The organism is Pseudomonas sp. B34(2017), from assembly GCF_002112915.1.
Classification (GTDB): domain Bacteria; phylum Pseudomonadota; class Gammaproteobacteria; order Pseudomonadales; family Pseudomonadaceae; genus Aquipseudomonas; species Aquipseudomonas pharyngis.
Map to the genome: position 1 here is coordinate 623,575 of NZ_NEJA01000004.1, position 57,333 is coordinate 680,907.

The window sequence follows — 57,333 nt, forward strand, 5'->3', positions numbered from 1 at the left end:
CGAAGCGGATGGCAGCCTCAAGGTTCTCGACAGTTCACGCCAGCTCAGCGCTTCCGACATGGATCGGCTGAACGAGCTGTTGAATGCTTCCAGTGAATTGAAATCGGCAGCGAGCAGCTACCGCGACGCCTCCATCGCCCTGGTGGCCGCCGACGCTACGTGGGGTGGTAACTTTACGGGCGGGTATATTCTGAACAAGGACAACTTCGCCAACACAATCGATCTGGGTGCCCTATTCCTTAAAAAAGGGACAACCCCAAACGCTGATACCCTGAACGGTTTCTTCTCCTCCCAGTTGTGGAGCAAGGGCGCACGAATGACGCATGAAACAGTCACCCAGATGCCCGTAGGCGCCAATAAGATCGACGTGACGGTTTGACTGGCAAGTTCTTGAAACTCACGCTACTTCACAGCGCGGGAAACAATGGGGACATATTTATTTATCTCAAAAAATGAGCAAACAAATCTGTCCCCTTCCTATTGCCAGCGAGGCGCGTTACACGCCAAGACAATGCCCGTACTGCTCTGGATCGAACCGGCGAAAATGCCGGCTTTATTAGAGAAACAATGGGGACGAAACAATGGGGACAGATTTGAATGGCACTTACTTAACATGTTTAGCATGCCCGTTCTTCCTGACCTCAGGCCCTTGCTGACCGACGTGACTTGGTCAGCAAGGGGTAGGCCTGAGGTCTTCGTTTTATAAACAATGGGGACAGATTTATTTATCTATGGCCGCACTGCAAGGAATTACACTGACAATAAAGGCGGACGAACTCTAAAGAGAGTTCGTCCCGCGAAGCAATTTTCCCTTTACTCCCGCACGCTTTACAATTGATCTTCATTATTTCTCAAATGCTGGATTATTGGCTTATTTTATCAGCTCACAAATCCAGCATCCACAGTTTAATGGACAATTAAATACAAACACTGCTAGCTATCAGTTCTAATTTTTCTAGCTCTTCTATCGTAAACCCCCTCTATTTCAAAAAAAACAGCTTGCCCCTTAACCAACGGACCACCATAAACTACGTCCGCTTCTGTGTACTTACATGGATCAGCTCCCGCCCCATCTGGCACTACCAAGCCATAACCGGTGTTATATTTGGTCGTAACAAGTGTAACCGTTCCAGAACATCTAGTAGCCATCACATTTCTCCTTAAATTATTACTTTGTGAAATACTTCATTCACGGAATAGAGTGAAAGTTTTTATATCGCGCAATTTGATGCTAAACCTTACGCTCAGGCTCATCACCTGTCAGAAATGACAGTCACTTATACCGCTTCGCTATTAAAACAATCACACTAGCAACATCTCACAAAAAACATCATTTTCTAGGTACTCCATTGCACCTTACGATCCGTTCTTAGCTGGCAATTCACCTGCAAAAATAACTGCATAATTGGCCTAATTTCGTTATTCATAGAGAAATGGGGACTGATTTATTAGCGCCCCGTTTTCAAGTTGTAGCTACCGTCTGCACGCCACTTAGACACTCCCCAAGCCCCACCCCAGCATTCCTGATAAACTCCCCCACCTCCCAGCCACACCGATTCCGTACCCCCAATGCCCCCAATCACCGCCACACCCGCTCCACTCTCCCGCCGTTTCTCCGTCGCGCCCATGATGGATTGGACTGATCGCCATTGCCGGTACTTCCTACGCATCCTGTCGAAAAACGCCCTGCTCTACACCGAAATGGTCACCACCGGCGCTCTGCTCAACGGCGATCACGAACGCTTCCTCCGTCACAACGACGCCGAGCACCCGCTGGCGTTGCAGTTGGGCGGTAGTGTTCCGCTGGACCTGGCCGCTTGCGCGCGTATGGCGCAGGAGCACGGTTACGACGAGGTGAATCTGAACGTTGGCTGCCCGAGTGATCGGGTGCAGAACAATATGATCGGGGCGTGCCTGATGGGGCATCCGCAGTTGGTGGCGGATTGTGTGAAGGCGATGCGTGATGCGGTGTCGATTCCGGTGACGGTGAAGCATCGGATCGGGATCAACGGGCGGGACAGTTATGAGCAGCTGTGCGATTTCGTCGGCACGGTGCGGGATGCCGGGTGCACGAGTTTTACGGTGCATGCGCGGATTGCGATTCTGGAGGGGTTGTCGCCGAAGGAGAACCGTGACATTCCGCCCTTGCGTTATGACGTGGCGGCGCGGTTGAAGGCGGATTTTCCGGAGCTGGAGTTCATTCTGAACGGCGGGATCAAGACGATGGAGGCCTGCCATGAGCATTTGCAGACCTTTGACGGCGTGATGCTGGGGCGCGAGGCGTATCACAATCCTTATCTGCTGGCCGAGGTGGATCAGCAGTTGTTCGGCAGCAGCGCGCCGGTGATCAGCCGGGCCGAGGCGCTGGCGCAGTTGCGGCCTTATATAGCCGAGCATTTGCTGGCCGGCGGCGCGATGCATCACATCACCCGCCATGTGCTGGGCCTGGGCACCGGGTTCCCGGGGGCGCGCAAGTTTCGTCAGTTGTTGTCGGTGGATATCCACAAGGCCAAGGATCCGCTGGCGTTGCTGGATCAGGCGGCGGAGTTGCTGGCGGGTCGTTGATCGATGCGTTGAATGTGCGGGCAACGAATGAGCGTTGCCCGGAGTTTTGTTGTACTGACAGGATGTCTTTTGGTTATGCCCGCGTTCAGCTGTGTTTTATTCAAGCGTTTCGCCCTCCTCGCTTTACTCTCGACTCTCTCTGCAAGCGCCTATGCATCCTGTGATTTTGCGAAGGGGTGCGGCAACGGGGAAAATGGCCCTTTTCAATCTACCCAGATGTCTGGTTTTCTGGTTTTCACGACGACGATGGTCACAGTCGACGGGATGTCGGACATTTCCGGACTGAAAAAACGTGTGTATTCGGTAGAGGAAATTGAAGCGGCACGTTATTTCCTCGCCAGTGACGGCATGCTGCAAGCCGCGTATTTCACCTCGGCGTTGCAGCGGTTTCGTCAGGATTCGCCCGACTCTGAATTGAATGATCTCGCCGTCGCTGCACTGATCAGCAGTCAGTGATCAGCAGTCAGTGATCAGGCGGCTGCGGCCGCCGTCCAGTTCACCCAACCAAATTGCCAGGTGGCAAGGATCAGCAAGCCGAAGGCGATTCGGTACCAGGCGAAGGTGGCGTAGCTGTGGTTCGCAATGAACTTCAGCAGGCCGCGCACGGCGATCATCGCGAAGATGAACGCTACGACGAAGCCCAGGGCGAAGACCGGCAGGTCGCCGCTCTGGAACAGTTCGCGGTACTTGTAGCCGGAATACACCGCCGCACCGACCATGGTCGGCATCGCCAGGAAGAACGAGAACTCCGTGGCGGCCTTGCGTGACAGGCCGAACAGCAGACCGCCGATGATGGTGGAACCGGAGCGCGACGTGCCCGGAATCATCGCCAGGCACTGTACGCAACCGATCTTCAGCGCGTCGGCCCACTTCATGTCGTCCACATGGTCGACGCTCACTACATGATCGCGCTGCTCGGCCCACAACATCACGATGCCGCCCACGACCAATGCGACCGCTACGGTGATCGGGTTGAACAGGTATTCATGAATCGTGTCGGCGAATAACACGCCGAGTATGACCGCCGGGAAAAAGGCGATCAGCAAATTGCGGGTAAAACGCTGGGCATTGCTTTGGGTCGGCAGGCCTTTGACGATCTCGAAGATCTTCGGGCGAAACTCCCAGACCACGGCCAGAATGGCGCCCAGTTGAATAATGATGTTGAACGCCATGGCGCGTTCACCGCCGAATTCCAGCAAGTCGGCAACAATAATCTGGTGGCCCGTACTGGAAATGGGCAGGAACTCGGTCAGGCCTTCTACCGCCCCAAGAATCAGCACCTTGAACAAGGTCAGTAAATCCATTAATCCTCCGTCAGAACGCCCTTTTCGGGCGCCCTGTTAAATGCATTCAGGCATTGAGTATCTGAAGTAAAACAATTGGCAGATGAACACCCATTGCCCGACTCGGGGACGGAGAATATGTCTTATCAAAAGCCACACTCAAGGCATGTTAATAAACGTCCGTGTGTGAACTTGTCGACGTTATAGCCAAAACACAGGCCTCCCCATAAAATGTGACCCACCTCACACTGCTCTGATACGTATGCAGTTGAGTGATGGCCAAGGGACATAAAAACAGCTCGCGATAATTACAAAATAGTGGCACCATTCCATATTGCCACCATCTAATGGCCTAAATTCCGTTAGTTCACAGCCCCGAAAAAATCAACTAAAAGCTTGAATCGCTTAATTATTGTTAGAAAACTCGGGAGCCACGTCTAAAATTCGTCCAAATGTTACCAATTGTCAGTCACAGATGAGAACCGGTGCTTTAACATCCCGATGTCAGCACCTTTTCGAGTCAATGCATGATGCTCACAGGTAACTTAGCGACTAGAAGCCCGCGCCGCACAAGCGACGAACCAGGTGTTCTCACCCTGGGTCGTACCCGTGGCGTGGCTGAACACTTTAGCGCGCTAATCGCAAAGCATGTGCAGAGCGGTGTGGCTGTTGAAGCCGACGCCTACATTAGTTCATATCAGCACAACGAATATCACGGCCTGTATCGGGCGATCTTCATTATCATCGACAGCCCTCAGGCACTCGAAGATAACCTTGCGCTGGTGGAAAACCTGCGCAACGACAACTTGAAGCCGATTATTTGTGCAGTGATCACGGGTCGCGGCGCCCACAACAAGATCAAGTACTTTCTGGCCGGTGCCGACTTCTGTATCAAACTCAATACCTTGTCCGATGAAAGCGCGGAACTGCTGGGTGAGTTCTTCGACAGCGAAGAATGGCAGCGGGATATCAGCCTGGTGCTGGACCCCACCCGCATCTGCCTCTCGGACACCAGCAAGAAACTGGATATCTCCTTTGCCGAAATGAAGATCCTGCAAGCCTTTGCGCAGACCGGCAATCACATTCTCAGCCACGATGAAATCGCCAGCATCATGGGGCTGAACACCCAATTCTACGACCCTCGGGCGCTGGAAAAATCCATCAGCCGCTTGCGTGGGAAAATCAAGGACGTGTACGGTACGAACGCCATACAGAGCATTCGCGGGTATGGCTATCGTCTGATGAGGGGGTTGATCTCAACTCCTTGATTCAGGGAAAACACTCTTTTGCAGCATACGAGGGAACGTCTGATGCAACGCTTCAAACATCCGCTTTCTCATAGTTTTAACCGCGTCACATATCTAATAAAAAGCTGTCAATTGCATGAGCGCTGCAACACTTACACATAACAATAAACCATTACTCTAACGCAGACCGAGTGGAACTTATCGAGGCCATCTTTGGGCCCAGACCCTGCCTGATCGATTAATTCCGAGGAAAACATTGCTCGCCTGCCATTATTTTTTCGCCAAATTTGGTGTGTACTTTAGGAGAGAGACATGGAAACCAGCACGACCCTCCCAAGAAAATACTTTGTTGTCGTGACTAACAGCTCAGCGTCGCAACGCGAACTCGAGAGCATTCTCTCCAGTGAGCGTTTCAATTCGTTTGGCACGTCTCAGGCACAAATGTTTATTGAAGGTGTTGCTTCGCCCTCTTCCACTCCGATGCTGATGGAGTTCACTTACCCACGCGGCACAAGGAAGCATGTCGCACGTAGCATCGAACATGATACCCAGCGCATATTGGCCACCCTCGAATCGGAATGGCTGGCAGCACAATCGGCGCATTCATTCCACAATTCCACGGCCATGTCCGAAAACCCCGCTGATACTTCCCGAACGATCGAATCCGACGCGCCCTGCACCGAAGCCTGGCATCTGGACAATGATCAGGGTGCATTGACCAAAGAGGGTGTCGAAATCAGTCTCACCGGGCTTGAAACCGCACTGGTGCGCAAGATGCTGCACCATGAAGAGCGTGTTGTCAGTCGGGACGATCTGATCCTCAGCATCGGCCGCGAGCCGGAGCAGTACCGGGGACTGGAAATGTGCCTGAGCCGTCTTCAAGACAAATTCAAGAACGCCAGCAACGGTGAACGATTGTTTCGTGCCGTGCGCAATCGCGGTTATTGCCTGATCCAGGAAGTTGTTGCCTAAACAACATCCCTCACTACAAGACAAACAGATACAAGTGCGATTACAAAAATAAAAAAGCACTCTGTTTGGTTTCACCCCTCCCTGGTTATACCCGCCTCCTGACCCCACCTACGATAGCAAACACAATATTGATTATTCACCCCCTGCCTTTCGACCTTTTCTAACGTTTGAATATTGGAAATTTAAATAAGTTGGCACTGTGCCATCTTGTTAGAACTCGTCAGACAGCATCCCCGGCAATAACTTAGTCTATTGACTGACGACAGTTCCGCATTCCGGCGTTGTTACCTCAGGACACTGACTCAAACAACAATAACAAGTCTGCTTAACAACTCGGTTTTCTACTGTCGAAACCTGAACGGACGTCTTTTGGGGATATCGTATGGATCTTTCTCTTCGTATCAATCGAAACACCGGCCTCAAGGGACTGACCTTTTGGGGCCAATGGGCGCTGGCACAGAGTTTCATTGTTTCCCTGTTGTTCATACTGGCCGAACAGCACACGGGCACCGTCGAGTTCTACTATCGGATGTGCACGATCCTGGCCGTACTGGCCTCGGTGCCGGCTTATACCTTCAGCGGCGCGTATCGAAAGCGAGACAATTACCTGACCGGGCTGGGTCGACTGTTCATGGGCTGGTTCATGACCATGGCCGGGCTGGCGTTCATCGCCTTCATCTGCAAGGCCGATGCGCTGTTTTCCCGCCAGGTCATCCTTGAGTGGGCGGTGTACGGTTTCCTCGGTCAGGCGCTGTTGTACGCACCGCTGCATGCGTTCTCGAAGTTCTACCAGCGTTCGCGCAAAAGCGAACACAAGACCCTGATCGTCGGCACCGGCGAACTGGCGCTGGGTCTGGCGAAGAAGCTGAGCCAGCATGAAAACCTGCCGCTGGTTGGTCTGGTCAGCAACGGCGATACCCCGTCGCTGGAAGCGGACGCCCCGCGCGTTGTCGGCGCTCAGGACGAACTGCTCGAGCTGATCCAGACCCACGACATCCGCCGCTTGTACATCACCCTGCCGCTGTCGGAAGCCGCCAAAATCGAGGCGATGTATGTGGACTTGCTGGATGCCAACGTTGACGTGGTCTGGGTGCCGGACCTGAACAGCCTGACGCTGCTCAATCACTCGGTGAAAGTCGTGGACGGTCTGCCGGCGATCTACCTCAACGAAAGCCCGCTGACCAGCCGCCCGACCGCTGCGCTGAGCAAGAGTCTGGTGGAGAAAGCCGTCGCCCTGCTGGCGATCATTCTGTTGAGCCCGGTGCTGCTGGCCGTGGCCCTGGCGGTGAAACTCAACTCGCCAGGCCCGGTGTTCTTCAAGCAGGATCGCCACGGCTGGAACGGCAAGGTGATCAAGGTCTGGAAATTCCGCTCGATGCGCGTTCACGATGACCGTGACGTCAAGCAGGCCAGCCGCAACGATTCGCGCATTACCGCGGTCGGTCGCTTTATCCGTCGCACTTCGCTGGATGAGCTGCCGCAACTGTTCAACGTGCTGCAAGGGCACATGGCACTGGTCGGTCCACGTCCGCACGCCGTGGCGCACAACAACTACTACTCGGGCAAGATCCTCGCCTACATGGCCCGCCACCGAATCAAACCGGGTATCACTGGCCTGGCGCAGATCAGCGGTTGCCGGGGTGAGACAGACACCCTCGACAAGATGGAAAAGCGTGTTGAGATCGACCTGAAGTACATCAACAACTGGTCGCTGTGGCTGGATCTGAAAATTCTGGTGAAGACGCCGTTTACGCTGTTGTCGAAGGATATTTACTGAGACGCAGCGCTTGAGAAGGCAACACCGCAAGGGGACGAAAGTCCCCTTTTTTGTGGGCGGGGTTTGGGGGTTGGGTGGGTAGCTTGTGACCACAGTGGGTCAGTTGATTTGATGTCGGCTGTACTAGCGCCATCGCGAGCAGGCTCGCTCCCACTGGGATGATGAGCGGATCAGGATTTACTATTCACCTCAAACAAATGTGGGAGCGAGCCTGCTCGCGATGGCGGTGGAACACCGCCCGGAGCAACCCCACTCCCACAAGGATGATGAGCGGATCAGGATTTGCTATTCACCTCAGACAAATGTGGGAGCGAGCCTGCTCGCGATGGCGGTGGAACACCGCCCGGAGCAACCCCACTCCCACTGACTCCCCGCCCCCCCCGAACCTACTCGGTAATCTTCCCGAAGTTGCGGTAGAACATGTCCCCTTCACGGCTGTCGGTCATCGAATGCAGCTGGAAGCTGCGGTTGAGCCGCGCGCCACCGTCACGGGTCAGCGGTGCCCACACCAGGTTGGCGCGGCGCATGGTCGACATGCTCATCATTTCGTCGAACGGGATCGACAGGTACAGCCCCTTGTCGAAACTACCCTCGCCATACTCGGCGCTGCCGGCGGTGGTGATGGTCGCCCAGGCGCCAAAGCGCACGCCGTTGAAGAACTCGCGGGAGATGTCCACCGTGCCGCCAAAGTCGCCCGCCAGGTAACGCCCGACGCTGACTGCGGCCAGCGTGTCGAACGGCAGGTCGGTGTAGCCAGTGATGTGGCCGGTCCAGACCGAGTAATCACGCAGGCCGAAACCCTGGTCGAATTCACGCTGACGCACGTAGTTCAGGTCCGCACCAATCGACCAGCGCTTGCCGGTCGGACGAAACAGCACCTCGCCCCCGACCCCGGCGAACATCGATTCCAGATAACCGCCGTAGACCATGCCGTACAAATCCTTGTCCAGTTGCTCGGCATGACTGACCTGGAACAGCGGCATGGTGGTGTCCGACGTGGTCAGGTACTGACGCAAGTCGGTGCGCACACGCGGCAGGCCGCTGGGCGCGTCGTAGGTGAATTTGTCGAAGTTGTTGATCAGGTTCTGACTGAGCAGACCGTTCCACCAGGTGTTGCGGTTGAAGCGGTACTCGGCATCCAGATCCGCCGTGAACTGATAGAGCAAACCATCGGGGCCGCCGACGTTCTGTTTAAAGCCCAGGCCGACGCCGTAATTGAAGTGCTGCGGCGCTTCGGTGTAGAGGGTTTTCTCGTTGCGCGGCATCGCCGGGTTGATCTCGGTGGTGCGGTGCAGCGATTCCAGCGGTTCTTCGTTGTTGATCACTTCGCGGAAGGTCTGCCGGGGCACGCTGGTTTCTTCCAGCGGCAGGTCGTAGCGCTTGTTGACCACGGTGAACCAGTCGATGTCGTCGTTGACGCTGTTGTCGAGAATCCGGCTCGCGCGGCCGACGGCCTTGGCCGAATGGAAATAACGCTGCTGCTCGCCGTACACGATCAATTCGGAATCGCGCTGGGTGATGCGCTCGACCTTGTAGCCGGCGTTCTGTTGCAAACGGCGCGACACGTCGGCCCAGTTGACCTCTTCCATGGTCGCGGTTGGCGCCTTCGCCGGCAGCGGTTCGGCCGGTGGGTCGAAGGTCTTGGCCGGGGCCTTGCGACTGACGAAATTGGTGTGGAACGTGATGCCGAACATCGCCGTGTTGCCGCGCTCCCAGGCCGCACTCAGATCGACGGAATCGGTCACCTTGAACACCGCACCGAGGTTGATCGGCGAGTCCTGCTTGATGATGTTGTCCTTGGGCTCGTGCTTGTAGTCGTTGCCTTCGTATTCGAGTTTCAGGCTGAGGCGGTCCCAGGGCGTCTGGTAACTCACGCCGCCGAAAAACGACGGCTTGCCGCGAAAGTACGAGCCGGCGTTGACGTCACCGGTGCCTTCCAGATCCGGGCGGGTGTTGAAGCGGTCACTGATCGAACCCAACGGGTTGTCGACATCGCCGCGATTACCGATGTAACCCCAGGCGATGCCGGCGCTGAAATCGAAATTGTCCCAGCGCTTGTTGGCCACGAAGAATTCACTGGCAAACAAACCGGTACCGCCGATGTCTCGAAAGCCCAGCGCCACTTCCGGCGCCCAGTGGCTTTCCTGCCACAGCCGGACCTTGGCGTCGACCGCCTTGTCCTTATAGCTCTGGCTGCCGCTCAGCGCTTCGGAACCGTACGGACGGTTGGTGATGGCGGTGTAGCGAAACGAACCTTCCAGCCAGTCGAGCGGCTGCAACGAAACGCTGTATCGGCTGTACGGTTCGGTGCGGTTGGCGTTGACGCTCAACTCACCGGCGGGCGACATGCGCGCGGTCGGGGTCTGCAACAGACCGACGCCGCCGAAGTCATTCTGGGTAATCCGTGGCTCGGCATGCACGAGGCCACACGGCAATAACAACACAGCTGCAAAACGCAAATTCAACGAACCACCTCAGCCAACTGCGTGGCAATCAATTCGGCCAACTGCTGATTCAGTTCAGGGACAGGCGGATCCAGATCATCGTTTTTCACCGGCACCAGAATCTTGCTGCCGGCCACGGGCATCTGCCCGCTCTCGCGGTTCCAGTGGGCGATGCCGACCCGCCGCGATTCGCCGTTGGGCTGGATCAGCCACAGATAATCGGCATCGGCGTCCGCCGTCAGCAACGTGCAGCCCTGCAGATATTCGCGGGCTTCCTGCAACGGCTGATAAGGCAAACGGCACGGCTCGGCGACGGCGCCCAGCACTTCGACTTCGTCGACCCGTTTCGGGTAGATCAGTTGATCGCCATCGTCGAGGCGGATGTTGCGGGCGAAGCCGACTTCCACCGCCACCGGATCGAGATCGGCGATCTGCCGCCCGGTCACCGGCATCTGCCGGACCTGCTCGGCCAGGCGCTGGGCCAGCGCCGCTCGACTCGGCTTGTCGAAGAGCATCGCCATGCGCTGCAGCACATCCAGATCGAACAGCACGCCGACCTTGAGTCGCGTCTGTTCCTCCAGCAGCGACTGACGCAACAGAACGCCCGCCAGCCAATAACCTTCGGCATTCGGTACAGCCTCGCCGATCACATCGCGCAAACGTCCGCCCGCCGGCAATTCGATCGGGCCGGGGTTGGCGACATCACCGCTGACGATGACCGCGGCCTCGCTGGCACCGGCAAGCAACATCAGGCACGCCGAGAGCGCTCTTAGCCGCTTCACGGGACATGCCTGCGGTCAGGGGTCAGTTGCACGATCCTGACCCGCAACTGCGAGGTCAGTTGCTGTTCACTCTGCACAATGAAACCGTCCACCGGATCGACCCAGTAACGGTTGGTTGCGCGCAGGCCGATGGCCGGCGCGTCAATCTGCTCATCGACGCGCAGCACGGAGTATTCCTTGTCGAGAATGTCGAGGGTTTCCAGGGATTTTCGGGAGAAGCGGCTGTTGACGATGATCCCGACTTCCTGGCCCTTGTAGAGGTCGATCCAGCGGCGGCTGGTGTAGCCGTCGGTGATGCGATGCAGGCCCTGTTTGAACGGCGAGTCATCAGACAGGCGCGTGCCGTCCAGATCGCCCTCCACACCCAGGCCCACAGTGCGCATGGCCAGGCCGTCGCGCATCAGCAGCACCTGCTTGCCGGAGGCGACCCAGAACTGCAGGTCCTCGCGCTCGCGCACCAGCGCCAGCACCCCGGAGCCGGACGGCGTGGTCAGTTTGAGCTGGGGATACTTGACCCCCGCGACCTGCTCCGCCGACACGTCCAGTTCATCCGGCCCGATGACGGCGGATTTGAGGTTGTTCAACGAAGCGCTCATCAGCGGATTGCAGCCACTGAGCAACACGGCCGCCATCAGGCACACGCCCACTTTCAACGTTTTCACAGTCGGCGGCCTTATTTGCTGTTGTTACTGTATTCGCTCCAGTTCTTCGCAGCGGAAGCCCCGGTCCCGACAATCGATGCCGACGGCACCAACTGGCTGATCAGGCGATTCCAGCGAGTCACGTTGGCAGGCCCGACGTAGACCACGTCCTGAGGCCGCACTTCGAAGTGCGAGGCGAGCGCCATGGCGGTCGGCGATTCGGCTTCCAGCTGATAGATTTTCGCCGGCTCCACGTCGAGGTTTTCCACCCCGCGAATCACATACACGGCGTTGCCGTTGGAGGTGGTCTGGCTCAAGCCGCCGACCGAGCCGAGCACGTCGGACAGGTTCATGGTGGCGGTCTTGAAGCTCAGCGCACGGGGCTGGTTGACCTCGCCCATCACGTAGATGCGCTTGTTGTCGTTGTACGGCAGATACAGCTGATCGCCTCCCTTGAGGTAGACGTTCTGCAATTCGGAATCCTGCTGATTCAGCGCATCGAGATTGAGCGGATAGACCCGCCCGTTGCGCGTCAGCATCAGCCCGGACAAGTCGGCATTGTTGGTATCGACACCGGCCGAACCGAGGGCCTCGACCACGCTCAGCGGGTTGGTCGAAATCGCCTGGGGGCCGGCCTTGGTGACGGCGCCCGATACCACGACTTTCTGGCTGGCGAAACGCAGCACCGCGACATCCACTTGCGGCTCGGCAATGAACGCCGAGAGGCGTTGCTCGATGTCCGAACGCAGTTGCTGGATGGTTTTGCCGGCGGCCTGGACTTCTTTGATGTACGGGTAATACAACGTGCCGTCGGAACGCACCAGACGACCGTTGGCATCGATCTGCTGTTGCGCACCCGAAGGGGCGGTCAGCTCGGGGTGATCCCAGACCGTGATGTACAGCACATCGTTGCTGCCGATGCGGTATTCGGCCGGGGTCGCCAACAACTCCGCCGGCACCGACTCACGTTTGTACGTGGCGCGGTTCATGGCGATGAGCTTGGGGGTGATCGGAATGAGCTCGACCCGGCTGCTTTCGCTGGCGCCCTGGCGCGTGATGCTACTGGTGCTCAGGTACTGGCCGGGGGAGAACATGCAACCTTGCAAAGCGATACTTGCCAACAATAAAAGAGAAAAACGACGGGTCATAATGGCACTACGCTATTCAAGGGCGAATCCAAAAACAAAGTCACCCGACTTTCGTCGGGCGACCCTGTACTGCACCAACAGATACTTCAGTTAGTTGTGCGTGCCGGTTGTACCCGTGGTACCGGTGGTACCCGTTGTACCGCCGTTGGCACTTCCACCACTGTTGGACGCCGCTACAGCACTGGCGACCATGGCAGTACTGGCAGCAGGCGCTGTAGAAGCCGCAACACTGCCAGATACATTGGTCACTGCTGTAAGCGGCGCTTCAGCTGCGGAGGCCCAGTTGCTCAACATCGTCAACAGGGCGATCGCCATCACTTTCTTCATATCAACTCCTTTCTAACATCGCACCTGAACATCGGGTGTTGGTTAGAGGTGGTAGAGTTCAAGTCGCAAAAAGCGCGAACAAGATCCGTTGTTCTTTCACAGTCTTACGCAACTGATAAAAGTCGAACGGCAGGTTTATATCTACGGACTTGCAAAAGGCATTGCCAGTCTAATTTCCCGACGATATCTAACAACCTGACTGAAACTAACATTGCACTAAAACGCCATCATCCCTGATAACCCCGGGGATGATTCGATTGCCAGCGCCAGGTGTCGGTGACCATGTCCTGCAAGTTGCGTGTGGCTTTCCAGCCGAGTTCCTTGGCGGCCTTGGAGGCGTCGGCCCAGCTCTCGGCAATATCCCCGGAACGCCGTGGCATTACCCGGTAAGGCACCGGCTGCCCACAGGCCTGTTCGAAAGCCCGCAGCACCTGCAACACGCTGTAGCCGTCGCCGGTGCCGAGGTTCCAGGTATGAATGCCGGTACGGTCGGCGATGGTTTGCAGGGCTTTCAGGTGCCCGTCCGCCAGGTCGACGACGTGGATGTAATCACGCACGCCGGTGCCGTCGACTGTCGGGTAATCGTCGCCGAAGATCGACAACTCCTTGAGGCTGCCGACCGCCACCTGGCTGATGTAAGGCACCAGATTGTTGGGAATGCCGTTGGGATCTTCGCCCATCTGCCCGCTGTGATGCGCGCCGATCGGGTTGAAGTAGCGCAGCAGCGCGATGCTCCAGCGCGGTTCGGACTGGCACAGGTCGCGCAGCACATTCTCGACGATCAGCTTGGACTGGCCGTAGGGATTGGTCGGAGTGCCGGTCGGGAAATCCTCGCGGATCGGCATCTGCGCCGGCTCGCCGTAGACCGTGGCGGACGAGCTGAACACCAGTCGGAACACCCCCGCCGCTGCCATTGCCTGGCACAGCGTGATGCTGCCGCTGACGTTGGTTTCGTAGTATTCGAGCGGCTTGCGCACGCTCTCGCCGACAGCCTTGAGCCCGGCGAAATGCAGTACGGCATCGATGGCGTGCTGCTGGAAAATCCGGTCCAGCAGGGCCCGGTCACAGACATCCCCGCGAATCATCAGCGCACTTTTGCCGCAAATGGCTTCTACCGCGTGCAAGGCGGCGTCGCTGCTGTTGCAAAGATTATCCAGAACTACAACTTCATAACCTGCTTCAAGTAGTGCAAGTGTGGTGTGCGAGCCGATATAGCCGGCGCCACCCGTTACCAGAATCTTCATAGCGCGGTCCATAAGTGGGAAAAGTGCCAACTCGCGTGTCAAGCGCTGTTTGTTTAATGTGTGTCTTGATTCACACAAACCGCGCGACAACAACCAGAAACAAAAACAGTTCAATCACTGGCTATAAATATTTTTACAAGCCAAACTGTATTGCCTGGTACTTATTAGCACTCCCGCGCATTCATCACTATCAACGGATGCCGACTAAAAATAACCAATAACTGTCAAACCGACATCTCATAACATTGTCGTGTTTTACACTCATTGCTATTTGCCACTCATCTCCCGAGTCAGGTATTAAAGTACAGCTTCAATAACTTGCAACCTTCGTTATTGCAATAAACGATGGCAGTGCGCCATGAATGACCAGGAAACTTTTATGATCCGTAAATGTTTGTTCCCCGCTGCCGGTTATGGCACGCGTTTCTTGCCGGCCACCAAAGCCATGCCCAAGGAAATGCTGCCGATCGTCAACAAGCCGTTGATCGAATACGCCGTTGAAGAAGCACGGGACGCCGGCCTGCAACACATGGCCATCGTCACCGGCCGGGGCAAGCGCGCACTGGAAGACCACTTCGACATCAGCTACGAACTCGAACACCAGATTCGCGGCACCGAGAAAGAGAAGTTCCTGGCCGGTACTCGCGAGCTGATCGACACCTGCACCTTCTCCTACACCCGTCAGGTGGAAATGAAAGGCCTGGGCCACGCGATTCTCAGCGGCCGCCCGTTGATCGGTGACGAACCCTTCGCTGTGGTTCTCGCGGACGACCTGTGCCTGAACCTCGAAGGCGACGGCGTACTGACGCAGATGATCGAGCTGTACAAGAAATTCCGCTGCTCGATCGTCGCCATCCAGGAAGTGCCGCGCGACCAGACCCACAAGTACGGCGTGATCGCCGGCGAAGCGATTTCCGAGGGCATCTACCGGGTCAACCACATGGTGGAAAAACCGGCCCCGCAAGACGCACCGTCGAACCTGGCGATCATCGGCCGCTACATCCTCACGCCGGACATCTTCGACCTGATCGCCGACACCGAGCCGGGCAAGGGCGGCGAAATCCAGATCACCGACGCCCTGATGAAACAGGCGCAGAACGGTTGCGTGCTGGCCTACAAATTCAAGGGGCTGCGCTTCGACTGCGGCGACGCCGAGGGTTACCTGCAGGCGACCAACTTCTGCTACGACAACGTTTACCTGAAGGGCCGCTGAGCGGCCCCCACTGATTCATTGCGGCACGCACATCCAACGAGGCAACCATGAACATTGCACAACATTCCGCAGAGATTGAACGTGAGGTGGACAACCTCGGGGTGATGAGCTGGTTATCCCGCCATCAGCCATTGCCCAGCGCCAATGGCCCGTGGCTGGGCACCCTGCTGCTGGTCGACCGTCTCGGCGTGTTTCCCTCGTCCGGGGACATACGCCGACCGATGCGCGATCCCTATCCTCTGCTCGCCCACCTGAAACGGATCTACGGCGAGCAGGCGCTGGAGGTCGATGACCGCGACGGCCTGAAGATGATCTTCAGCGACTGGCGTTTTCGGGTGCGGATCTGCTGCAACGACCCGGCGATCATTGTCAATGTGGAAACCCGTTGCGTGACGCAGTTGATGCCGCAGAAAACCGCAGAGCTGCTGAGCCATCTGGATCTGTTCGACAACTGACGGCTACTTCGAAGTCTCGCCACAGCTATCCTGTGGCGAGACTTTTTGCTGTCCGCCCACGACCCAACGATAGAAGTAATCGGCAATCACCCGCCCGCCCGTGGCCGGCACCGGATGAATCTTGTCCGGCCCGATCATGGCCGCTGCGTAGCGTTTGACGTCGGTGCCGAACGCACATTGCAGATTTGCATAACCCAGACGCTGCTCACGGGCCCAGGGCTCGATGACCTGCGCATAAGCCGACATCGGATAGGCGCTGGAGCGGGTGGTGTCCTGACGCAGGATCAGGTTGATGCTAGCCGCCGGCTGAATCTCGCGGAGCATGCCGACCAGCCCCTGAACGTTATGCAGATACTGCTCGGGCTTCACGCCAAAACCCTGATCGTTGCCACCGAGCATGATCAGGTAAATGTCTGCGGGAATCTTCGATACCACAGCTTTCCACTGCGCCTGCCAGCGGGCATCGTCGTGGTAGAAATCAGCGGATGCCGCGCCGGACGCCGCCAGTTTCGACACCCGAACCCCGTTCTGATCGTTGCTCAGCCACAGGCCGAACAGGGTCGGCGCGCCTTTCACCACTTCCAGCCTTAAGGCCCAATCGGTCGCTGCCGATGTGCCGGACAGCGGGACTTCCTGTACGCCCTCGCCCGCGAGTTTCAACGGCTGCCAGTCGGCGGAGGGTGACCAGCGATAACGCAACTCACTGGACTCGCCGTTGCCGAGGTAGAGCAGTTTCGCCTGAGTGACTGCGGTGTTGATGGCAGGCGTCGGGCTGGCCTCGACTTGCAGCCAGGCGCCGGGGTGGCCGGTCACCGTGCGGCTGTCGGGGCTGGCCTGGCCGAGGCCGGAGACCTGCCAGTCGCCGCCGAAGTATTTTTCGCTGCTGCGGGTGTACTTGAAATGCGTGCCGCCGAGCGCTGCACCGTGGTTGAACCCGACATACCCCGGCCCGGCAAACCCGACCTCTCCGGCCACGCGCTGCACCAGTTTGTTCAGGTAGAAGTCCTGCCCCGCGCTGTAGCTGTCGCCGATCACCGAGATCGATAACACCTTGCCGGCCTTGCCTTCGCGCCACTGGCCAAACCGCTCGCGAGCGTCGCCGACCTGCACCACCGACGCCGCCATCGGCGGCACATCATCAACAGCCAGCATGAATCGCTTCCTTCATCGAATCTGCGCCACCGGGGCAATGGTCGCCGCCGGCTTCTTTTTGGTCGCGGCACGTTCGCCGAGGAACAGCACGGAGGTGAAGTTGAAGCGGCTGAAAATCATCGACAACACCACAGGCCCGAGCAAGCCACACGTCAAACCGCAGAACACCAGCACGCTTTCGTCCTTCACACCCAGGCGGCCGAGGATCGAACGCGACGTAGCGGCGAACAATACGTGAAAGAGGAAAATTGCGTAGGAGTAACCGCCAAGCCAGGTCAACGTCTTCGAGCGCATGTCACTCGACAGTAACGCGATGCAGGATACGCAGCCCACCGTCAGGCCGATCAGGCTGCGGCGGTCGACGATCAGTTCGCGATCCACCGCCGCCACGTACAGCAGCGTCAGCGAGATCAGCACAAATACCAGCGGGCCGATCACCTTGAACGTCTGCTTCAGCTCGCTGACTTTCTCCTGGCCGATCATGCCCGCCACGAAGAACGGCAGCAGATAAATCGCCCCGTTGATGCCGAACGCGTCCACGGGAAACGGCGGCAACAGGAACACCGCCGCCGCGAAGGCGAACAACAGGTACAGGCGCGTCGGTGTACGCAACAAACCGCGCCACTCCAGCAGGCCGACGAACATGAAAATGATGAACACCGCCTGCAGAAACCAGAAGTGGTTGATCGGCACGTAGAACGACAACAGCGCATCCATCACGCTGACGTCCTTGTTCACGCCCGGCCCCACCGCCTGCAACACCGAGAACGGCACACCGACGCAAAACAGCGGCACGATCAGGCGCCGCACCTTGCCGCTGAAGAACGCGGAAAAGTCATTACCGCGAATCTTGTAGAGGGAATAGATGTAGCCGGAGATGAAGGTGAACAGCGGCATCCGCACGTACACCATCGAATCGGCGATCACCCGGAACGGCGAGCCGATGTCGATTTTCAAACCACCGCCCAACGGCCCGATCACGTGATAGAGCACCAGCAACAGGCACGCCAGGCCACGCAGGGTTTCGATCTCCAGGGACTTTTTCTTGCTCGACATAAAGCACCCGCCTCAATTCAGAATTCTTGATTCAACCTTCGCCGGTTTGTTCGCCCGCAGCATCAACCCCAGGCCCACGAACAGCACCGGCACCACCATCGAAAAGTGCCGGGCGAACGAACCGAAGTCCGGCTCGAACAAGCCCTGAACCAATAGAAACGCCAGTGGAATCGCGATCAGTTCCTTGGGTTTGGTCTGGATCGGTGCGCCCTTGTAATCGGTCGAGGTGATGACTTTGAACAGCAGCAGCGCGGTCATGATCATCAACGCCACGAAGATCACCTGGCCCGGCCCGGACAGCAGGATCAGCTCAACGGGAAACGACAAGCGGAAGAAAATGATCATCGAGTCCAGGGCCTGCGAGACGAAATCGCTGCCGCTGAGCCACGAGACGATCAGCGATTTGGACCCCTCTTCGCCCGCCGTGCGCAGTTCGTTGTTGCTGGCGCGAATCGACGACACCGGAAAGCCCAGCGCCAGCTGGATCGCCATGGCGACCGCGAGATAGAACAGGAACAGCATCAGGAAGAAGGTGGTGCGCGAGACGTATTTCTTCATCACGCAGACGCCGACCCAGGACAGCGAAAACAGAATCCAGTAAGGCCGGATCAGCACGCCGTAGATCACCGCCGAAAGGAAAAATCCGCCGCGATATTTGCGCGTCAGCGAGCTGAACAGAATGCTCAACACCGCCACCGACACGATGATTTCCTTGGTCAGGTTTTCCAGAAAAAACGAACGTACGATGCCCCACAGGCACAGGGTTCCGAAGATGGTCAGCGGCATGCGCCGGAACACCACCACGGGAATCGCCGTGAGGAAAAAGTTGCAGAACATCCCGTAGGCCCAGGCGTTGGTCAGGTTGATCCCGGTGGGCCGCAGCAGGAATGCCGAACACTCGTAGGACGAGCGATCCGGCGAGAACGGGTTCCAGAAATTACAGTTGTCGGCCCGGGCATAGGACGACCACAGGGTCATCGCATCCGGGCCCGGATCGCGCGGCACCAGCAGCGGCATGGCCACGGACAGAAACAGCCCGGTGAACAGGATCAGGAACGACAGCGACGAATCGAGACGGCGACCACGAAACTCGATGCACGGCAGTTTCAGGCCCATGACACGACAGCCTTTTTCGCCCGCGTGGCACGGGTCAGCAGCGCAATCACGCCGAGCTGCACGGTGATCGCGAAGACGTTGCCCCAGGCCGCGCCGTAGATCGAATAATGCTTGATCAGCAGGTAACTGACCGGCACTGAAACCAACAGGCAAATGGCCGCACTGGCGAGGGACACCCGACTGTTTTTCGACGCGATCAATCCGCCCCAGACGATGTCACCAATGGCGCGCAGGGCGAAGGAGAAAATCAGCACGCCGAGGATGCCGTTGTCCGGACGCGGAACGCTGGTGGCGACGTAATCGAGCACCACGTTGAAGAACAGATAAATGCCCACCGCCACCGCCGCCGACACCACCAGCGAACGCGCGACCCACTTGTTCACGAACAACTGCCGGACCGTGAACGGTTGCTGATCGGCCTGATAACGCTTGGCGAGCAGCGGAATGCCGACCACCGCCACCACCGCGTAAGACAAAGCCTGCAAGGTGTTGGCCGCCGACCACGCGTACACGTATTTACCGAGGCTGGCGTAGGGTTCGAGGTCGATGATCAGAAAGCGTTCGGCGTACTGACTCAGCGCGATCAGGCCAGTGCCGAGGTAAAACGGCAACCCGGCTTTCCACACGGCGGCGGTGGCCAGCGTCCCCTCTTCCCGCCCGCGATGAACATTCACCACGATCAGGTAACCGGCGACAATCACCAGCACGTTGGCGATGACCCACAGCCACAACACACTGGCGATTGCGGACACCCAACCGAGCGCCATCCCGCCCACGGCCAGCAGCGCCCAGAGCCCGGTCTTGATGAAGAACAGCAGCGCACCCGCCGTGGCTTTCTGTGCAGAAAACACGAACGAGTTGATCTCGAACGACAGGTGTTCGGTGAGCAGCACCAGCGTCACGCAGGCGATCAGCGCAGCCGTCGCTTCCACCGACTGGAACAGCGAATAAATCACCACCGTCAGCACCGACAACGCCAGGCCCACGGCCAGGTACAGCAGCAGCACTTTGTCCACGACCCGGCGCGAACTGCCGCCCACGCTGATCAGCCGATTGATTTCGGAACTGAAACCGACGCTGTAGAACTTCGACGCGATCAACGACGCCGCGACCACCACGCCGTAAAAACCCAGCGCCTCGTAACCGAGGTAATGGGTGATGGCGAGCACCAGCAAGAACTTCGCGCCCAGTGCTCCGCCGCGCAGCAACAGCCGGAATATCATCGAATGACGCCCTTGATGATGTCGTCCATGGCCACGGTTTTCGCCTCGATCTCGCGGCAGGTGTCGGTCAGGCGTTTGCCGAAATTCGACAGCGCGTCCGGCGCGTAAACCGTGTCGATGATAGTGTCGACATTGATGTCGCCGCCGTTGATGACCCAGTCCTCGACGCCCATGTCCTGATAGGCGCCGAAGCCTTTGCGTTCGTAGCTGATGTGATACGCCGGCACACCCGAGAGCAGCGATTCGATTGCGCCGTGCAGGCGCACGGAAATCACCAGGTCCGGTTGGTATTTGGCCAGCGTTGCTTTCAGTGGCAACAGGTCTTCGGTGATGCCCAGTTCGCGATAGAACGCGCCGTCATCGTTACCGCGCACGGCGCTCTGTACGGCACAGACCACTTTGCTTTTGTTCTTCAAGCGCTGCAGCAGCACCTTCAGGTTGGCCACGTAGGCGAGCTTCTTTTCCTTGCTCCATGCCGGCGGTTTACGCAGCACCACGCACACCGTGGCCGGCGTCGAAGCGCAGCGGGTGAACTTGGGTTGCTGGAGGATCTTGCCGGCAAGGGCCTGCACCGCGAGGTCCGGCGCGCGGTAGACATTTTCACAGGCATCGAACAATGCCGAGGAGCGGTTATCGCGCACGAACACCGCGTCGGCGCTGGCGTAATGGCCGACGATCTTGTCGCTGTCGCCGTGAAATGGCCCGATGCTTTGCGGCAGGTACACCGACGGCACTTTGCTGAGGATCGCGGTTTCCAGCTGCTTGGCGTGGCCGAGTTTCAGCTTGATGTGCTCGAAGGCACTTTTCGAGCGCATGTAGCCGCCGCCAACACCGACGATCAGATCGGTTTTCTTCAACAGATCCGCAAGACCGGCGTAGGACTGATTGAGGAACACTGCCTGCTTGACCCGACCCAGGCCCTTGGCCGCCATCACCGGCGCATCGAAGCGCGGGTGCGGCAGGTACTTGAAAGAGTCCGGATCGGAAGCCACCACACTGATCGCGGTGTCTTCGCCAAAGTTGCGCTGCACCAGCGCGATAGCCAGATCGACCAGCAGACCATCGCCGGAATTGGAGGCACTGTAGCCATGCAAAATCGTTACGTTCATGAGCGGAGTTCTACTTAATAAGAGGGAGCGGAATACACGTCGTAGGTCTGGCGGATCATCAACGCGGCGCTGAAACGCTCGCGGACGATGCGCCGACCTTCGATGCCGAGGGCCGACAACGCAGGCTTCTGGATTTTCTTCAGGCGATCGGCCAGCGCCTGGTGGTCACCGGCGGGGAACACGTAACCGGACACACCATGGGTGACCAGTTCGGGCAACGACGTGCAGTCGCTGGCGATCACCGGCAGGCCCAGCGCCATGCCTTCCAGCGGCACCATGGCAAAGCCTTCCCAGCGGCTCGGCACGATCAGCGCATCGGCTTTCTGATACAGCGCGTGAACCTCGGTTGGCGTCACCCAGGGCAGGTATTCCACCCCGTCCAGCGGCGGACATTCGACCACGTCCTCGTTCACTGCACTGCCCACCACCGTCAGTTTCAGGTCGCTGCGCTTTGCTTCGCTGTAAGCCTTGAGCAATACGTCGAAGCCTTTCTGATAGTCGAGGCGACCGACGAACAGCAGATGAATCGGTGCCGGATCGTTGGCCTTGCGTTCTTCATGCTTGTGATCGATGCCGTTGTAGATCAGCGTCATGCGCTTGCGCTCGATGCCAAACTTCGCGGCCTTGTCCAGTTCGAACTGGCTGACGCAGATGATCGTGTCCGTGACCTTCTGCAGCACCCGTTCGATCCCCGCATAGAGTTTCTGCTTGATCGGCGAACTTTCCATCAGGAACGAGAACGCATGGGGGCAGTAGACGATTTTCGGCTTGCGCCACGGCCGCAGGAGCACGCACACGCAACGGCCGATCACCCCGGAAAAGGTGCTGTGCAAATGCACCACGTCGGGTTTTTCCTTGAGCAGGACCCGCGCCAGTTGCCAGGCAAAACGCAGCAGCGACGGCACATTCCGCCCGCTTCGGGCGAAGGTGCGGATCTGCTGTGGATCGATGCCGTGCAGCTCTTTCTTCTGGTCGAGCGGGACCAGATACACCAGCTCATAGCGCCCGTCTTCGGGAGCCGCCGAAATTGTGCGGATGACCGTCGCCACCCCACCTTTGATCGTTTCCGCCACGTGCAGTATTTTTTTCACAACTCCCCCACTTTCATGCCTGTAAGAACCGTCGCTGAATTTCAGGACTGGTCGGACGCGTATTCGTAGTTGTAATAGCTGCCGTTGCCGTAATAGCTGGCCGCGCGCTTCTCGACGCCGTTGAACACCGCGCCTTTCAACTCGATACCGTTCTGGGCGAAACGCCGGATCGTCATTTCGATTTCCTTGGCCGGGTTTACCCCGAACCGCGCGACGATCAGACTGATGCCGGCCTCGCGACCGACAATCGCCGCATCGGTCACGGCCAGCAGCGGTGGCGTGTCGATGATCACCACGTCATAGCGCTCGCTGAGTTGCGCCAGCAGGTCGCGGAAATTGGCGTGCATCAACAGTTCGGAAGGGTTAGGCGGGACCTGGCCACGGCTGATGAAGTGCAGGTTGTCGACCTCGACCTTGTTGATCGCCTGATCGAGGGTGCAGCGCTTGACCAGCAGATCCGACAAGCCGTTGGTGATCGGCGTGTTCAGCGTCTTGTGCAGATGCCCCTTGCGCATGTCGGCGTCGATCAGCACCACGCGCTGCCCGCTCTGGGCCATGACCGCTGCGAGGTTGGAAGAGACGAAGGTCTTGCCGACCTGCGGGCTCGGGCCGGAAATCATGATGCGGTTGTTGGTCGAATCCAGTGCGGCGAAGTGCAGGCAGGTGCGCAGGCTACGGATCGATTCGATGGACAGGTCCGTAGGGTTGCGCAGGGCCAGCAGGTACGCCGGCGTGTCCGCCGCGACTTTGGCCCGGACTTTTTTGCTGTCCTCTTCCTGTTGCAGGGCGCTGTAGGGAATCGACGCGTAGACCGGCAAGCCGAGCTGCTCGATGGCTTCCGGCCCTTCCAGGCCCTTGCTCAGGGATTTGCGCAACAGCACCAGCGCCACGCCGACGAAGGCGCCGAGGAAGGTGGCGATCAACACGATCAGGGCTTTTTTCGGTTTGACCGGGCTGGTCAGGTCGACATCCGCCGTATCCACCAGACGCACGTTACCCACAGCGCCCGCGCGAACGATGTCCAGCTCCTGGGATTTGTTCAGCAACTGGGTGTAGATCTGCGAGGCAACTTCGACATCGCGGGTCAGGTTGAGCAGTTCCTGTTGTGTGGCCGGCAGGTCCTGGACCTTGCCTTCCAGCGAGCGCTGTTGCTGGGTCAATTCGCCAATCTGGGTCATCAGCGCGCGGTAGGCCGGGTGCTGTTTGGTGAACTTGCGATCCATCTCCGCCTGTTGCAGTTTCAGCTCGGAAATCCGCGTTTCGAGCGCCACGGACTGGCCGAGCACCGATTGGGTTTCCATGGAGATGTTCACGGTCTTGCCGTGGGTCTGGTAGGCGTTGAGCGCATCGCTGGCCTTGGCCAGGTCACGCTTGACCTGCGGCAACTGGCTTTGCAGGAAGGCCAGGCTTTGCGCCGCTTCGGCGGAGGTGCGGCGCACGTTCTGATCGACGTACAGCGCGGCGATCTTGTTGAGGATCTTCACCGCTTCGGCGGCGTCGCTGCTGGCCAGGGCCAGACGGATGATGCCGGACTCCTTGCCTTGCTCGGAGATGTCCAGCGCGTCCTGATAACCCTGGATGGTCACGATTCGTGGGTTGCGCACCACTTCGAAACGGGTTCCGGGATTGGCCAACAGTTGCGCGACCTGCCCTTCTACACCGTCCTGCGCGAAGGCTTCGCCCGCCACGCCTTCGACCAGCAGGTTGTCGTTATCATCCAACAGCTGAAAGCGATGTTGTTCGCCGGCAATCAGGGTGAGTTTCTTGCCCAGCAGTTCCTTGGGCAGATTGAGCTTGGCAAACTCCAGGCGTTCACCGCCCCAGGCGTAGCTGCTCAGACCGAAACGCGGCGGCGCGACGCTGAGTTCGGTCTCACCGCGATAGCGCCGGGAAAGAAAGCCACCGATCAGCGGGAAGGTGTTGGGGGTGACGTCGATATCCAGGCGCAGGTCGTCGACCGTTTTGCCGATTACCGCGCGGGATTTGATGATGCCGATTTCGGTCACCGATGGCGATTGCCCGCCGAGCATGCTGTTGAGGTCGGAAAAACCGAGCATGTCGTTCTTTTTCGGTTCGACCTGCACCAGCGCGTTGGCCGGGTACACCGGCGTGGCCAAAATCGCATAGGCCACACCGGTCATCATGAACGCGCCGGTGAACGCACCGATCAACCATTTCTGATCGATCAGGCTGCCGAAGATGCCGAGAAGATCAATACTGTCTTGATCGTTGTCGCGGGTGCCGATTACTGACGGTAACTGCATAAGTCTTTCTTACCATTCACTGAACTGAAGAATATTCATCAACGCGCCAGGCGTTGCGCCCATGAGCTAACAGCATCTTCAATCAATGCATGGGCATGAATAAAAGCGGCCTGCCCCTGACGATACGGGTCCTGTATTTCTCGTTCGCTCTGCCACTTGCCCAGCAGAAACACTTTGCCCCTGGCGTGAGAGGCAATCTTCAGTACTTGATTAACATGTTGTTTTTCCATCACCAGAATCAGGTCTGATTCATTGACGATGTCTGCTGTCAGTTGCCGCGCCTTGAACCCTTCGGCACTGTGCCCGCGGTCTTCCAGCACCTGGCGCGCGGTCGACTCCATGCCTTCGCCGACCCGTGCAGACAGGCCTGCGGAGGTCACGCTGATCGCCGAGGGTGTCAGTGCATTGCGCAACAGAAGTTCCGCTGTCGGACTTCGGCAGATATTGCCTACGCAAACGACAAGAATCTTTTTGAACAAGGTTTACTTTCCCGTGTAATGTCAATCGGCCAACATGCCTTGCAAATTCGAATGAACCCGCAAGACCTTCCTTCACTCGGAAATAGATTCACCCTTAATACCGATGCATTAAGTACCACGGCCTCTAAAAGTCCCCCAACCAGAATTACCGGACTAAAAATAACTGTGATTTTCAGGCGAAAGTTTTCCGACAAAAAATAACATTCGTGCACTTAGCATCCATATTGCCCTCGAAACCTGTGTAACGAGATAACCCTTCGCTAGATGTCATTCTCATCAGGAGAGCCGACATGAAATCAGCACATCTCAAACATCTGGGTGCCGCCGCCCTGTTGACGCTCAGTGCCACCGCGCAGGTTCACGCCAGTACGCTGTTCCCGTCATTGCCCACCCGAACCATTGGCGTTCAGGTCAAGATCCAGAACTTCACCCCGGCGGACGCCGAGCAGATCAAAGCAGCCGGATTCAGCTTTGTGCGCTTTGGCGTCTGGAGCGACAGCCTCGGCGGCAAGACCTACCAGAAACAGATCAGCGATGCGTTTGCGACGGCGCGGTCCGCCGGGTTGCCGGTCTTGATGACCGTTCGCGCCACCAAACCGTTGACCGGTGACCTGACCACCGCCGGTGAAGCCTTTGCCAACGCGGTGAGCGGGCTTGAGCAAGCCTGGAGCGCGCAACTGGTGGGGATCGAAATCTGGAATGAGCCGGACCTCGACACCTACTGGCCCACTGGAGACTTCAAAAACACCTTCGTGCCGTTCATGACGGCCATGTGCAAGACGCTGCAGGGCAAACCGCAATCGACGCCTTTGGTGGGCTTCGGTTTTGCCCGTCCGCCGACGGCCGGCTCCGCCTCGACCGTGGCCCTCAACAGCATCCTCGGCACTTATCCTGAGTGCCTGGATGCCATTTCCTATCACCCTTACGGCATGACCGCGACCCAGATCAGTAACGCGCAGACCTTCATCCAGCAAAACTTCCGTCTGCCGGGCGTTATCAGTGAATGGGGCGTCTCGGCGCTCGCCTCCAACGGCGGGCCGGAAGGGCAAGCCAGTAAAATCGCTGCGTTTATCGCCGATGTTAAAAAACTCAACATTCCGCTGACGTCGATTTATGAATGGAAGAACAGCGAGTCGGGCAGTAACGACCGGGAGAAGAATTTCGGCCTGCTGACCTCCGACGGCCAGCCGAAACCGGCACAGACGGCGGTCTCGACGCATTTGAACGCCGATTAAGCCGTACAGCGGGTCAGTTGCTTTGAACCTGTGGTTCTTTTTGGCATCGTATTGATCGATAACGCGCCCCGCCTTTCAAACAGCCGTTTTCAGGTTGTTGCCACCGGGACGCTCGATACGCCGACATGCCCTTGAGTGGCTGTCGGCGCTCGGGTAATGTCACCAGACCCATAGGACAGAGCACGCTCATGACTTCCAAGCTGGAACAACTCAAACAGTTCACCACCGTCGTGGCCGACACCGGCGACTTCGAAGCGATTGCCCGGGTCAAACCGGTCGACGCCACCACCAACCCTTCCCTGCTGCTCAAGGCAGCGGCCATCCCGGCCTACGCCGAACTGCTGAACGCCAGCGTCGGCGACTGCAAGGGCGATGTCGGCCTGGCCAGCGACCGTTTCGGCGTCGCGGTCGGTCAGGAAATCCTCAAGGTCATTCCGGGCCGCATTTCCACTGAAGTGGATGCGCGCCTGTCGTTCGACAAGGACGCGGTGCTCAAACGCGCCCACCGCCTGATCGAGCTGTACGACAAGGCCGGCGTTGGCCGTGACCGCGTACTGATCAAGATCGCCTCGACCTGGGAAGGCATCCGCGCCGCCGAGATCCTCGAAAAGGAAGGCATCCAGACCAACCTGACCCTGCTGTTCTCCTTCGCTCAGGCCGCTGCCTGCGCCGATGCCGGTGTGTTCCTGATCTCGCCGTTCGTGGGCCGCATCTACGACTGGTACAAGAAGGCCAACGGCAACGACTACACCGGTGCCGACGATCCGGGCGTGCAGTCCGTGACGCGCATCTACAACTACTACAAGGCCAATGACTACAAGACCGTGGTCATGGGCGCGAGCTTCCGCAATCTGAGTCAGATCGAGCAACTGGCCGGCTGCGACCGCCTGACCATCAGTCCGGACCTGATCGAGAAACTGGCAGCCGACACCGGCAAGCTGGAACGCAAACTCGCTCCGGGCCACGCTGGCGAGGCGCGTCTGAGCCTCAACGAAGCGCAATTCCGCTGGTTGTCCAACGAAGACGCGATGTCCACCGAAAAACTGGCCGAAGGCATCCGTCAGTTTGCCCGCGACCAGGAAAAACTCGAGGCGCTGCTGCAAGCCAAGCTGTAATCGGCCAAGCGCAAACGCAAAAAGGGCGAACCCTCACAGGTTCGCCCTTTTTTGTGCCTCGCGGCCTGGCTGATCAGTGCCGTTCGAGGGCATTCACCAGGTCATGGAAGGCTTCGCGGTTGGAGTCGTTCAGGCCCATGAGGATCTTGTGCGCTTCGAGCACCTTGATCCGCACCACCTCTTCCGACTGGTCCTGATCCGGCAGGTCATCAAGGCATTCCGGGCACGGCACGGGATGGTTGACGATATTGAACACCTGCTCGAAACCCATCGACTGCAGCAGACGGGTGATGTCCTCGTGGGTGGTGACCACGGTCGGCAGCAGGCCGACCTTCTGCCGCGACAGGATCGACAGTTTGGCCAGCAGGCCCAACGTGGTGCTGTCGATGCTGCGGGTTTCGGTCAAATCGATCACGATCGCGTTGAAATTCAGCGCGGTGAAGATTTTTTCAATAGTCGCATCCAACGCCGAACACAGGGTCAGGCGAACTTCACCGACGAACTTCAGGACGAAGGTGCCGTCCTGCTCGGCGAACTGGATTCTACCGGTACTCATCAAAGATTCCTGCTCAACACCAACAGGGCGATATCATCCGGCATCTCCCCTAGCGTGGCCAATCCAAAAACCTGCCGCAGACCATCCAGGCTGCCGCCCGCCGACTTCACCTTTTGCGGTAAAGCGGCTTCTTTCTCTTTGAGTGTGGGCTCTGGCAAAAGATCCAGAATGCCATCAGACATCAGCGTCAGGCTGAACGTCGGTGGCAGCTCGAGCACGTGGTCTTCGTAGGTGGCTTCGTTGAAAAGCCCCACCGGCAGACCGCGCCCCTCGAGGTAGCGAACACTGTCAGGCGTGTACAACACAGGCAACGGCAGATGGCCGCCGATGCTATAGGTCAACAAACCGGTCTCCTCGTCGATGACTCCACCGACCATTGTGACGTGTTTACCCAGCTTACAACTGATCAGCCCCCGGTTGATATGACCGAGGACTTCCGAAGGCTTGAATTCCGGCAGCGTGCCGTTGCGCTTGGATTCGAACAGCAGGCGCGTGGTCATGAACTTCAGCAGCACGGTGACGAACGCCGAAGAGGCGCCATGACCCGAAACGTCCGCCAGATAGAACGCCACCCGGCGCTCGTCGACCCGGAAGTAATCGACAAAATCACCCGACAGGTACAGCGACGGGATGATCTGGTGCGCGAACCTGAATTCGTCGATGGCCCACGGACTTTCCGGCAGCATGTTCATCTGCACCTGGCGACCGGCGTTCTGGTCTTCCTGGAGCAGGTTCAGGCTGGCTTCGAGTTCGCGGTTGGCCTTTTCCAGTTTCTCGCGGTAGCGCTGGTTTTCCAGCAGCAGACGCGCACGATCCAGGGCCCGGCGCACGGAGTGCTCGAGCACGGCCAGATCTTCGAGAGGCTTGATCAGATAATCCGCCGCGCCCAGGCGCAGGGCCTCGACCGCGTCATTCATCACGCCGGCGCCCGAGACCACGATCACCGGTGTCTGCGGCGACCGCTCAGTGACCTGACGGATGAGTTCGAGACCGCCCATCTGCGGCATGCGCAGATCGCAGATGACCAAGTCGGGCGTGTCTTGCTCGAATACCTGAAGACCCTGCTGGCCGTTACTGGCCTGCAAGACGCTGAAACCACTGTCTTCCAAATAGGCCGCGAGGCTCGCGCGCACTACTTCGTCATCATCGATTATCAGCAGCGTGGCACTGGTTTTTGGCATGTGGGCAAACGGCGCCAGAATTAGGTTGGCGTAGCAGGCGGGGCAACGGCCCGGCGCAGACTACTGGATTCGCTTTCTAGCCTCTCTGCTGCACCGCTTCGGAGCGTTTGCCCCGCACACGGTTGCACCAGAGGTGCCCTTCTAAGGCGCAGACGGTACTCCCATCCTTCGAGCGTTTCAAGCATGCGCCGATGGTCGCTTGGAGACTTTGTTTGTCAAATCACTCGCAGTTATAAGAACGGCTTCAACCGTAACCCAATCATTGGACGCGCCCACAAAAAAGGCGACCTCGCGGTCGCCCTTTCATACCGATCAATCGAGATCAGAAATCGTCTTCAACCTGCCCGTCCTTGACCTTGAACTCGCGGTTCTGCAGGTAGGCGTTGCGGATGAAGGTGTACTTGTCGCCGCTGATCAGCTTCTCGCTCGACAGCAGGCTGGCACGGGTGTCGACGATGTTCAGGCCGAAAATCGAGTTACGCACCGGCACGTCGTTGATGTAGCGATACGGGCCGGTGAAGCTGTCGACGTACTTGGACGGCGCGTCACGCAGGGTGCTCGGGCCCATCAGCGGCAGCATCACGTAAGGACCGCTGCCGACGCCCCAGTAGCCGAGGGTCTGGCCGAAGTCTTCGTCGCTGCGGTTCAGGCCCATTTTGGTGCCGACGTCGAAGAATCCGAGCAGGCCGAACGTGGTGTTGAAGATCAGGCGCGCGGTGTCGACGCCAGCGGCGGCCGGTTTGGCCTGAAGAATGTTGTTCGCCAGGTTGGTGACATCACCGACGTTGCGGAACATGTTGTGGATGCCGTCTTCCAGGAATTGCGGAGTAACAAATTCGTAACCCTGCGCCAGCGGCTTCAGCGCATAGGTATCAACGAAATCGTTGAACTGGAAAATCGGACGGTTGACGCTTTCCCAAGGATCTTCTTCCGTTGCGGCCTGAGCGGCGAACGGCACCAGCATTACGCTGGCACATACACAAAGCTGAGCAAGAGGATGGCTCCAGCGCATAGAAAACTCCTTGGATAGTACGGACGCAGCACCTGGGCCGCGGCGATTAGTGCGTCAGTATAAGACGGAAACGGCGCTTTAGGCAGTTCCCCGGTGAAACCCTCTGTAGGACGCTTCGTCATTCACCTGTCACGTAACTGTCACCGCTGACGCTTAGCCTGATCGCTATTTCAGGGACGTTTTCCATGCATCAAGCCGAAGCCTTGCCCCTCGCGGCACCGACGCTGACCGCCGTGCTGTTCGGACTCAGCGGCTGTCTGGTGGACTTCGGCGCCCGCGCCCGTCATCAAACCAGCGTCGGCCCGGAACACGCCGACGTCACACCCGGCGCCCTCGACAGCCTGCGCAGCCTGCAGCGCCAGCAAATTCCCTGCGCCTGGCTGGATGAGTTGTCCATCGCGAGCACTCAGGTACTGGCATCGGCGCTGCCAGACTGGATCAAACCATCGCAATATTCGGCAACAATCAATCCTTGGCCGGCGCCCAACGCCTGCTGGCAAGCGTTGATGGGATTGAACGTTGATCGCCTCGACGGTTGCGTACTGGTCAGCGGCGAACCGCGCCTGCTGCAATCGGGCCTCAATGCCGGGTTGTGGACCATTGGCCTGGCGTCCTGCGGCTCACTGTGCGGACTGGCGCCAAGTGAATGGCAGGCCCTGAGCCAGAAGGAGCGCGAACAACTGCGCGGCAAGGCGACCGTGCAACTGTTCAGCCTCGGCGTGCACTCGGTGATCGATCATCTGGGCGAGCTCGACACTTGCCTCGCGGACATCAACCTGCGTCGCCTCAAAGGCGAAAAGCCCTGACCGGGATCATGCAGGTTGGGCAAGAGTGGATTAGTCTTAAGGAGAGCCATAGACCTTTGGCGCACAGCTGCGGTCTATGCCAGTGCCTCTCGATAAAAGGAAACAACCATGCCCGCTCAAGAACTGCAGAAACAGCTCAATGCCCTGCGCGAGCAACTGGATCAAAATCCTCCGCTGACCGAAGCCGAGCGCGCTGATCTACATGCCCTGATGGAACAGATCGAACTGGAACTTGAACTGGAAACCAAAACCAAGGACTCCAACATTGCCGATGGCGTGAACCTGGCCGTTGAGCGCTTTGAAGTTGATCACCCCACCATCGCCGGCGCACTGCGCAACATCATGAATTCCCTGGTCAGCATGGGCATCTGAAACCCGCGAATGCAAAAAAGCCCTGCCATCACTGGCAGGGCTTTTTCATGTCTGCGATACGGGTTACTGACGAACCAGACGATGGTTCGGCAGTTGCACGCTTTCAGTGCTGCGGTACGGGTTGATGTCCAGCCCGCCCCGGCGCACATAACGCGCAAATACCGTGAGCTTTTCCGGTTTCAGCAGGCGCTGCAGGTCGAGGAAGATTCGCTCCACGCATTGCTCATGGAAGTCCGAGTGCTGACGGAAGCTGACGATGTATTCCAGCAGGCTGGCGTGATCCAGCGCCGCGCCACGGTATTCCACCACCACGCTGCCCCAGTCGGGCTGGCTGGTCACCGGGCAGTTGGATTTGAGCAGATGGCTGTGCACGCTCTCCTCCACCACGCGCGAATCGTCACAGCGCAGCAGTTCGGGACGCGGGTGTTCGTAGTTGCTGACGCTGATATCCAGATCGTCGATGCACACACCCGGCAGCGCGACAACGCCTTCGGCTTCGACGTCTTTCAGGCTGCGAACCCGCACACCCACTGGTTTGCCGGCAGCGGCAGACAAGTCCTTGACCAGCGTCGCTTCCAGGCTCGCGATATCGGCGAACGGCGTCTGGTTCAGCGAGTTCAGGTACAGCTTGAACGACTTGGATTCGATGATGTTCGGCGAATCCGCCGGAATGCTGAATTCACCGATCGCGACCACCGGTTTACCCGACGGCAGCAGCCACGACAGTTCGAAGCAGTTCCAGAAATCCACGCCTTTATACGGCAGGGTTTCGGCGGTCAGGCCCAGCTCGGCCCATTTCGCGGTGCGCGGGATCGGGAACAACAGGGACGGTGTGTACGTGGCGATGTATTCGCTGGATTTGCCCAGCGGCGAATGTTCGGCTGCGGGATGCATGGCGGAAACCTGACTGAAGAATCAGCGGATTCTACCAGCCTTTGCTCCCGCCATTGAGTGCTTACTGACTGACAGTCAGTTTGCCGACCATTCCGGCCTGGTAATGCCCGGGAATATTGCAGGCAAATTCCAGGTTCACCGCTTTGCTGAAGGTCCAGGTCAACTCGGCGGTTTTACCGGGCTCCACCAGCACACTGTTGGGGTCGTCATGCTTCATGCCATGCCCCATCGAGCCGTGATCCATGCCCGCCATGTCGTGGGACATTTCCTTGATGCCGGTCGGCGTAAGCATGCCGCTTTGCTGCATCTGCAACATTTCCTGCTGATGTTTTGCATGCATCGTTGCGTCGCCAAGGTTGAATTCATGCAGCAACTGGCCTTTATTCACCAGCACAAAACGAACGGTCTCACCAGCCTTGATCTCGATCGCCTTCGGATCGAAGCTCATGTCGCCCATCACCACTTCAATGCTGCGAGTGGCCTTGGCCGCCGGGGCCGGCTGGCCGAAGTCATAGGTGTGCGCCGGCGCTGCCCACAGCGGCGAACTCAGCGCCAGCAGACACGCGGCAAGGGCCAGACGATTGCGCAAAAACATAGTCGTACTCCAACAAATCAAGGTTCAGCCTGTGGGAAACTCTAGCCCGCCTGCGCTGGCAGCGACCTGACAGGCAGATTACAACTTTGTCAGGTTGGCGCTCACCGCGTTTGCCCACGGTATAACGTCCTCGTTCCCGCTACCCGAGCCGCCCATGAAACTGCTGATCGTCGAAGACCAACCCAAAACCGGCCAGTACCTGCGCCAGGGCCTGACCGAGGCCGGTTTCAACACCGAACTGGTGGCCGACGGCACCACCGGCCAGCAATTGGCGTTGAGCGGCGACTATGCGCTGCTGATCCTCGACGTAATGCTGCCCGGTCGCAATGGCTGGCAGATCCTGCAAGCGGTGCGCAGCGCCGGTCTGGAAACGCCGATCCTGTTTTTGACCGCCAAGGACACCGTGGAAGACCGGGTTCACGGCCTCGAACTGGGCGCCGACGATTATCTGGTCAAACCGTTCGCCTTCTCCGAACTGCTGGCCCGGGTGCGCAGCCTGTTGCGTCGCGGCAGTTCCACGCCCCAGGAAACCAGTCTGCGCCTGGCCGACCTGAGCCTGGATCTGATTCGCCGCCGGGTCGAGCGCAGCGGTCAACGCATCGACCTTACGGCCAAAGAGTTCGCTCTGCTGGAGATGCTCCTGCGCCGCCAGGGCGAAGTGCTGCCCAAATCGCTGATCGCCTCACAGGTCTGGGACATGAACTTTGACAGCGACACCAATGTGATCGAAGTGGCGATTCGTCGACTGCGCCTGAAGATCGATGACGACTTCCCCCACAAGCTGATTCACACGGTGCGCGGCATGGGTTACGTCCTTGAAGAGCGTGCCGACTGATGCGCCGACTGTCCTTGAGCGGTCGGCTGGCGCTGCTGTTCGCCGGCTGCACCGCCGTGGTTTCGCTGGTCGCCGGGGTCGTTTTCAATCGGGCCAGCGAAGGCCACTTCATCGAGCTCGACCAGCAACTGCTCGAAGGAAAACTGCTCAGCGTACGTCAGACGCTGCTGAGTGGCAGCGACGCCGCGCACATCACCGATGAGTTGAGCCAACAGGGCGATATCACGTTGCGCGTCAGCGGCCCTGAGGGCCAGCGCTGGTTTGGGCGCTCGTTGCACGCCCCGGCAAACCTGCCGCAGCAACCCGGTCTGGCCACCATCAACGACAACGGCACGGACTATCGCCTGCTCAACGCCGCGCTTGAACCGGGAAAACCCGATTCACCGCAGTTGACCTTGCTGCTGGACATCACCCACCACCAGCACTTCCTGCAACGCATGCAGCATCTGATCTGGCTGACCGTCGGCCTCTCGGCGCTGGCCACCGCGTTGCTCGGCGCCTGGGCTGCCCGCAGCGGTCTTCGTCCGCTACGCCGCATGAGTGCCGTGGCCCGTGGGATTTCGGCGCAATCGCTGAATGCCCGATTGCCGGAAGCGCGGATGCCTGCAGAACTCGCGGAATTGGCCCACAGCTTCAACGCCATGCTCGGACGCCTCGACGATTCTTTTCAGCGGCTGTCAGCGTTCTCCGCCGACATCGCCCATGAGCTACGCACACCACTTTCCAATCTGCTGACCCACACCCAGGTCACCCTGACCCGCCCTCGCCCCCTCGAAGACTATCGCGAGGCATTGCACAGCAACCTTGAAGAGCTGCAATGGATGGCGCAACTGGTCAACGACATGCTTTATCTGGCCAAGGCTGACCACGGTTTGCTGGTGCCCAAGCGTGAACCGCTGGAGCTGGCGGAAGAAGCCGATGCGTTGCTGGAGTTTTTTGCGCCGCTGGCCGAAGACGCTCAGGTCGGCCTGAGCCGCGACGGTGCGGGGCAGCTTGAGGGGGATCGCGCGATGTTGCGCCGGGCGCTATCGAATCTGCTGGATAACGCGTTGCGCTTTACCCCTGCAAACGGCGAGGTGCGCATTCGGGTCACCGAGCAGGCGAAATCCATGAGGGTGACCGTGGAGAACAGTGGCGAGGGGATTTCTGCGGACTTGTTGCCGCGTTTGTTTGACCGTTTCTACCGTGCGGACCCGGCGCGCCAGGAAGGCAGCAGCGAGCATGCGGGATTGGGGCTGGCGATTACTCAGTCGATCATCCGCGCTCATGGCGGGCAGATTCATTGCGAATCGGCTCAGGGCTGGACGCGGTTTGTGATTGAGTTGCCTCGAAGCTGATCGTTCCCACGCTCTGCGTGGGAATGCAGCCCGGGGCGCTCTGCGCCCTAAAGAGCCGAACGCGGAGCGTCCGTTGATGCATTCCCACGCGGAGCGTGGGAACGAGCATCAGGATGCTTAGGAATAACGCAACGCGTGCGCCGGTTCGATCTTCGCCGCTCGCCACGCCGGGTAAACGGTGGCCAGGAAGCTGAGGATGAAGCCCGCCGAACAGATCAGCAGCACGTCGCCGCCCTGCAATTCCGATGGCAGGTTGCTGACGAAATACACGTCCGAACTGAAGATGTGCTGCCCGGTCACCCGCTCGACCCAGCCCACCATCTCACTGACGTTCAGCGCCGCAATCACACCCAGCACGCCACCAATGATGGTGCCGACGATGCCGATCACCGTGCCCTGCACCATGAATATCGCCATGATCTGCCGGGGTGTGGCGCCGATGGTGCGCAGGATCGCGATGTCCGCGCCTTTGTCGTTCACCACCATGATCAGGGTCGCGATGATGTTGAACGCCGCCACCGCGACGATCATCAGCAGCAACAGGCCGATCATGGTTTTTTCCATCTTCATCGCGCTGAACAGGCTGCCCTGGGTGTGGGTCCAGTCGTCAGCCTTGAAATCGGCGCCGAGGCCGCTGGCAATGTCCGAGGAAACCTTCGGCGCGGCGTACAGATCCTTCACCGCCAGACGCACGCTCTGCACCTGATTCGGCTCCCAGTGCTGCATGGTCGCGGCGTCGGAGACGTGGATCAGGCCCATGGAACCGTCGAGTTCGGCACCGACCTTGAACACGCCGACCACGTTCAGACGCTGCATGCGCGGGGTGATGCCGCCCGGTGCGGTGCTGACTTCCGGCACGATCAGGGTAATCTTGTCGCCGACGTTGAGACGGAAACGCCGGGCAGTGATTTCACCCAGCACTACGCCGAATTCACCCGGTTTCAAGGCATCGAGACGGCCCTGAACAATGTGCTGGGCAACGATCGACACCTTGCCTTCCTGGGCCGGGTCGACGCCGCTGATCTGGATCGGCTGCATCATGCCCTTGTAGGACAGCATGCCTTCCATCTCGGTGAACGGCACAGCGGCAGTGACTTCGGGATTCTTCATCGCGGCGGTGGCCACTGGCTGCCAGTCGTCGATCGGCTTGACGCCGACGATGGTCGCGTGGGGCACCATGCCGAGGATGCGCGAGCTCATTTCGCGCTGGAAGCCGTTCATCACCGACAGCACCACGATCATCGCCAGCACGCCGAGGGCGAGGCCGATCATCGAGGTCATCGAAATGAACGAAACAAAGCGATTGCGGCGCTTGGCGCGGGTATAGCGCGTGCCGATAAAGATCGATAACGGTCTGAACATTCGCTGGGGCACCGTATAAAAATAAAAGACCCGACGCCTTTTCAGACATCGGGTTTCAAGCCGTCAGATGGGGGTCAGGCAACCTTCCTGCAGTTGCAGGACGCGGTCCATCTGGCGAGCCAGGTTCATGTCGTGAGTCACCACCAGAAACGCCGTGCGCATCGACGTGCTGAGTTCCAGCATCAGATCCTGAATGCCTTCGGCGGTGTGGGAGTCGAGGTTGCCGGTCGGCTCGTCGAGCATCACCAGCCCTGGATTGTTCACCAGCGCACGGGCGATGGCCACGCGCTGGCGTTCACCACCGGACAGCTCCGCCGGTTTGTGTTCCAGGCGATGACCCAGGCCGACCCGTTCCAGCAACGCCGTGGCACGCTGACGTGCTTCCGGGATCGCGGTCTTGCCGATCAGCAGCGGCATGCAGACGTTTTCCAGCGCGGTGAATTCCGGCAGCAGGTGGTGGAACTGGTACACGAACCCGAGGGCGCGGTTACGCAGCAGGCCACGCTTCTTCTCGCTCAGCGCCGACAGTTCTTCACCGTCGAGCCAGACACCGCCCTTGGTCGGCGTGTCGAGACCGCCCAGCAGGTTGAGCAAGGTACTTTTGCCCGAACCGGATTTGCCGACGATCGCCACCCGCTCACCTGGATGCAGCTCCAGTTGCAGGTTGGCCAGCACTTCCACCGACTCCGGGCCTTCCTCGTAGGATTTGCCCAGGTTGCGGCAGCTCAAGATTGCTTTTTCACTCATGCCCGACTCACTCATAACGTAGCGCCTCCGCCGGCTGGGTGCGCGCGGCACGCCAGGCAGGATACAGGGTGGCGAGGAAACTCAGGACCAACGCAGCGGCGCAGACCATGACCACGTCCTGGCTCTGCACCTGCGACGGCAGGTAATCGATGAAATACACGTCGGCGTTGAGGAATTTGTGTCCGATCACGCCTTCGAGGGCCGAAATCGCGGCGCTGACGTTGAGCGCGGCGAAGATCCCGACCACGGCGCCGATGGCCGTGCCGACCACGCCGATCACAGTGCCCTGCACCATGAACGTGCGCATGATCGTGCCCGGTGTGGCGCCCAGTGTGCGCAGAATGGCGATATCGCCCTTCTTGTCATTGACCACCATCACCAGCGTGGAAATGATGTTGAACGCGGCCACGGCGACGATCAGCAGCAACAGCAGGCCGATCATGGCTTTTTCCATGCGGATCGCCTGATACAGGTTGCCGTGGGTACGGGTCCAGTCGCGGGCGTAGTAACGGTCTTCGCCGAGGCGCTGGGCGATGTTCCACGCCTCACGCGGGGCCTGGAACAGATCGTCGAACTTCAGTCGCAGGCCCTGCACCTGATCAGGCTTCCAGCGGTGCATCTTCGCCAGATCCTGCAGGTTGGTCACGCCCAGATAGCCGTCCAGTTCACCGGCGCCGACATGGAAGATGCCGACCACGGTGAAGCGCTTCATGCGCGGGAACATCCCGGCCGGGGTCACGCTGACCTCCGGTGCGACGAAGGTGATCTTGTCACCGAGGCCCACGCCGAGCTTGGTCGCGGCCTTGTCGCCGATCACGATGCCGAAGCTGCCCGGCGTCAGATCGTCAAGTTTGCCCTGCTTCATGAAGTTGTCGATGATCGAGACGTTGCGCTCCAGCGCCGGGTCGATGGCATTGAGCAACACCTTGGACACCTGGCCGTTGTTGGTCAGCAACCCCTGCATCTGGGTGAACGGCGCGACGGCCGCCACCTGCGGGTTCTGCTTGACCTTGGCGGCCAGGCTCGGCCAGTCGTTGATGGCTTCACCGGACTCGATGGTCGCGTGGGGCACCATGCCCAGCACGCGGGTGCGCATCTCATGATCGAAGCCGTTCATTACCGAAAGCACCACGATCATCACGACCACGCCAAGGGCGAGCCCGATCATCGAAGTCAGGGAAATGAATGACACAAAATGATTGCGACGCTTTGCACGGGTATAACGCGTGCCGATAAATACGAAGAGAGGTCTGAACATGTCGGGGCTTGTTCGGAGGGAAAAGGAACGTCCTTGTGGCGGGGGTCGATAACCAGCTTTACACTCAGACCACCGCCGCTACCATGGGTTCGCCATGTCGACATTAGATGAAGAAGATCGCCGCGAATACTACCGTATCGAGGACACGATCGCACTGGAAATTCGGCCCCTGTCCGCTCCCGAAGCCGCAGGCCAGGAAGTGTTGCAGGATGCTTCTCCACTGTTCAACCTGCTCAGCGAATTGCACCTGAGCGAATTCGAGTCGCAGCACCTGCTGCGCCAGATCAGCGAACGCGACCGCGCCATCGCGGCGTTCCTGAAATCCCAGAACAAACGCATCGACCTGCTCAGTCAGGTGGTCGCCCTGACCGTGCTCGGCCATATCGGCGAGCCGCAACCGGTGATCATCTCCGAGGGCGGCATCGACTTTCAGCACCCGACCCCGATCGCTACCGGCGCCCACCTCTCGGTGAAACTGGTGCTGATGCCCCAGGCCCTCGGCCTGTTGCTGCGCGCCCGCGTGACCCATTGCGACCGCAAGGGCGACGGCTACGACGTCGGTACCGAGTTCGAACACCTGACTGACGCCCAGCGCCAGTTGCTCGCCCGCTATATCTTGCAGAAGCAGGCCCAGGAACGACGTCTGGCCCGCGAACAGAACGAATCAGGCATCTAAATTAAGGAAGAACCGTGACCCTTATCTACGGCCACCGCGGCGCCAAGGGCGAAGCACCGGAAAACACCCTGAGCAGTTTTCAGGAATGTCTCAAGCACGGCGTACGCCGTTGCGAGCTGGACCTGCACCTGTCCAAGGACGGCGAGCTGATGGTCATCCACGACCCGACCCTCAAGCGCACCACCGACCGGCGCGGCAAGGTGGTCGAACACACCGCCGCCGATCTGGTGACCTACGACGCGCGCAAGGGCGGCCCGGGCTGGATCAAGCCGTGCCCGATTCCAACGCTGGAAGAACTGTTCGAAAAGTGTGATTTCGAGCATTGGCAGCTGGAAGTCAAAAGCGCTTCTCGCACCCGCGCCGCGACCACCGTGCTGGCGATCCGTGAAATGGCAGTCAGACACGGGCTGCTCGACAAGGTGACGATCACCTCGAGCTCGCGGGAAGTCTTGAAGGCTGCACTGGATCTGGTGCCCGACGTATCGCGCGGCCTGGTGGCCGAGTACGCCTGGCTCGACCCGTTGAAGGTCGCGCAAAGTTACGGCTGCGAGATTCTGGCGTTGAACTGGACGCTGTGTACGCCGGAACGCCTGCAAAAGGCGCAGCGTCAGGGGCTGCATGTGTCGGTGTGGACCGTCAACGAGCCTGCGCTGATGCGCAGACTCGCTGACTTCGGCGTTGACAGCCTGATTACAGACTTTCCCGGTTTGGCCACTGCCACCCTCGGGAATTGCTGAAATCGGTCTCCCCGGCCGGCTCAGGCCACCGGCCGGAGCCCGTCAAAAAAGCCGGTTGAGGCCGTCGTACGCCGCTACCCGATAGGCTTCGGCCATGGTCGGGTAGTTGAACGTCGTGTTGACGAAGTACTTCAGGGTATTCAGTTCGCCCGGCTGGTTCATGATCGCCTGACCGATGTGCACGATCTCCGACGCCTGATAACCGAAGCAGTGAACGCCCAGCACTTCGAGGGTTTCACGGTGGAACAGGATCTTCAGCATGCCTTGCGGCTCGCCGGCGATCTGTGCACGCGCCATGCTCTTGAAGAACGCCTTGCCCACTTCGTACGGCACCTTGGCCTGGGTCAGTTCCTGCTCGTTCTTGCCGATCGAGCTGATCTCCGGAATGGTGTAGATACCGGTCGGCACGTCATTCACGAAACGCCAGCTGCCATTGTCGACGATGCTGCCAGCGGCCGAGCGGCCCTGGTCGTGGGCGGCACTGGCCAGGCTCGGCCAGCCGATCACGTCACCGGCGCCGTAGATATTCTGCACGCAGGTGCGGTAGTTCTCGTCGACTTCGATCTGGCCACGGCTGTTGACCTTGACCCCGATGTTTTCCAGACCCAACTGATCGGTGTTGCCGGTACGGCCGTTGCACCAGAGCAAGGCGTCGGCCTTGATCTTCTTGCCGGACTTCAGGTGCAGGACCACGCCGTTGTCCACGCCTTCGACGCGGTCATATTCTTCGTTGTGACGCACGGTGATGTTGTTGTTGCTGAAGTGGTAGCTCAACGCCTGGGAGATTTCCGAGTCGAGGAAGCTCAGCAACTGACCGCGGTTGTCCACCAGTTCGACCAGCACGCCCAGACCGCTGAAGATCGAAGCGTATTCGCAACCGATCACGCCGGCGCCGTAAACGATCAGTTTGCGCGGGGTGTGGCCGAGGCTGAGGATGGTGTCGCTATCGTAGATACGCGGGTGGTGGAAATCGATGTCCGCCGGGCGATAAGGACGCGAACCGGTGGCGATGATGATGTGCTTGGCCACCAGTTTCTCGACCACGCCGTTGGCGCAGACCACTTCGATGGTTTGCTCGTCGGCGAAGCTGCCGGTGCCGAAAAACACGTCGACGCGGTTACGGGCGTAGTAGCCGGTACGCGAAGCGACTTGTTTGGAAATGACTTTCTCGGCGCTTTTCAACACATCCGGGAAGGAGAACCAGCGCGGCTCGCCGATCGCACGGAACATCGGATTGGTGTTGAACTGCATGATCTGCCGCACCGAGTGACGCAGGGCCTTGGACGGGATGGTGCCCAGGTGGGTGCAGTTGCCGCCGACCTGACGACGGCTGTCGACCATCGCCACCTTGCGCCCTGCTTTGGCGGCGTTCATTGCCGCGCCTTCTCCCGCCGGGCCGGAACCCAGCACCACCACGTCGTAGTTGTAGACAGCCATGCGTACTCCTCAGAACAGGCCGCGGTGCCAGCAGCACCGGCGGCTAAATCACGCCGAACGACGGCGCGAAGGAACAATTGGGGGCCAGTAGAAAACCCGGACACAGTCTATAGAAGCGTCAACGCCGCGCACATTAACCCTTGGTCGCGTCGTAGGCTACTTTTGCCTGCACTACAACGCCAGCTTTCGTACTGTTCTCAGTCAACTTTTGCGCCATTGAGCCGTTCGAACGCGTGACTGGTGCGTGTGACGAAACCTGTATCGGCACGAATCACAAAGAATGCACCAATGTCGTGTTTTTCGGCATAGTCCCAAGCCCTTTCAGGCCCGAGAATCAGCAACAGCGTCGATAGTCCATCGGCCATCAGCGCTGAAGGATGAATTACCGTGACCGACGCCAGATCATGTAGGACCGGCGCACCGGTCCAGGCATCGAAGGTGTGGGAATAACGCCGGCCATCCTGTTGAAAATAGTTGCGGTAGTCGCCCGAAGTGGAGAGACCGTAGCCATCGACATTGATGACGCGCTCTGCAACCTGCTGATCGTCGCGCGGCTCTTCCAGTGCGATACGCCATGGCGAACCGTCGGGTTTCCTGCCGGACGCCTTGAGTTCGCCAGTGGCTTCGGCAAGGTAATCATGTATGCCCAGAGCCTGGAGCCGCGCAGCAATGGTGTCGACCGCGTAACCGGCTGCGATGCTGTTGAAATCCACCTCGACCGCCGCGTCCTTGCACAACTGGTCACCGTCGATGCGCAGGTGCTGATGACCGACCCGCTGTCGCACCTCGGCCAGCGCTGCCGTATCCGGGACTTTTTCTTCACGCCCCTGCGGGCCGAACCCCCACAGATTCATCAGCGGTTCGACGGTGAGGTCGTAGGAGCCTTCGCTTTGTCGCGACAGCTGCTCGCCCACGCGGACCAATTCAAGGATCGGCGCGGGCATGACCTGACAGCGATCAGCCGGCAATGCATTGAAGCGCGAGATGTCGGAGTCTGCGCGGTAAGTCGACATCTGCCGGTCGACGCCCGCGAGGATTTTTTCCACTTCGACACGCACCTCCTGCGGCGCAGGCAGATCGGCGTGGCGCACATACTTGATCGAATAGGTGCTGCCCATCGTCGGGCCACCGAAAGTCTCCAGGGAATCACCGTTGCCGCAGCCGGACAAAAAACCGGTCAGCAGCACGAGAACCACCCAGCGTCCAGTTAACAATTCTTCATCTCCCCGCAAAACCGCGCCGGCCATTATGGGCTACGAGCGCAACGCTTTCTTACAAGATTTAGAGCGAGTACCTACCCATGTCTTCCACGACCGGCAAAGGCAAGGCGATTTTTCGCGTTGTCAGCGGCAACTTTCTCGAGATGTTCGACTTTATGGTCTACGGCTTCTATGCCACGGCCATTGCCAAGACCTTCTTTCCCACCGACAGCGCCTTCGCGTCCCTGATGCTTTCCTTGGCCACGTTTGGCGCCGGCTTCCTGATGCGCCCGCTGGGGGCGATTTTTCTCGGCGCCTACATCGACCGACATGGCCGGCGCCAGGGCCTGATCATCACGCTGGCCATGATGGCGGCCGGCACCGTGCTGATTGCCTGCGTGCCGGGCTACGCCACCCTTGGGGTTGCCGCGCCGCTGATCGTGCTGTTCGGCCGATTGCTGCAAGGTTTCTCGGCCGGCGTGGAACTGGGCGGGGTGTCGGTGTATCTGGCGGAAATCGCCACGCCGGGCCGCAAGGGCTTTTTCGTCAGCTGGCAGTCCGCCAGCCAGCAAGCGGCGGTGGTATTCGCCGGCCTGCTCGGTGTCGGTCTCAACCATTGGCTGAGCCCGGAACAGATGGGCGACTGGGGCTGGCGCGTGCCGTTCCTGATCGGCTGCATGATCGTCCCGGTGATTTTTGTCATCCGCCGCTCGCTGGAGGAAACCCCGGAGTTCCAGGCGCGCAAACATCGCCCTACTCTGCAGGAAATCATCCGTTCGATCGGTCAGAACTTTGGCATCGTCATCGCTGGCATGGCGCTGGTGGTCATGACAACGGTGTCGTTCTACCTGATCACTGCCTACACACCGACCTTCGGCAAGGCGGAATTGCACCTATCGGACTTCGATGCGTTGCTGGTGACCGTGTGCATCGGCCTGTCGAACTTCTTCTGGTTGCCGGTGATGGGCGCGGTGTCTGACAAGGTAGGTCGTAAACCCCTACTGCTGGCGGCGACGATTCTGGCGATCCTGACCGCTTACCCGGCGCTGTCGTGGCTGGTGGCGAACCCGAGCTTCAGCCATTTGCTGATCGTCGAGTTGTGGCTGTCGTTCCTGTACGGCTCGTACAACGGGGCAATGGTAGTGGCACTCACCGAAATCATGCCGGTAGAAGTTCGTACCACCGGTTTCTCGTTGGCCTACAGCTTGGCGACCGCAACCTTCGGCGGATTTACGCCGGCGGCCTGCACTTATCTGATCCATATACTGGACAACAAGGCGGCGCCGGGGATCTGGCTCAGCGGCGCAGCCGTATTGGGCCTGATCGCCACGCTGGTGCTGTTCCGTGGCAACAGGCACGAACTGCGCACGGCCCAAGCCGCCATCCCCCGCTGAAGCAAATCGCGCGCAAACAAAAACGCCCCGACCAGAGTCGGGGCGTTTTCATTTGCAGCTAAGGCTTAGCGCGGGAACGCTGGCGGGTTTACACCGGCCATGTCTTCCATCACGCGAACCACCTGGCAGCTGTAGCCGAACTCGTTGTCGTACCAGACGTACAGAACAACGCGGTTGTCCTGAACGATGGTCGCTTCAGCATCGACCACACCGGCGTGACGCGAGCCCACGAAGTCGGTCGAAACCACTTCCTGCGAGTTGACGAAGTCGATTTGCTTGTGCAGATCGGAGTGCAGCGCCATGTAGCGCAGGTACTCGTTCATCTCTTCACGGGAGGCGGCTTTCTCAAGGTTCAGGTTGAGAATGGCCATGGACACGTTCGGCGTCGGAACGCGGATCGCGTTACCGGTCAGCTTGCCGGCCAGCTCAGGCAGGGCCTTGGCAGCAGCGGTGGCAGCACCGGTCTCGGTGATGACCATGTTCAGCGCGGCGCTACGGCCACGGCGATCGCCCTTGTGGAAGTTGTCGATCAGGTTCTGGTCGTTGGTGTACGAGTGAACGGTTTCGACGTGACCGTTGATGATGCCGAACTTGTCATTCACGGCTTTCAGCACCGGCACGATGGCGTTGGTGGTGCAGGAAGCGGCGGACACGATCTTGTCGTCAGCAGTGATTTCGTTGTGGTTGATACCGTGAACGATGTTCTTCAGCTTGCCCTTGCCAGGCGCGGTCAGAACAACGCGGTCGATACCCGGGCACGCCAGGTGCTGGCCCAGACCATCGGCATCACGCCATACGCCGGTGTTGTCCACCAGCAGCGCATCTTTGATGCCGTACTGAGTGTAGTCCACTTCGGTAGGGTTCTTCGCGTAGATAACCTGGATCAGGTTGCCGTTGGCGGTGATGGTGTTGTTTTCTTCGTCGATGGTGATGGTGCCGTTGAACGAACCGTGTACCGAATCGCGACGCAGCAGGCTGGCGCGTTTGGTCAGGTCGTTTTCGGCGCCCTTGCGCACCACGATGGCACGCAGACGCAGGCCGTCGCCGCCACCGGTTTTCTCGATCAGGATACGCGCCAGCAGACGGCCGATACGACCGAAGCCGTACAGCACAACGTCGGTGCCTTTGCGGGCCGAAGCGTTTTGCTGGCCTACCACGTCAGCCATTTCTTCACGCACGAACTGCTCGGCGGTGCGGCCGTTGCCTTCGTTGCGGAATTTGTACGCCAGCTTGCCCAGATCTACCGAGGCCGCGCCGAGCTTGAGCTCGCTCATGGCCTTGAGCAGTGGGAATGTTTCGTGGACGGAGAGTTCGCTGTCGTCGGCAGAACGGTGGCGAGCAAAGCGGTGAGCTTTGAGAATCGCGATGACAGACTGGTTGATCAGGCTGCGGCCATAGATCGAGCTCACCACGTTGTTGTTGCGGTAGAGCTGACCGATAAGCGGAATCATCGCTTCTGCGAGTGCTTCACGGTCGATCCATTCACCAAGACACTGGTCGGGCTTCTGAGTCACGGTAACCTTCCACATGTAGGGGCAGAAAAAAGGGGCTACATTATGCCGCCGAGAACCTCTTGTAGCAATGCGCGCCTGTCGCGCAATCGGTAACAAAAATCCGTTCAAAAAAATAACGCCCTCCGCCAGCCCAGTAAATACGGGGCTTCCAGCGCAGTCAGTTTTTCGACGACTGTTAGACGATGTCTGTAACCCTCCGTAACACCACCGACTTTTGGCACTACATAACCGTAAAAAAAGCGCTGGTTTTTATGGTTACCACTACATTTTTCCCAAACGGTGCAGATAGACGCATCCTGCAACTGACAGGCGGCACCGGACGCCGCTACAATTACCGACTTTGTCGCAACGCCTGGAGCTCAACCTTCCGTGCCTGTTCTGCGTCTACCGCTTCTCCCTGCTGCGGCAGGTAAACAGCACTGGGGCAACCTCCCCGGTGCCGCCCTGAGCCTGGCGATTGCCGAGGCTGCCAGCGCTGCCAAGCGCTTCACGCTGCTTTTGACCGCCGACAGCCAGAGTGCCGAACGGCTGGAGCAGGAGCTGAGTTTCTTCGCCCCGGATTTGCCGGTGCTGCATTTCCCCGACTGGGAAACCCTGCCCTACGATCTGTTTTCGCCGCACCAGGACATCATTTCCCAGCGTATTGCCAGCCTTTATAGGCTGCCGGAGCTGGAACATGGCGTGCTGGTGGTGCCGATCACCACCGCCCTGCACCGTCTGGCGCCGACCAAATTCCTGCTCGGCAGCAGCCTGGTGCTGGATGTCGGGCAGAAACTCGATGTCGAGCAGATGCGCTCACGGCTCGAAGCCAGTGGCTATCGCTACGTCGACACGGTCTACGAGCACGGCGAGTTCACCGTACGTGGGGCACTGATCGACCTGTTCCCGATGGGCAGCAAACTGCCTTATCGCATCGATCTGTTCGACGACGAAATCGAAACCCTGCGCACCTTCGATCCGGAAAATCAGCGCTCCATCGACAAAGTCGATTCGGTCAAGCTGCTGCCGGCCAAGGAATTCCCGCTGCAGAAAGACGCGGTCACTCGCTTCAAGGCGCGTTTTCGCGAGCGCTTCGACGTCGACTTCCGTCGCTGCCCGATCTTCCAGGACCTGAGCAGCGGCATCACGCCGGCCGGTATCGAGTACTACCTGCCGCTGTTCTTCGAAGAAACCTCAACCCTGTTCGATTACCTGCCACAGGACACTCAAGTGTTCTCGCTGCCGGGCATCGAGCAGGCGGCGGAAAACTTCTGGAACGATGTGCGCAACCGTTATGAAGAGCGCCGCGTCGATCCATCCCGTCCTTTATTGCCGCCGGCCGAACTGTTCCTGCCGGTGGAAGACTGCTTCGCCCGCCTGAAGAACTGGCCGCGCGTGGTCGCCAGCCAGCAGGACGTGGAAACTGGCGTCGGCCGCGAGCGCTTCCCGGCGCAGGCATTGCCGAATCTGGCTATCGAAGCCAAGGCTACCCAGCCGTTAGCCGCACTTTCGGCATTCCTCGACGAGTTCCCGGGACGCGTGCTGTTCACTGCCGAATCCGCGGGCCGTCGCGAAGTGCTGCTGGAGTTGCTGGATCGCCTGAAGCTGCGACCGAAAACCGTCGACAGCTGGCCGGACTTCGTCGCGAGCAAGGATCGCCTGGCGATCACCATTGCCCCGCTCGACGAAGGCCTGATGCTGGACGACCCGGCGCTGGCACTGGTTGCGGAAAGTCCGCTGTTCGGCCAGCGCGTGATGCAGCGTCGCCGCCGCGAAAAACGCGCCGACGCCAACAACGATGCAGTGATCAAGAACCTCACCGAGCTGCGCGAAGGCGCGCCGGTGGTGCACATCGACCACGGCGTCGGTCGTTATCTCGGCCTGACGATTCTGGAAATCGACAATCAGGCCGCCGAATTCCTGACCCTCGAATACGCCGAGAACGCCAAGCTCTACGTGCCGGTGGCCAACCTGCATTTGATCGCCCGTTACACCGGCAGCGACGACGCACTGGCCCCGCTGCACCGCCTCGGCTCCGAGACCTGGCAGAAAGCCAAGCGCAAGGCCGCCGAGCAAGTGCGCGACGTGGCTGCCGAACTGCTCGACATCTACGCCCGCCGCGCCGCCCGCGAAGGTTATGCGTTCGCCGACCCGAAGGCCGATTACGCGACCTTCAGCGCCGGTTTCCCGTTCGAAGAAACCCCGGATCAGCAATCCACCATCGAGGCCGTGCGCGAGGACATGCTTTCGCCGAAACCGATGGATCGACTGGTCTGCGGCGATGTGGGTTTCGGCAAGACCGAAGTCGCCATGCGCGCCGCGTTCATCGCCGTGCACGGCGGCAAGCAAGTGGCGATCCTGGTGCCGACCACCCTGCTCGCCCAGCAGCATTACAACAGCTTCCGCGACCGCTTCGCCGACTGGCCGGTGACCGTGGAAGTGATGAGCCGTTTCAAGTCGGCCAAGGAAGTGAACGCTGCGGTGGCCGAACTGGCCGAGGGCAACATCGACATCGTCATCGGCACCCACAAGTTGCTGCAGGACGACATCAAGATCAAAAACCTCGGGCTGGTGATCATCGACGAAGAGCACCGTTTCGGTGTCCGTCAGAAGGAACAGCTCAAGGCTCTGCGCAGCGAGGTCGACATTCTTACGCTGACCGCCACGCCGATTCCGCGCACGCTGAACATGGCGGTGTCGGGCATGCGCGACCTGTCGATCATCGCCACGCCGCCGGCGCGACGCCTGTCGGTGCGCACCTTCGTCATGGAGCAGAACAAGAGCACGGTCAAAGAGGCCTTGCTGCGTGAGCTGCTGCGCGGTGGACAGGTTTACTACCTGCACAACGACGTGAAGACCATCGAGAAGTGCGCCGCCGAACTGGCCGAACTGGTGCCGGAAGCGCGGATCGGCATCGGCCACGGGCAGATGCGCGAACGCGAACTCGAACAGGTGATGAGCGACTTCTACCACAAGCGCTTCAACGTGCTGATCGCCTCGACCATCATCGAGACCGGCATCGACGTGCCGAGCGCCAACACCATCATCATCGAGCGTGCCGACAAGTTCGGCCTGGCGCAGTTGCACCAGTTGCGCGGTCGCGTTGGTCGTAGTCACCACCAGGCTTACGCCTACTTGCTGACCCCGCCACGCCAGCAAATCACCGGCGATGCGGAAAAACGCCTGGAGGCGATTGCCAATACTCAGGATCTGGGTGCGGGCTTCGTGCTGGCCACCAACGACCTGGAAATCCGTGGAGCCGGCGAACTGCTGGGCGACGGTCAGAGCGGGCAGATTCAGGCTGTCGGCTTCACGCTGTACATGGAAATGCTGGAGCGCGCGGTGAAGTCGATCCGCAAGGGTGAACAGCCGAACCTCGACCAGCCGCTCGGCGGTGGCCCGGAAGTCAACCTGCGGGTGCCGGCGCTGATTCCGGAAGATTATCTGCCGGACGTGCACGCCCGCCTGATCCTGTACAAGCGCATCGCTTCGGCCACCGACGAGGAAGGCCTGAAGGATCTGCAAGTCGAGATGATCGACCGTTTTGGTCTGCTGCCAGAGCCGACCAAGAATCTGGTACGCATCACGGCGCTGAAATTGCGGGCCGAACAGCTGGGCATCAAGAAAGTCGATGGCGGCCCGCAAGGCGGACGCATCGAGTTCGCGGCGCAGACGCCGGTCGACCCGATGACCCTGATCAAACTGATCCAGAGTCAGCCAAAACGCTACAAATTCGAAGGCGCCACGATGTTCAAGTTCCAGGTGCCGATGGAGCGCCCGGAAGAGCGCTTTAATACTGTGGAGGCGCTGTTCGAGCGCCTCATCCCGAAAACTGCTTGAAGGACGCCGCATGCGCCTGTTTCGCTCATTGACCTTGCTACTGACTCTGGTAGCACCGACGGCGTTTGCCGATGACCTGTATCAGGTCGAAATGATTCTGGTACGCCAGAACGCTGTACCGGCGATTATCAGCCGCGCCGCACCGGAAGACTGGGCGGCAGGCGCCCAGCGGCTGGGCGATGACAGCAAACGCACGCCGGCGCTGAACGACGTTGTGACCAAACTCACCGCCAGCGGCGAGTACAGCGTGCTGATGCACAAAGCCTGGCAGCAGACGCTGGGCGAAACGCCTGCCAAAGTGGCGGTCAGCGAAGGTCAGGAGCAGTTCGGCCAGTTCCCGATCGAAGGCACGATTGAAATGAAGCTCGGGCGCTTCACCGATGTGAACGCCGATTTCTGGGTCAACCAGATCGACGCCAACGGCATGGTCACCGCCAGCGAGCGTCTGAAACAGGACAGCCATACCAAAAATGGCCAACTCAACTACCTCGATAACGGCCACCTGGCCCTGCTGATCAAGATCACTTCACTGACGGCGCCCGCGCCTCGGGAAGCGCCTGAAGCCATTCCGGACTGACTGAAGTCCTTATGTCCCCGCCTCTGAGTAAACCGCTGGCCTCCTCCTGGGTCAGTCGGTTCAAGGAACAAAGCCTGGAGCGTGGCCGCCGCTATGCCCTGGAAAACCGGGTGCGATTCGTGCAGGTCGGCGACGCGACCATTACCGCCAGCTGCGAAGGTTCTGGCGGTAATGTGTACCGTCAGACGATTCATCTGCGCGAGTCGGCCAAAGGCACGCTGCTGATGGTCGACGCCACCTGCACCTGCCCGGTACACAGCAACTGCAAACATTGCGCGGCGGTGTTGCTGCAAGTGCAGGAAACCCTCGAATACCCCGCCGCCGCCAAAGACGCCGAACTGCTGGAAAAACTCCAGGCCGTACTGGAAAACCGCAGCCCGAAAGCGCCGCCGCAAGTGCTGGTGGACAACGTGCAACCGGTGCCGCGTCTGTGGCTGGCCAGCGTCGAGTTCAGCGCATTCGAACCGCGTAACGGCAAAATGCAGCGTTATATCCAGCATCGCGCGGCGCTGTCCTTCAGTTACCTCGACGAATACGTCAGCGGCCAGAAGAACAGCGACATTCTGATTCGCCAGGAAGCGCAGACCCTGCGGGTCAAGCGCCATCCGGACGTCGAGCAAAGCTACCGCGAGCAGTTGCGAATTCTCGGTTTCCGCATCGCCACCCGGCAGAGCAAAGCCCTGCCGGAAAGCGCCGGAGAACTCTACGAGATGGTCAACGACAGCGCCTGGCTGACGTTCACCCTCAACGATCTGCCGAAGCTGCGCACTCAGGGCTGGGAGCTGCTGGTCGATGATGAGTTCGGTTTCGACCTGACTGCCGTGGACGACTGGTACGCCACCGTCGAGCAGACGCCGGAACGCGACTGGTTCGATCTGGAGCTGGGGATCATCGTCAACGGTGAGCGCCTGAGCCTGCTGCCGATCCTGCTCAACCTGATGCGTTCGCACACGGAAATCCTCAACCCGGAACGTCTCGCCCGCCGTCGCGATGATGAACTGATTCTGGTGAACATCCCGCAACGCAACAGCGAGCACGGGCCATTGCAAGTCGCCCTGCCCCTCGGCCGGCTGAAGCCGGTGCTGGCGACCCTTGGCGAGTTTTATATGCAGGAGCCGGGCGAAACCACCCTGCGCCTGAGCAAGGCCGACGCCACGCGCCTGAATTCACTGGAAGGCATTCCCCTGCTCTGGGAGGGTGGCGAGCAGATTCGCAGCTTCGCCCAGCGCTTGCGCGACATCCGCGATTACAGCGCCAAAGCACCGAAGGGGCTGAATGCGACGCTGCGTCCTTATCAGCTCGAAGGCTTGAGCTGGATGCAGTCGCTGCGGCAACTTGAGGTCGGCGGGATTCTCGCGGACGACATGGGCTTGGGCAAAACCCTACAGACATTGGCGCACATTCTCAGCGAGAAGAACGCCGGACGCCTGGATCGCCCGAGCATGGTGGTAATGCCTACCAGCCTGATTCCCAACTGGCTCGACGAAGCGGCGCACTTCACGCCACAGCTCAAGGTTGTCGCGCTGTACGGCGCCAGTCGTAAAAAGCACTTCGAGCATCTGGCCGATTACGATCTGATCCTCACCACTTATGCGCTGCTGCCCAAGGATGTCGAACGTCTGGCCCAGCAGCCGCTGCACGTGCTGGTGCTGGATGAGGCGCAGTACATCAAGAACCCGAACAGCAAAGCCGCCCAGGCTGCCCGTGAACTCAATGCGCGTCAGCGCCTATGTCTGAGCGGGACGCCGCTGGAAAACCATCTGGGTGAACTGTGGTCACTGTTTCACTTCTTGCTGCCCGGCTGGCTCGGCGACGTCAAAAGCTTCAACGCCGATTACCGCGTGCCGATTGAAAAACGCGCCAGCGAAGTCAGACTTCAGCACCTCAACGGTCGGATCAAACCGTTCCTGCTGCGCCGCACCAAGGAGCAGGTTGCGACCGAGCTGCCGCCGAAAACCGAAATCATTCATTGGGTCGAGCTCAACGAAGCGCAGCGCGACGTGTACGAAACCATGCGCCTGGCCATGGATAAAAAGGTTCGCGACGAAATCACCCGTAAAGGCGTGGCGCGCAGTCAGATCATCATTCTCGAGGCGCTGCTCAAGCTGCGTCAGGTCTGTTGCGATTTGCGCCTGGTCAATGACGCCACCCTGCCCGCTCGCGGCAGCACATCAGGCAAGCTCGACAGCCTGATGGAAATGCTCGAGGAGTTGTTTGAGGAAGGCCGGCGGATTCTGCTGTTCTCGCAGTTCACTTCGATGCTGTCACTGATCGAGGATGAACTGAAAAAACGCAACGTCGCCTATGCGCTGTTGACGGGACAGACCCGTGATCGGCGCACACCGGTGAAGGAATTCCAGAGCGGCAAGCGTCAGATCTTTCTCATCAGCCTGAAGGCCGGCGGTGTGGGCCTGAACCTGACGGAAGCGGACACGGTGATTCACTACGATCCGTGGTGGAACCCGGCGACCGAGAATCAGGCAACCGACCGCGCGTATCGCATTGGCCAGGAGAAGCCGGTATTCGTCTACAAGATGATTGCCCGGGGCACGGTCGAGGAGAAGATTCAACACTTGCAGCGGGAAAAATCCGACCTGGCGGCCGGCGTGCTGGATGGGCGCAAGGCCGGGGACTGGAAATTGCAGAGTGATGATATCGAGGCGCTGTTTGCGCCGCTGCCGGACAAATTCGACAAGCGCTGAAGTCTTTGTCGTCTACCAGATCGATTCGCGGGCAAGCCCGCTCCCACAGAGATAGCGCTTAACCTGTGGGAGCGGGCTTGCCCGCGAATGGCTCGACTCGGTTTCGAGCCAGACTCAGCCCTTCAGCACCCGCGCCAACGTCGACTTCACTTTGCCCATGCCGTCGTGCAACGCCTGCTCGATCTCGGCCATGGTGATCATTTCCGTGGTCTTGCCCGCCGCCGGATTCACCACCAGCGACAGACACGCGTAATCCAGATCCAGCTCGCGAGCCAGCGCCGCTTCCGGCATGCCGGTCATGCCGACGATGTCGCAGCCGTCACGCTCCAGTCGCACGATCTCGGCCACGGTTTCCAGACGCGGGCCCTGGGTGCAGGCATAAACGCCTTGATCGCTGTACTCGCACCCTTCCGCGGCCAATGCAGCAATCAGTCGCTGACGCAGCGGTTCGCTGTAGGGAAAGCTGAAGTCGATGTGTGTGACATGTTCCAGATCATCGGCGAAATAGGTGTGCTCGCGACCACTGGTGTAGTCCACGATCTGATGCGGCACGCAGAAATGCCCGGTGCCCATTGCAGGATGAATCCCGCCCACGGCGTTGACCGCGATGATCGCTTCGGCCCCGGCCTGCTTCAACGCCCACAGGTTGGCGCGATAGTTGACCTTGTGCGGCGGGAAGCGATGCGGGTGACCGTGACGAGCGAGGAACAGCACTTCCTTGCCGGCGTATTCGCCAATCTGGACTTCGGCCGATGGCGCCCCGTAAGGCGTATCCACCGCCAGCGACTGGCGAATGCTCAGGCCCTCCAGCTGGGTCAGACCGGTGCCGCCGATGATTGCGTAAACCGTCATAGCGAAAAAATCCTTAATCGATCAGTTGAGCGTCTTTGAGCGCGCCGACAGCGGTCAGCCAGCGCGGATCCTGACGGTATTCGGTATTGGCGAATGCCTGACCGCGCATGCGTGCGATGCGCGGCGACGGCTTGACCTTCATGCGCTGCGCGGCACTCAGGGCCAGCTCGGCAGCTGCGCGGTCGTTGCACACCAGGCCCATGTCGCAACCGGCACTCAGTGCCGCTTCGATACGGCTGGCGGCGTCGCCGACCACGTGGGCGCCGGCCATCGACAGGTCATCGCTGAAGATCACGCCGTCGAACTGCAACTCGCCACGCAGAATGTCCTGCAGCCAGCGCCGGGAGAAACCGGCAGGTTGTGTGTCGACTTGCGGATAAATCACGTGAGCCGGCATGACCGCGGCCAGTTGCTTGCTGAGTCTGGCGAACGGCACCAGGTCGTTGGCGCGGATCTCTTCGAGGCTGCGCTCGTCGTTGGGGATCGCGACGTGGGAGTCGGCTTCCGCCCAGCCATGGCCGGGGAAATGCTTGCCGGTGGCGGCCATGCCCGCGCTGCTCATGCCTTTGATGAAAGCGCCTGCGAGCAGTGCGGCGCGCTCCGGATTGCCTTCGAAAGAACGGGTGCCGACCACGGCGCTGCGCTGGTAATCCAGATCCAGCACCGGCGCGAAGCTCAGGTCGAGTCCGACCGCCAGCACTTCGGTGGCCATAATCCAGCCGCACTGCTCGGCCAGATACTCGGCGTTCGGGTTATCAGCGATGGCGCGCATGGCTGGCAAACGGACGAAGCCCTGACGCAGACGCTGGACGCGACCGCCCTCCTGGTCCACCGCCAGCAGCAAGTCCGGACGAATGGCACGGATCGCCGCGCTCAGCTCGCGCACCTGGCGCGGATGCTCGATGTTGCGGGCGAAGATGATCAGGCCGCCCACTTCGGGCTGGCGCAACAATTGGCGATCTTCGGCCGTCAGCCAGGTACCGGCGACGTCCACCATCAACGAGCCTTGCAGGCCAGCAGTCATAGAAATTCCTTGAAAACGAAAAACCCGTCGCCCACGAAATCACCACCAGGGACATTGCCCGGCGGGTCGGTGATTTCAATGAGAAACGGGTTCAGGACGAGAGTCGACATGGGCGGCTAGCTTAGCGGATGTCAGCTGCCGCGCCCACCCATGGAGGGTTAAACCTTGGCAGGTGCCGGCGCGGATTTGCTCCGTGGCCGCAACTGCGCGGTGGCCATTGCCGTGTCGGTGACGCCGGTTTCGGCACGCATGCCGGCTGCCAGGAACGGCACCATCAGACGCATCACCTGCTCGATGGAGGTGTTGACGCCGAAATCGGTCTCGGCAATCGCACGCAAGGCCTTGATCCCGGACATGCTGAACGCCGCAGCGCCGAGCATGAAGTGCACGCGCCAGAACAGTTCGATCGGAGGAATACGCGGGGCAGCTTCGTTAACCAAGAGCATGTAGCGGCGGAATACCTTGCCGTACATGTCTTCCAGATAACGGCGCAAGTGGCCCTGGCTCTGACTGAAGGCCAGACCGAGCAAACGCATGAAGATCGACAGATCGTTGCCGCTGCGTGGCTGTACCACCAGCGCTTGCTCGACGAGGATTTCCAGCAACTCTTCGAGCGAAGGCTTGTTCTCTGGTTTGGCCTGACGGCGCTCCAGCTCTTTGTCGAGGCTGATGCAGAACGGACCGAGAAAGCGCGAGAAAACCGCCTGGATCAGCGCCTTCTTCGAGCCGAAGTGATAGTTCACCGCAGCGAGGTTGACCCCTGCCTTGCTGGTGATCAGACGCAATGAGGTTTCAGCAAAACCTTTTTCCGCGAACAGCTGTTCTGCAGCATCAAGAATGCGTTCAACGGTTTCCGACTGGGCCATGGCTACTCCGCCTGACAAACACTTGTTTGAAACATACGTTTCAGTCTGTGCCTTGTCAAGCCTGCCGGTTCGTTTTGGGAATGGTCAGTCAGATATTTAACCACAACAAGGACGCCACATTAATCAGGGTCGTCACTGACCGTCCGGCGGCATGGCAAAAACGATCATTGCCAAGACCGCTTCACTGTATATAATCCCAGTCACTGTATAAAAAGACAGAGCGATCAATATGCTTAAGCTGACGCCACGCCAAGCCGAGATTCTGGCCTTTATCAAACGCTGCCTCGAAGACAACGGCTACCCGCCGACCCGTGCGGAAATCGCTCAGGAACTGGGTTTCAAGTCGCCCAACGCGGCCGAAGAGCACCTCAAGGCGCTCGCTCGCAAAGGCGCAATCGAAATGACTCCGGGCGCCTCTCGCGGCATTCGAATTCCAGGTTTCGAAGCCAAGGTCGACGAGTCCACGCTGCCGATCATCGGTCGAGTGGCTGCCGGCGCGCCGATTCTCGCTCAGCAACACATCGAAGAGTCCTGCAACATCAACCCGGCCTTCTTTCATCCGCGCGCCGATTATCTGTTGCGCGTTCATGGCATGAGCATGAAGGACATCGGCATTTTCGATGGTGACCTGCTGGCGGTTCACACCACCCGCGAGGCACGCAACGGTCAGATCGTGGTTGCGCGGATCGGCGATGAAGTCACCGTCAAACGCTTCAAGCGTGACGGCAGTAAAGTCTGGCTGATTGCCGAAAACCCCGAGTTCGCCCCTATCGAAGTCAACCTGAAAGACCAGGAGCTGGTTATCGAAGGCTTGAGTGTCGGCGTCATCCGCCGCTAAAGGAGGCTTTATGCAGTTCCCACACGCACCTCAGCAAACACAACTGCCGTTGTTCGAAGCGTTTCTGGCGCAACCGCTCGCCCCCATCCTCAAGGATGTCGTCGAGCGTCCGTGGAATAACGAACCCGAAGCGTTCAGTGAGCTGTCACTGCGCGGTGCGGCCGGGAACTGTCTGAACCTGCTGGCACCGATTCTTCGCGAATTGAGCGAGGATCAGGACGCACGCTGGCTGACCCTGATTGCACCGCCTGCCAGCCTGACCCAGACCTGGTTGCGGGACGCTGGATTGAATCGCGAACGGATCCTGCTGTTACAACCGCGCGGCGCCCAAAGCGCTCAGCAATTGGCCTGCGAAGCATTACGCCTGGGGCGCAGCCACACGGTCGTCACGTGGCTGAATCCACTGAGCGCAGGGTCACGGCAACAGTTGATCAGCGCCGCCCGCACCGGGGACGCTCAAAGCCTGAACATTCGTTTGGGATGATTCAGCAACAATGCGCGCCACGTAAAGCGCAGGGCTTCTCCAGGGATAGAGAAGCCGATCTGGAGCAGTAACTGGGAGACAGCGGATCAATGAAGAACCCGCGGCCCCTCATCCTTATCGAATTCTCCCTCAACCATACGCCCCGCCATTTGCACGCCGACACTCAACATCGCTTTGGCAATTTCAACGTGCTGGCCCTGCAGAAACGCCTTGGCATCCTCGGAGAAATCCAGAGTCACCAGAGAACCCTCGTCCTCGGCCCTGCGCAGTTCGATTCGGCCGTCTGGTAGCTCGACAATTTCTAGAAAGGACGTTGGCATA

Annotated in this window: 53 protein-coding genes (1 of these 53 only partly in view); 22 read left to right on the top strand and 31 right to left on the bottom strand. The window is 59.5% G+C overall.

What is annotated here, in order from left to right; all coding sequences use genetic code 11:
• Positions 1-379, top strand: partial view of a hypothetical protein gene (locus CAF80_RS16270; protein WP_254778411.1) — the 3' portion only. Its footprint begins 152 nt before the window's first position; 379 of the gene's 531 nt are visible here — the last part of the coding sequence; the start codon falls outside the window, past its left edge; it ends in the stop codon at positions 377-379.
• A gap of 346 nt (positions 380-725) precedes the next feature.
• Here the strand turns inward: CAF80_RS16270 and CAF80_RS16275 are convergent, their stop codons facing one another.
• The gene (locus tag CAF80_RS16275; protein ID WP_074689211.1) at positions 726-845 is read right to left on the bottom strand and encodes an ogr/Delta-like zinc finger family protein; all 120 of its coding nucleotides are present in this window, start codon (positions 843-845) and stop codon (positions 726-728) included.
• Positions 846-1,569: 724 nt separating this feature from the next.
• Here CAF80_RS16275 and dusA point away from each other — a divergent pair.
• Complete coding sequence (gene dusA / locus CAF80_RS16280) at positions 1,570-2,565, top strand: tRNA dihydrouridine(20/20a) synthase DusA (protein WP_074689213.1); 996 nt, start codon at positions 1,570-1,572, stop codon at positions 2,563-2,565.
• A gap of 75 nt (positions 2,566-2,640) precedes the next feature.
• Entirely contained in the window at positions 2,641-3,021 is a 381-nt protein-coding gene (locus tag CAF80_RS16285) for a DUF2388 domain-containing protein (RefSeq protein ID WP_074689215.1), read from the top strand.
• A 14-nt stretch (positions 3,022-3,035) separates the two neighbouring features.
• Here CAF80_RS16285 and CAF80_RS16290 read toward each other — a convergent pair whose 3' ends face one another.
• On the bottom strand, positions 3,036-3,869 hold the full coding sequence (locus tag CAF80_RS16290) for an undecaprenyl-diphosphate phosphatase (RefSeq protein WP_074689217.1): 834 nt from the start codon (positions 3,867-3,869) through the stop codon (positions 3,036-3,038).
• A 506-nt stretch (positions 3,870-4,375) separates the two neighbouring features.
• Here CAF80_RS16290 and CAF80_RS16295 point away from each other — a divergent pair.
• From CAF80_RS16295 to CAF80_RS16305, 3 genes are all read left to right on the top strand, one after another.
• The gene (locus CAF80_RS16295; protein WP_039772760.1) at positions 4,376-5,116 is read left to right on the top strand and encodes a winged helix-turn-helix domain-containing protein; all 741 of its coding nucleotides are present in this window, start codon (positions 4,376-4,378) and stop codon (positions 5,114-5,116) included.
• A gap of 291 nt (positions 5,117-5,407) precedes the next feature.
• The gene (locus CAF80_RS16300) at positions 5,408-6,067 is read left to right on the top strand and encodes a helix-turn-helix domain-containing protein (RefSeq protein ID WP_074689219.1); all 660 of its coding nucleotides are present in this window, start codon (positions 5,408-5,410) and stop codon (positions 6,065-6,067) included.
• 382 nt (positions 6,068-6,449) lie between these two features.
• Positions 6,450-7,844 carry an undecaprenyl-phosphate glucose phosphotransferase gene (locus CAF80_RS16305; protein ID WP_074689221.1) on the top strand — a complete coding sequence of 465 codons (1,395 nt, stop codon included), beginning with the start codon at positions 6,450-6,452 and terminating at the stop codon, positions 7,842-7,844.
• A 386-nt stretch (positions 7,845-8,230) separates the two neighbouring features.
• Here CAF80_RS16305 and CAF80_RS16310 read toward each other — a convergent pair whose 3' ends face one another.
• The 6 genes from CAF80_RS16310 to galE all read right to left on the bottom strand — a co-directional run bounded on the left by CAF80_RS16310 (position 8,231) and on the right by galE (position 14,430).
• A complete protein-coding gene (locus CAF80_RS16310) occupies positions 8,231-10,309 on the bottom strand; it encodes a YjbH domain-containing protein (protein ID WP_085667460.1) in 2,079 nt (692 codons plus the stop codon).
• Positions 10,306-11,070: a capsule biosynthesis GfcC family protein gene (locus CAF80_RS16315; protein ID WP_371855520.1), complete on the bottom strand. Its 765-nt coding sequence runs from the start codon at positions 11,068-11,070 to the stop codon at positions 10,306-10,308. The genes CAF80_RS16310 and CAF80_RS16315 overlap by 4 nt, the downstream gene beginning before the upstream one ends.
• Positions 11,067-11,732, bottom strand: a complete 666-nt coding sequence (locus CAF80_RS16320; RefSeq protein ID WP_080770671.1) for a YjbF family lipoprotein — start codon at positions 11,730-11,732, stop codon at positions 11,067-11,069. The genes CAF80_RS16315 and CAF80_RS16320 overlap by 4 nt, the downstream gene beginning before the upstream one ends.
• Before the next feature lie 11 nt (positions 11,733-11,743).
• On the bottom strand, positions 11,744-12,859 hold the full coding sequence (locus CAF80_RS16325; RefSeq protein ID WP_172829496.1) for a polysaccharide biosynthesis/export family protein: 1,116 nt from the start codon (positions 12,857-12,859) through the stop codon (positions 11,744-11,746).
• Between the two features lie 90 nt (positions 12,860-12,949).
• Entirely contained in the window at positions 12,950-13,186 is a 237-nt protein-coding gene (locus CAF80_RS16330) for a hypothetical protein (protein WP_003226528.1), read from the bottom strand.
• 227 nt (positions 13,187-13,413) lie between these two features.
• Positions 13,414-14,430, bottom strand: a complete 1,017-nt coding sequence (gene galE / locus CAF80_RS16335; RefSeq protein ID WP_039772766.1) for a UDP-glucose 4-epimerase GalE — start codon at positions 14,428-14,430, stop codon at positions 13,414-13,416.
• A gap of 379 nt (positions 14,431-14,809) precedes the next feature.
• Between galE and galU the strand changes: the two genes are divergently transcribed.
• Both galU and CAF80_RS16345 read left to right on the top strand, forming a co-directional pair.
• Positions 14,810-15,643 carry a UTP--glucose-1-phosphate uridylyltransferase GalU gene (gene galU, locus CAF80_RS16340; protein ID WP_007951629.1) on the top strand — a complete coding sequence of 278 codons (834 nt, stop codon included), beginning with the start codon at positions 14,810-14,812 and terminating at the stop codon, positions 15,641-15,643.
• Between the two features lie 47 nt (positions 15,644-15,690).
• Positions 15,691-16,098: a mannose-1-phosphate guanylyltransferase gene (locus CAF80_RS16345; protein WP_039772767.1), complete on the top strand. Its 408-nt coding sequence runs from the start codon at positions 15,691-15,693 to the stop codon at positions 16,096-16,098.
• 3 nt (positions 16,099-16,101) lie between these two features.
• Here CAF80_RS16345 and CAF80_RS16350 read toward each other — a convergent pair whose 3' ends face one another.
• The 8 genes from CAF80_RS16350 to CAF80_RS16385 are packed head-to-tail and all read right to left on the bottom strand — an operon-like array spanning position 16,102 to position 25,588.
• Positions 16,102-17,250, bottom strand: a complete 1,149-nt coding sequence (locus CAF80_RS16350) for a GDSL-type esterase/lipase family protein (RefSeq protein WP_074689225.1) — start codon at positions 17,248-17,250, stop codon at positions 16,102-16,104.
• 12 nt (positions 17,251-17,262) lie between these two features.
• The gene (locus CAF80_RS16355; RefSeq protein ID WP_074689227.1) at positions 17,263-18,306 is read right to left on the bottom strand and encodes an acyltransferase family protein; all 1,044 of its coding nucleotides are present in this window, start codon (positions 18,304-18,306) and stop codon (positions 17,263-17,265) included.
• A gap of 12 nt (positions 18,307-18,318) precedes the next feature.
• The gene (locus tag CAF80_RS16360; RefSeq protein WP_039772770.1) at positions 18,319-19,422 is read right to left on the bottom strand and encodes a hypothetical protein; all 1,104 of its coding nucleotides are present in this window, start codon (positions 19,420-19,422) and stop codon (positions 18,319-18,321) included.
• Positions 19,413-20,645: a polysaccharide biosynthesis C-terminal domain-containing protein gene (locus CAF80_RS16365; RefSeq protein WP_064598088.1), complete on the bottom strand. Its 1,233-nt coding sequence runs from the start codon at positions 20,643-20,645 to the stop codon at positions 19,413-19,415. The genes CAF80_RS16360 and CAF80_RS16365 overlap by 10 nt, the downstream gene beginning before the upstream one ends.
• Positions 20,642-21,754 (bottom strand): polysaccharide pyruvyl transferase family protein, encoded by a 1,113-nt coding sequence (locus CAF80_RS16370; protein WP_039772772.1) that lies wholly within the window; start codon positions 21,752-21,754, stop codon positions 20,642-20,644. The genes CAF80_RS16365 and CAF80_RS16370 overlap by 4 nt, the downstream gene beginning before the upstream one ends.
• Positions 21,755-21,768: 14 nt before the next feature.
• Positions 21,769-22,845 carry a glycosyltransferase gene (locus tag CAF80_RS16375; RefSeq protein WP_039772773.1) on the bottom strand — a complete coding sequence of 359 codons (1,077 nt, stop codon included), beginning with the start codon at positions 22,843-22,845 and terminating at the stop codon, positions 21,769-21,771.
• Positions 22,846-22,886: 41 nt separating this feature from the next.
• The gene (locus CAF80_RS16380; RefSeq protein WP_085667459.1) at positions 22,887-25,109 is read right to left on the bottom strand and encodes a polysaccharide biosynthesis tyrosine autokinase; all 2,223 of its coding nucleotides are present in this window, start codon (positions 25,107-25,109) and stop codon (positions 22,887-22,889) included.
• A 38-nt stretch (positions 25,110-25,147) separates the two neighbouring features.
• Positions 25,148-25,588, bottom strand: coding sequence for a low molecular weight protein-tyrosine-phosphatase (locus CAF80_RS16385; RefSeq protein ID WP_039772775.1), 441 nt, complete (start codon positions 25,586-25,588; stop codon positions 25,148-25,150).
• Between the two features lie 290 nt (positions 25,589-25,878).
• Here CAF80_RS16385 and CAF80_RS16390 point away from each other — a divergent pair, with 290 nt between their 5' ends.
• Both CAF80_RS16390 and tal read left to right on the top strand, forming a co-directional pair.
• Positions 25,879-26,823: a glycosyl hydrolase family 5 gene (locus CAF80_RS16390; RefSeq protein WP_085667458.1), complete on the top strand. Its 945-nt coding sequence runs from the start codon at positions 25,879-25,881 to the stop codon at positions 26,821-26,823.
• Positions 26,824-27,011: 188 nt separating this feature from the next.
• Positions 27,012-27,938: a transaldolase gene (gene tal, locus CAF80_RS16395; RefSeq protein WP_085667457.1), complete on the top strand. Its 927-nt coding sequence runs from the start codon at positions 27,012-27,014 to the stop codon at positions 27,936-27,938.
• 73 nt (positions 27,939-28,011) lie between these two features.
• Here the strand turns inward: tal and rssC are convergent, their stop codons facing one another.
• The 3 genes from rssC to CAF80_RS16410 form a co-directional block, all read right to left on the bottom strand.
• Positions 28,012-28,494: an anti-sigma factor antagonist RssC gene (gene rssC, locus CAF80_RS16400; RefSeq protein WP_003226553.1), complete on the bottom strand. Its 483-nt coding sequence runs from the start codon at positions 28,492-28,494 to the stop codon at positions 28,012-28,014.
• Positions 28,494-29,675: a two-component system response regulator RssB gene (rssB, locus tag CAF80_RS16405; protein ID WP_041475374.1), complete on the bottom strand. Its 1,182-nt coding sequence runs from the start codon at positions 29,673-29,675 to the stop codon at positions 28,494-28,496. Before rssB ends, rssC begins: the two co-directional genes overlap by 1 nt.
• Before the next feature lie 322 nt (positions 29,676-29,997).
• Entirely contained in the window at positions 29,998-30,687 is a 690-nt protein-coding gene (locus tag CAF80_RS16410) for a VacJ family lipoprotein (protein WP_011335174.1), read from the bottom strand.
• A 185-nt stretch (positions 30,688-30,872) separates the two neighbouring features.
• Between CAF80_RS16410 and CAF80_RS16415 the strand changes: the two genes are divergently transcribed.
• Positions 30,873-31,493, top strand: coding sequence for a hypothetical protein (locus tag CAF80_RS16415; RefSeq protein WP_039772779.1), 621 nt, complete (start codon positions 30,873-30,875; stop codon positions 31,491-31,493).
• Between the two features lie 108 nt (positions 31,494-31,601).
• Complete coding sequence (locus CAF80_RS16420) at positions 31,602-31,865, top strand: DUF4404 family protein (RefSeq protein ID WP_085667456.1); 264 nt, start codon at positions 31,602-31,604, stop codon at positions 31,863-31,865.
• A 63-nt stretch (positions 31,866-31,928) separates the two neighbouring features.
• Here CAF80_RS16420 and queF read toward each other — a convergent pair whose 3' ends face one another.
• Positions 31,929-32,759, bottom strand: a complete 831-nt coding sequence (gene queF / locus CAF80_RS16425) for an NADPH-dependent 7-cyano-7-deazaguanine reductase QueF (protein WP_085608218.1) — start codon at positions 32,757-32,759, stop codon at positions 31,929-31,931.
• 61 nt (positions 32,760-32,820) lie between these two features.
• Positions 32,821-33,354, bottom strand: a complete 534-nt coding sequence (locus tag CAF80_RS16430) for a plastocyanin/azurin family copper-binding protein (protein WP_074689235.1) — start codon at positions 33,352-33,354, stop codon at positions 32,821-32,823.
• A 154-nt stretch (positions 33,355-33,508) separates the two neighbouring features.
• On the opposite strand from CAF80_RS16430, the gene CAF80_RS16435 reads away from it, so the two are divergent.
• Positions 33,509-34,189, top strand: coding sequence for a heavy metal response regulator transcription factor (locus CAF80_RS16435; RefSeq protein ID WP_007951608.1), 681 nt, complete (start codon positions 33,509-33,511; stop codon positions 34,187-34,189).
• Positions 34,189-35,526 carry a heavy metal sensor histidine kinase gene (locus tag CAF80_RS16440; protein WP_085667455.1) on the top strand — a complete coding sequence of 446 codons (1,338 nt, stop codon included), beginning with the start codon at positions 34,189-34,191 and terminating at the stop codon, positions 35,524-35,526. Before CAF80_RS16435 ends, CAF80_RS16440 begins: the two co-directional genes overlap by 1 nt.
• 117 nt (positions 35,527-35,643) lie before the next feature.
• Here CAF80_RS16440 and CAF80_RS16445 read toward each other — a convergent pair whose 3' ends face one another.
• From CAF80_RS16445 to CAF80_RS16455, 3 genes are all read right to left on the bottom strand, one after another.
• Positions 35,644-36,888, bottom strand: coding sequence for a lipoprotein-releasing ABC transporter permease subunit (locus tag CAF80_RS16445; protein ID WP_039772785.1), 1,245 nt, complete (start codon positions 36,886-36,888; stop codon positions 35,644-35,646).
• Positions 36,889-36,951: 63 nt separating this feature from the next.
• Positions 36,952-37,635 (bottom strand): lipoprotein-releasing ABC transporter ATP-binding protein LolD, encoded by a 684-nt coding sequence (lolD, locus tag CAF80_RS16450; RefSeq protein WP_162831788.1) that lies wholly within the window; start codon positions 37,633-37,635, stop codon positions 36,952-36,954.
• A 7-nt stretch (positions 37,636-37,642) separates the two neighbouring features.
• Complete coding sequence (locus tag CAF80_RS16455) at positions 37,643-38,893, bottom strand: lipoprotein-releasing ABC transporter permease subunit (protein WP_039772786.1); 1,251 nt, start codon at positions 38,891-38,893, stop codon at positions 37,643-37,645.
• A gap of 94 nt (positions 38,894-38,987) precedes the next feature.
• Here CAF80_RS16455 and CAF80_RS16460 point away from each other — a divergent pair, with 94 nt between their 5' ends.
• Together CAF80_RS16460 and CAF80_RS16465 are read left to right on the top strand one after the other, a co-directional pair.
• Positions 38,988-39,569 (top strand): PilZ domain-containing protein, encoded by a 582-nt coding sequence (locus tag CAF80_RS16460; RefSeq protein ID WP_039772787.1) that lies wholly within the window; start codon positions 38,988-38,990, stop codon positions 39,567-39,569.
• Positions 39,570-39,583: 14 nt separating this feature from the next.
• Entirely contained in the window at positions 39,584-40,306 is a 723-nt protein-coding gene (locus tag CAF80_RS16465) for a glycerophosphodiester phosphodiesterase (protein ID WP_007953017.1), read from the top strand.
• Positions 40,307-40,348: 42 nt separating this feature from the next.
• On the opposite strand, the gene sthA is transcribed toward CAF80_RS16465, so the two are convergent.
• Entirely contained in the window at positions 40,349-41,743 is a 1,395-nt protein-coding gene (gene sthA / locus CAF80_RS16470) for a Si-specific NAD(P)(+) transhydrogenase (RefSeq protein ID WP_039772789.1), read from the bottom strand.
• A 197-nt stretch (positions 41,744-41,940) separates the two neighbouring features.
• Positions 41,941-42,990, bottom strand: a complete 1,050-nt coding sequence (locus CAF80_RS16475) for an FAD:protein FMN transferase (RefSeq protein ID WP_085667454.1) — start codon at positions 42,988-42,990, stop codon at positions 41,941-41,943.
• A 53-nt stretch (positions 42,991-43,043) separates the two neighbouring features.
• Between CAF80_RS16475 and CAF80_RS16480 the strand changes: the two genes are divergently transcribed.
• Positions 43,044-44,336, top strand: coding sequence for an MFS transporter (locus CAF80_RS16480; RefSeq protein WP_085667453.1), 1,293 nt, complete (start codon positions 43,044-43,046; stop codon positions 44,334-44,336).
• Between the two features lie 65 nt (positions 44,337-44,401).
• Here the strand turns inward: CAF80_RS16480 and CAF80_RS16485 are convergent, their stop codons facing one another.
• Complete coding sequence (locus CAF80_RS16485) at positions 44,402-45,865, bottom strand: glyceraldehyde-3-phosphate dehydrogenase (protein ID WP_039772791.1); 1,464 nt, start codon at positions 45,863-45,865, stop codon at positions 44,402-44,404.
• A gap of 354 nt (positions 45,866-46,219) precedes the next feature.
• Between CAF80_RS16485 and mfd the strand changes: the two genes are divergently transcribed.
• The 3 genes from mfd to CAF80_RS16500 are packed head-to-tail and all read left to right on the top strand — an operon-like array spanning position 46,220 to position 52,948.
• A complete protein-coding gene (gene mfd, locus CAF80_RS16490) occupies positions 46,220-49,669 on the top strand; it encodes a transcription-repair coupling factor (protein ID WP_085667452.1) in 3,450 nt (1,149 codons plus the stop codon).
• 10 nt (positions 49,670-49,679) lie between these two features.
• Positions 49,680-50,246: a CsiV family protein gene (locus CAF80_RS16495; protein ID WP_085667451.1), complete on the top strand. Its 567-nt coding sequence runs from the start codon at positions 49,680-49,682 to the stop codon at positions 50,244-50,246.
• An 11-nt stretch (positions 50,247-50,257) separates the two neighbouring features.
• Positions 50,258-52,948 carry a DEAD/DEAH box helicase gene (locus CAF80_RS16500; RefSeq protein WP_085667450.1) on the top strand — a complete coding sequence of 897 codons (2,691 nt, stop codon included), beginning with the start codon at positions 50,258-50,260 and terminating at the stop codon, positions 52,946-52,948.
• A 114-nt stretch (positions 52,949-53,062) separates the two neighbouring features.
• On the opposite strand, the gene CAF80_RS16505 is transcribed toward CAF80_RS16500, so the two are convergent.
• From CAF80_RS16505 to CAF80_RS16515, 3 genes are all read right to left on the bottom strand, one after another.
• Complete coding sequence (locus CAF80_RS16505; protein WP_085667449.1) at positions 53,063-53,800, bottom strand: S-methyl-5'-thioinosine phosphorylase; 738 nt, start codon at positions 53,798-53,800, stop codon at positions 53,063-53,065.
• Positions 53,801-53,813: 13 nt separating this feature from the next.
• Complete coding sequence (gene nagZ / locus CAF80_RS16510) at positions 53,814-54,812, bottom strand: beta-N-acetylhexosaminidase (RefSeq protein WP_170844907.1); 999 nt, start codon at positions 54,810-54,812, stop codon at positions 53,814-53,816.
• A 170-nt stretch (positions 54,813-54,982) separates the two neighbouring features.
• Positions 54,983-55,690 carry a TetR/AcrR family transcriptional regulator gene (locus tag CAF80_RS16515; RefSeq protein WP_007953037.1) on the bottom strand — a complete coding sequence of 236 codons (708 nt, stop codon included), beginning with the start codon at positions 55,688-55,690 and terminating at the stop codon, positions 54,983-54,985.
• Positions 55,691-55,919: 229 nt separating this feature from the next.
• Here CAF80_RS16515 and lexA point away from each other — a divergent pair, with 229 nt between their 5' ends.
• Positions 55,920-56,528: a transcriptional repressor LexA gene (gene lexA, locus CAF80_RS16520; RefSeq protein WP_007953044.1), complete on the top strand. Its 609-nt coding sequence runs from the start codon at positions 55,920-55,922 to the stop codon at positions 56,526-56,528.
• Between the two features lie 10 nt (positions 56,529-56,538).
• The gene (sulA, locus tag CAF80_RS16525) at positions 56,539-57,012 is read left to right on the top strand and encodes an SOS-induced cell division inhibitor SulA (RefSeq protein ID WP_039772796.1); all 474 of its coding nucleotides are present in this window, start codon (positions 56,539-56,541) and stop codon (positions 57,010-57,012) included.
• An 86-nt stretch (positions 57,013-57,098) separates the two neighbouring features.
• On the opposite strand, the gene CAF80_RS16530 is transcribed toward sulA, so the two are convergent.
• Positions 57,099-57,332, bottom strand: a complete 234-nt coding sequence (locus CAF80_RS16530; RefSeq protein WP_007953047.1) for a hypothetical protein — start codon at positions 57,330-57,332, stop codon at positions 57,099-57,101.
• Position 57,333: the final 1 nt, after the last annotated feature.

Excerpts from the sequence above, each read along its gene's own strand:
- CAF80_RS16475 (WP_085667454.1), bottom strand. The coding sequence starts at position 42,990 with ATGGCCGGCGCGGTTTTGCGGGGAGATGAAGAATTGTTAACTGGACGC.
- CAF80_RS16530 (WP_007953047.1), bottom strand. The coding sequence starts at position 57,332 with ATGCCAACGTCCTTTCTAGAAATTGTCGAGCTACCAGACGGCCGAATC.
- CAF80_RS16345 (WP_039772767.1), top strand. The coding sequence starts at position 15,691 with ATGAACATTGCACAACATTCCGCAGAGATTGAACGTGAGGTGGACAAC.
- CAF80_RS16445 (WP_039772785.1), bottom strand. The coding sequence starts at position 36,888 with ATGTTCAGACCGTTATCGATCTTTATCGGCACGCGCTATACCCGCGCC.
- CAF80_RS16330 (WP_003226528.1), bottom strand. The coding sequence starts at position 13,186 with ATGAAGAAAGTGATGGCGATCGCCCTGTTGACGATGTTGAGCAACTGG.
- CAF80_RS16285 (WP_074689215.1), top strand. The coding sequence starts at position 2,641 with ATGCCCGCGTTCAGCTGTGTTTTATTCAAGCGTTTCGCCCTCCTCGCT.
- CAF80_RS16460 (WP_039772787.1), top strand. The coding sequence starts at position 38,988 with ATGTCGACATTAGATGAAGAAGATCGCCGCGAATACTACCGTATCGAG.
- lexA (WP_007953044.1), top strand. The coding sequence starts at position 55,920 with ATGCTTAAGCTGACGCCACGCCAAGCCGAGATTCTGGCCTTTATCAAA.
- dusA (WP_074689213.1), top strand. The coding sequence starts at position 1,570 with ATGCCCCCAATCACCGCCACACCCGCTCCACTCTCCCGCCGTTTCTCC.
- CAF80_RS16295 (WP_039772760.1), top strand. The coding sequence starts at position 4,376 with ATGATGCTCACAGGTAACTTAGCGACTAGAAGCCCGCGCCGCACAAGC.
- CAF80_RS16380 (WP_085667459.1), bottom strand. The coding sequence starts at position 25,109 with ATGCAGTTACCGTCAGTAATCGGCACCCGCGACAACGATCAAGACAGT.
- galU (WP_007951629.1), top strand. The coding sequence starts at position 14,810 with ATGATCCGTAAATGTTTGTTCCCCGCTGCCGGTTATGGCACGCGTTTC.
- CAF80_RS16420 (WP_085667456.1), top strand. The coding sequence starts at position 31,602 with ATGCCCGCTCAAGAACTGCAGAAACAGCTCAATGCCCTGCGCGAGCAA.
- queF (WP_085608218.1), bottom strand. The coding sequence starts at position 32,759 with ATGCATCCCGCAGCCGAACATTCGCCGCTGGGCAAATCCAGCGAATAC.
- CAF80_RS16415 (WP_039772779.1), top strand. The coding sequence starts at position 30,873 with ATGCATCAAGCCGAAGCCTTGCCCCTCGCGGCACCGACGCTGACCGCC.
- rssC (WP_003226553.1), bottom strand. The coding sequence starts at position 28,494 with ATGAGTACCGGTAGAATCCAGTTCGCCGAGCAGGACGGCACCTTCGTC.
- CAF80_RS16495 (WP_085667451.1), top strand. The coding sequence starts at position 49,680 with ATGCGCCTGTTTCGCTCATTGACCTTGCTACTGACTCTGGTAGCACCG.
- CAF80_RS16365 (WP_064598088.1), bottom strand. The coding sequence starts at position 20,645 with ATGATATTCCGGCTGTTGCTGCGCGGCGGAGCACTGGGCGCGAAGTTC.
- CAF80_RS16505 (WP_085667449.1), bottom strand. The coding sequence starts at position 53,800 with ATGACGGTTTACGCAATCATCGGCGGCACCGGTCTGACCCAGCTGGAG.
- CAF80_RS16455 (WP_039772786.1), bottom strand. The coding sequence starts at position 38,893 with ATGTTCAGACCTCTCTTCGTATTTATCGGCACGCGTTATACCCGTGCA.
- CAF80_RS16350 (WP_074689225.1), bottom strand. The coding sequence starts at position 17,250 with ATGCTGGCTGTTGATGATGTGCCGCCGATGGCGGCGTCGGTGGTGCAG.
- CAF80_RS16435 (WP_007951608.1), top strand. The coding sequence starts at position 33,509 with ATGAAACTGCTGATCGTCGAAGACCAACCCAAAACCGGCCAGTACCTG.
- lolD (WP_162831788.1), bottom strand. The coding sequence starts at position 37,635 with ATGAGTGAAAAAGCAATCTTGAGCTGCCGCAACCTGGGCAAATCCTAC.
- sulA (WP_039772796.1), top strand. The coding sequence starts at position 56,539 with ATGCAGTTCCCACACGCACCTCAGCAAACACAACTGCCGTTGTTCGAA.
- CAF80_RS16515 (WP_007953037.1), bottom strand. The coding sequence starts at position 55,690 with ATGGCCCAGTCGGAAACCGTTGAACGCATTCTTGATGCTGCAGAACAG.
- CAF80_RS16325 (WP_172829496.1), bottom strand. The coding sequence starts at position 12,859 with ATGACCCGTCGTTTTTCTCTTTTATTGTTGGCAAGTATCGCTTTGCAA.
- CAF80_RS16430 (WP_074689235.1), bottom strand. The coding sequence starts at position 33,354 with ATGTTTTTGCGCAATCGTCTGGCCCTTGCCGCGTGTCTGCTGGCGCTG.
- CAF80_RS16305 (WP_074689221.1), top strand. The coding sequence starts at position 6,450 with ATGGATCTTTCTCTTCGTATCAATCGAAACACCGGCCTCAAGGGACTG.
- CAF80_RS16355 (WP_074689227.1), bottom strand. The coding sequence starts at position 18,306 with ATGTCGAGCAAGAAAAAGTCCCTGGAGATCGAAACCCTGCGTGGCCTG.
- CAF80_RS16360 (WP_039772770.1), bottom strand. The coding sequence starts at position 19,422 with ATGGGCCTGAAACTGCCGTGCATCGAGTTTCGTGGTCGCCGTCTCGAT.
- CAF80_RS16440 (WP_085667455.1), top strand. The coding sequence starts at position 34,189 with ATGCGCCGACTGTCCTTGAGCGGTCGGCTGGCGCTGCTGTTCGCCGGC.
- CAF80_RS16500 (WP_085667450.1), top strand. The coding sequence starts at position 50,258 with ATGTCCCCGCCTCTGAGTAAACCGCTGGCCTCCTCCTGGGTCAGTCGG.
- tal (WP_085667457.1), top strand. The coding sequence starts at position 27,012 with ATGACTTCCAAGCTGGAACAACTCAAACAGTTCACCACCGTCGTGGCC.
- CAF80_RS16300 (WP_074689219.1), top strand. The coding sequence starts at position 5,408 with ATGGAAACCAGCACGACCCTCCCAAGAAAATACTTTGTTGTCGTGACT.
- CAF80_RS16290 (WP_074689217.1), bottom strand. The coding sequence starts at position 3,869 with ATGGATTTACTGACCTTGTTCAAGGTGCTGATTCTTGGGGCGGTAGAA.
- CAF80_RS16485 (WP_039772791.1), bottom strand. The coding sequence starts at position 45,865 with ATGTGGAAGGTTACCGTGACTCAGAAGCCCGACCAGTGTCTTGGTGAA.
- CAF80_RS16275 (WP_074689211.1), bottom strand. The coding sequence starts at position 845 with ATGAAGATCAATTGTAAAGCGTGCGGGAGTAAAGGGAAAATTGCTTCG.
- rssB (WP_041475374.1), bottom strand. The coding sequence starts at position 29,675 with ATGCCAAAAACCAGTGCCACGCTGCTGATAATCGATGATGACGAAGTA.
- sthA (WP_039772789.1), bottom strand. The coding sequence starts at position 41,743 with ATGGCTGTCTACAACTACGACGTGGTGGTGCTGGGTTCCGGCCCGGCG.
- galE (WP_039772766.1), bottom strand. The coding sequence starts at position 14,430 with ATGAAGATTCTGGTAACGGGTGGCGCCGGCTATATCGGCTCGCACACC.
- CAF80_RS16410 (WP_011335174.1), bottom strand. The coding sequence starts at position 30,687 with ATGCGCTGGAGCCATCCTCTTGCTCAGCTTTGTGTATGTGCCAGCGTA.
- CAF80_RS16390 (WP_085667458.1), top strand. The coding sequence starts at position 25,879 with ATGAAATCAGCACATCTCAAACATCTGGGTGCCGCCGCCCTGTTGACG.
- CAF80_RS16480 (WP_085667453.1), top strand. The coding sequence starts at position 43,044 with ATGTCTTCCACGACCGGCAAAGGCAAGGCGATTTTTCGCGTTGTCAGC.
- CAF80_RS16370 (WP_039772772.1), bottom strand. The coding sequence starts at position 21,754 with ATGAACGTAACGATTTTGCATGGCTACAGTGCCTCCAATTCCGGCGAT.